This window comes from Nocardiopsis alkaliphila YIM 80379 (assembly GCF_000341005.1).
GTDB lineage: Bacteria > Actinomycetota > Actinomycetes > Streptosporangiales > Streptosporangiaceae > Nocardiopsis > Nocardiopsis alkaliphila.
The window spans coordinates 1-57,671 of record NZ_ANBD01000144.1 but is presented as its reverse complement, the minus strand read 5'-3'; the positions used below and the strand labels follow the sequence as shown (position 1 = coordinate 57,671).

Annotated in this window: 48 protein-coding genes and 1 tRNA gene (1 of these 49 running past the window's edge); 18 read left to right on the top strand and 31 right to left on the bottom strand. The window is 67.1% G+C overall.

Annotated features, from left to right (window positions below; translation table 11 throughout):
• From D472_RS0120170 to D472_RS0120135, 7 genes are all read right to left on the bottom strand, one after another.
• Positions 1-785, bottom strand: partial view of a radical SAM/SPASM domain-containing protein gene (locus tag D472_RS0120170; RefSeq protein ID WP_033304312.1) — the 5' portion only. Its footprint begins 580 nt before the window's first position; 785 of the gene's 1,365 nt are visible here — the first part of the coding sequence; its start codon is at positions 783-785; the stop codon falls past the left edge of the window.
• Positions 786-1,324: 539 nt separating this feature from the next.
• Complete coding sequence (locus tag D472_RS0120160; RefSeq protein ID WP_017606267.1) at positions 1,325-2,677, bottom strand: class I adenylate-forming enzyme family protein; 1,353 nt, start codon at positions 2,675-2,677, stop codon at positions 1,325-1,327.
• Positions 2,678-2,692: 15 nt separating this feature from the next.
• The gene (locus D472_RS0120155; protein WP_017606266.1) at positions 2,693-3,640 is read right to left on the bottom strand and encodes a hypothetical protein; all 948 of its coding nucleotides are present in this window, start codon (positions 3,638-3,640) and stop codon (positions 2,693-2,695) included.
• Complete coding sequence (locus tag D472_RS0120150) at positions 3,637-4,584, bottom strand: ACP S-malonyltransferase (RefSeq protein ID WP_033304310.1); 948 nt, start codon at positions 4,582-4,584, stop codon at positions 3,637-3,639. The genes D472_RS0120155 and D472_RS0120150 overlap by 4 nt, the downstream gene beginning before the upstream one ends.
• On the bottom strand, positions 4,581-5,360 hold the full coding sequence (locus D472_RS0120145) for an SDR family NAD(P)-dependent oxidoreductase (protein WP_017606264.1): 780 nt from the start codon (positions 5,358-5,360) through the stop codon (positions 4,581-4,583). The genes D472_RS0120150 and D472_RS0120145 overlap by 4 nt, the downstream gene beginning before the upstream one ends.
• Positions 5,361-5,367: 7 nt before the next feature.
• Positions 5,368-6,021, bottom strand: coding sequence for a GNAT family N-acetyltransferase (locus D472_RS0120140; RefSeq protein WP_017606263.1), 654 nt, complete (start codon positions 6,019-6,021; stop codon positions 5,368-5,370).
• Positions 6,018-6,302 (bottom strand): acyl carrier protein, encoded by a 285-nt coding sequence (locus D472_RS0120135; protein ID WP_017606262.1) that lies wholly within the window; start codon positions 6,300-6,302, stop codon positions 6,018-6,020. Before D472_RS0120135 ends, D472_RS0120140 begins: the two co-directional genes overlap by 4 nt.
• A gap of 90 nt (positions 6,303-6,392) precedes the next feature.
• Here D472_RS0120135 and D472_RS0120130 point away from each other — a divergent pair, with 90 nt between their 5' ends.
• Positions 6,393-6,641: an acyl carrier protein gene (locus D472_RS0120130; protein ID WP_017606261.1), complete on the top strand. Its 249-nt coding sequence runs from the start codon at positions 6,393-6,395 to the stop codon at positions 6,639-6,641.
• Here the strand turns inward: D472_RS0120130 and D472_RS0120125 are convergent.
• The 4 genes from D472_RS0120125 to D472_RS26085 are packed head-to-tail and all read right to left on the bottom strand — an operon-like array spanning position 6,620 to position 12,577.
• On the bottom strand, positions 6,620-7,636 hold the full coding sequence (locus tag D472_RS0120125; protein ID WP_017606260.1) for a 3-oxoacyl-ACP synthase III family protein: 1,017 nt from the start codon (positions 7,634-7,636) through the stop codon (positions 6,620-6,622). The genes D472_RS0120130 and D472_RS0120125 overlap by 22 nt on opposite strands.
• 32 nt (positions 7,637-7,668) lie before the next feature.
• Positions 7,669-8,973, bottom strand: a complete 1,305-nt coding sequence (locus D472_RS0120120; RefSeq protein WP_017606259.1) for an MFS transporter — start codon at positions 8,971-8,973, stop codon at positions 7,669-7,671.
• A complete protein-coding gene (locus D472_RS0120115; RefSeq protein WP_017606258.1) occupies positions 8,960-11,902 on the bottom strand; it encodes an ABC transporter permease in 2,943 nt (980 codons plus the stop codon). The genes D472_RS0120120 and D472_RS0120115 overlap by 14 nt, the downstream gene beginning before the upstream one ends.
• Positions 11,903-12,577, bottom strand: a complete 675-nt coding sequence (locus D472_RS26085; protein ID WP_017606257.1) for an ABC transporter ATP-binding protein — start codon at positions 12,575-12,577, stop codon at positions 11,903-11,905.
• A 1,350-nt stretch (positions 12,578-13,927) separates the two neighbouring features.
• Here D472_RS26085 and D472_RS0120105 point away from each other — a divergent pair.
• Both D472_RS0120105 and D472_RS0120100 read left to right on the top strand, forming a co-directional pair.
• Positions 13,928-14,572 carry a TetR/AcrR family transcriptional regulator gene (locus D472_RS0120105; protein WP_051046040.1) on the top strand — a complete coding sequence of 215 codons (645 nt, stop codon included), beginning with the start codon at positions 13,928-13,930 and terminating at the stop codon, positions 14,570-14,572.
• Positions 14,573-14,802: 230 nt separating this feature from the next.
• Positions 14,803-15,741 carry a VOC family protein gene (locus tag D472_RS0120100; protein WP_017606255.1) on the top strand — a complete coding sequence of 313 codons (939 nt, stop codon included), beginning with the start codon at positions 14,803-14,805 and terminating at the stop codon, positions 15,739-15,741.
• A 29-nt stretch (positions 15,742-15,770) separates the two neighbouring features.
• Here D472_RS0120100 and D472_RS26080 read toward each other — a convergent pair whose 3' ends face one another.
• Positions 15,771-16,862 carry a serine hydrolase domain-containing protein gene (locus D472_RS26080; protein ID WP_017606254.1) on the bottom strand — a complete coding sequence of 364 codons (1,092 nt, stop codon included), beginning with the start codon at positions 16,860-16,862 and terminating at the stop codon, positions 15,771-15,773.
• 93 nt (positions 16,863-16,955) lie between these two features.
• On the opposite strand from D472_RS26080, the gene D472_RS0120090 reads away from it, so the two are divergent.
• The 3 genes from D472_RS0120090 (at position 16,956) to D472_RS0120080 (ending at position 18,844) form a co-directional block, all read left to right on the top strand.
• The gene (locus D472_RS0120090; RefSeq protein ID WP_017606253.1) at positions 16,956-17,495 is read left to right on the top strand and encodes a PadR family transcriptional regulator; all 540 of its coding nucleotides are present in this window, start codon (positions 16,956-16,958) and stop codon (positions 17,493-17,495) included.
• 37 nt (positions 17,496-17,532) lie between these two features.
• A complete protein-coding gene (locus tag D472_RS0120085) occupies positions 17,533-18,300 on the top strand; it encodes a DUF2071 domain-containing protein (RefSeq protein ID WP_017606252.1) in 768 nt (255 codons plus the stop codon).
• 97 nt (positions 18,301-18,397) lie between these two features.
• On the top strand, positions 18,398-18,844 hold the full coding sequence (locus tag D472_RS0120080; RefSeq protein WP_017606251.1) for a DUF1801 domain-containing protein: 447 nt from the start codon (positions 18,398-18,400) through the stop codon (positions 18,842-18,844).
• A gap of 25 nt (positions 18,845-18,869) precedes the next feature.
• Here the strand turns inward: D472_RS0120080 and D472_RS0120075 are convergent, their stop codons facing one another.
• Together D472_RS0120075 and D472_RS0120070 are read right to left on the bottom strand one after the other, a co-directional pair.
• The gene (locus D472_RS0120075; protein WP_017606250.1) at positions 18,870-19,721 is read right to left on the bottom strand and encodes a tetratricopeptide repeat protein; all 852 of its coding nucleotides are present in this window, start codon (positions 19,719-19,721) and stop codon (positions 18,870-18,872) included.
• A gap of 117 nt (positions 19,722-19,838) precedes the next feature.
• Positions 19,839-20,726: an alpha/beta fold hydrolase gene (locus D472_RS0120070; protein ID WP_017606249.1), complete on the bottom strand. Its 888-nt coding sequence runs from the start codon at positions 20,724-20,726 to the stop codon at positions 19,839-19,841.
• A gap of 37 nt (positions 20,727-20,763) precedes the next feature.
• Here D472_RS0120070 and D472_RS0120065 point away from each other — a divergent pair, with 37 nt between their 5' ends.
• Positions 20,764-21,387 (top strand): TetR/AcrR family transcriptional regulator, encoded by a 624-nt coding sequence (locus tag D472_RS0120065; protein ID WP_017606248.1) that lies wholly within the window; start codon positions 20,764-20,766, stop codon positions 21,385-21,387.
• Between the two features lie 290 nt (positions 21,388-21,677).
• Here D472_RS0120065 and D472_RS0120060 read toward each other — a convergent pair whose 3' ends face one another.
• The 3 genes from D472_RS0120060 to D472_RS0120050 form a co-directional block, all read right to left on the bottom strand.
• Positions 21,678-22,577, bottom strand: a complete 900-nt coding sequence (locus tag D472_RS0120060; protein WP_017606247.1) for a dihydrodipicolinate synthase family protein — start codon at positions 22,575-22,577, stop codon at positions 21,678-21,680.
• A gap of 136 nt (positions 22,578-22,713) precedes the next feature.
• A complete protein-coding gene (locus D472_RS26075) occupies positions 22,714-23,850 on the bottom strand; it encodes an HNH endonuclease family protein (RefSeq protein ID WP_017606246.1) in 1,137 nt (378 codons plus the stop codon).
• Between the two features lie 165 nt (positions 23,851-24,015).
• Positions 24,016-24,915, bottom strand: a complete 900-nt coding sequence (locus D472_RS0120050; protein WP_017606245.1) for a macrolide 2'-phosphotransferase — start codon at positions 24,913-24,915, stop codon at positions 24,016-24,018.
• Between the two features lie 274 nt (positions 24,916-25,189).
• Between D472_RS0120050 and D472_RS27815 the strand changes: the two genes are divergently transcribed.
• Positions 25,190-27,115 carry a SpoIIE family protein phosphatase gene (locus D472_RS27815; protein ID WP_083903540.1) on the top strand — a complete coding sequence of 642 codons (1,926 nt, stop codon included), beginning with the start codon at positions 25,190-25,192 and terminating at the stop codon, positions 27,113-27,115.
• Here D472_RS27815 and ilvD read toward each other — a convergent pair.
• Complete coding sequence (gene ilvD / locus D472_RS0120035; protein WP_017606242.1) at positions 27,004-28,695, bottom strand: dihydroxy-acid dehydratase; 1,692 nt, start codon at positions 28,693-28,695, stop codon at positions 27,004-27,006. The two genes, D472_RS27815 and ilvD, sit on opposite strands and share 112 nt — an antisense overlap.
• Before the next feature lie 186 nt (positions 28,696-28,881).
• Positions 28,882-29,109, bottom strand: coding sequence for a hypothetical protein (locus D472_RS0120030; RefSeq protein ID WP_017606241.1), 228 nt, complete (start codon positions 29,107-29,109; stop codon positions 28,882-28,884).
• Between the two features lie 343 nt (positions 29,110-29,452).
• Between D472_RS0120030 and D472_RS0120025 the strand changes: the two genes are divergently transcribed.
• Positions 29,453-29,953, top strand: coding sequence for a hypothetical protein (locus D472_RS0120025; protein WP_017606240.1), 501 nt, complete (start codon positions 29,453-29,455; stop codon positions 29,951-29,953).
• 359 nt (positions 29,954-30,312) lie between these two features.
• Here D472_RS0120025 and D472_RS0120020 read toward each other — a convergent pair whose 3' ends face one another.
• Positions 30,313-31,137: a peptidoglycan recognition protein family protein gene (locus tag D472_RS0120020; protein WP_017606239.1), complete on the bottom strand. Its 825-nt coding sequence runs from the start codon at positions 31,135-31,137 to the stop codon at positions 30,313-30,315.
• A gap of 468 nt (positions 31,138-31,605) precedes the next feature.
• Between D472_RS0120020 and D472_RS0120015 the strand changes: the two genes are divergently transcribed.
• Positions 31,606-32,766, top strand: a complete 1,161-nt coding sequence (locus D472_RS0120015; protein WP_017606238.1) for a S1 family peptidase — start codon at positions 31,606-31,608, stop codon at positions 32,764-32,766.
• Between the two features lie 424 nt (positions 32,767-33,190).
• Here the strand turns inward: D472_RS0120015 and D472_RS0120010 are convergent.
• From D472_RS0120010 to D472_RS0119985, 7 genes are all read right to left on the bottom strand, one after another.
• A tRNA-His gene (locus D472_RS0120010) sits at positions 33,191-33,266 on the bottom strand.
• A 67-nt stretch (positions 33,267-33,333) separates the two neighbouring features.
• A complete protein-coding gene (orn, locus tag D472_RS0120005) occupies positions 33,334-33,984 on the bottom strand; it encodes an oligoribonuclease (RefSeq protein WP_017606237.1) in 651 nt (216 codons plus the stop codon).
• A gap of 84 nt (positions 33,985-34,068) precedes the next feature.
• Positions 34,069-35,895 (bottom strand): DUF2510 domain-containing protein, encoded by a 1,827-nt coding sequence (locus D472_RS29330; protein WP_152448015.1) that lies wholly within the window; start codon positions 35,893-35,895, stop codon positions 34,069-34,071.
• 99 nt (positions 35,896-35,994) lie between these two features.
• Positions 35,995-36,651 (bottom strand): hypothetical protein, encoded by a 657-nt coding sequence (locus D472_RS0119995; protein WP_017606236.1) that lies wholly within the window; start codon positions 36,649-36,651, stop codon positions 35,995-35,997.
• 295 nt (positions 36,652-36,946) lie between these two features.
• On the bottom strand, positions 36,947-38,710 hold the full coding sequence (locus D472_RS0119990; RefSeq protein WP_017606235.1) for a substrate-binding domain-containing protein: 1,764 nt from the start codon (positions 38,708-38,710) through the stop codon (positions 36,947-36,949).
• An 8-nt stretch (positions 38,711-38,718) separates the two neighbouring features.
• Positions 38,719-38,859, bottom strand: coding sequence for a hypothetical protein (locus tag D472_RS28490; protein WP_161625121.1), 141 nt, complete (start codon positions 38,857-38,859; stop codon positions 38,719-38,721).
• A 259-nt stretch (positions 38,860-39,118) separates the two neighbouring features.
• Complete coding sequence (locus D472_RS0119985; RefSeq protein ID WP_017606234.1) at positions 39,119-40,852, bottom strand: substrate-binding domain-containing protein; 1,734 nt, start codon at positions 40,850-40,852, stop codon at positions 39,119-39,121.
• Between the two features lie 443 nt (positions 40,853-41,295).
• Between D472_RS0119985 and D472_RS0119980 the strand changes: the two genes are divergently transcribed.
• From D472_RS0119980 to D472_RS0119960, 5 genes are all read left to right on the top strand, one after another.
• Positions 41,296-41,889 (top strand): hypothetical protein, encoded by a 594-nt coding sequence (locus D472_RS0119980; protein ID WP_017606233.1) that lies wholly within the window; start codon positions 41,296-41,298, stop codon positions 41,887-41,889.
• A 79-nt stretch (positions 41,890-41,968) separates the two neighbouring features.
• Entirely contained in the window at positions 41,969-42,784 is an 816-nt protein-coding gene (locus D472_RS0119975; RefSeq protein ID WP_017606232.1) for a TrmH family RNA methyltransferase, read from the top strand.
• Between the two features lie 155 nt (positions 42,785-42,939).
• Positions 42,940-43,857, top strand: a complete 918-nt coding sequence (locus D472_RS0119970) for a 2-hydroxyacid dehydrogenase (RefSeq protein ID WP_017606231.1) — start codon at positions 42,940-42,942, stop codon at positions 43,855-43,857.
• Positions 43,858-44,055: 198 nt separating this feature from the next.
• Positions 44,056-45,747 carry a bifunctional 3'-5' exonuclease/DNA polymerase gene (locus tag D472_RS0119965; RefSeq protein ID WP_017606230.1) on the top strand — a complete coding sequence of 564 codons (1,692 nt, stop codon included), beginning with the start codon at positions 44,056-44,058 and terminating at the stop codon, positions 45,745-45,747.
• A 196-nt stretch (positions 45,748-45,943) separates the two neighbouring features.
• Complete coding sequence (locus tag D472_RS0119960; RefSeq protein WP_017606229.1) at positions 45,944-47,146, top strand: C40 family peptidase; 1,203 nt, start codon at positions 45,944-45,946, stop codon at positions 47,144-47,146.
• Positions 47,147-47,691: 545 nt separating this feature from the next.
• Here the strand turns inward: D472_RS0119960 and D472_RS0119955 are convergent.
• Both D472_RS0119955 and D472_RS0119950 read right to left on the bottom strand, forming a co-directional pair.
• On the bottom strand, positions 47,692-49,518 hold the full coding sequence (locus D472_RS0119955) for a gamma-glutamyltransferase family protein (RefSeq protein ID WP_017606228.1): 1,827 nt from the start codon (positions 49,516-49,518) through the stop codon (positions 47,692-47,694).
• Positions 49,519-49,990: 472 nt separating this feature from the next.
• Complete coding sequence (locus tag D472_RS0119950) at positions 49,991-51,496, bottom strand: hypothetical protein (protein WP_026117893.1); 1,506 nt, start codon at positions 51,494-51,496, stop codon at positions 49,991-49,993.
• Between the two features lie 269 nt (positions 51,497-51,765).
• Between D472_RS0119950 and D472_RS0119945 the strand changes: the two genes are divergently transcribed.
• A complete protein-coding gene (locus D472_RS0119945) occupies positions 51,766-52,791 on the top strand; it encodes a glycerophosphodiester phosphodiesterase (protein ID WP_017606225.1) in 1,026 nt (341 codons plus the stop codon).
• A gap of 212 nt (positions 52,792-53,003) precedes the next feature.
• On the opposite strand, the gene D472_RS0119940 is transcribed toward D472_RS0119945, so the two are convergent.
• A complete protein-coding gene (locus tag D472_RS0119940) occupies positions 53,004-54,635 on the bottom strand; it encodes a beta-N-acetylhexosaminidase (protein ID WP_017606224.1) in 1,632 nt (543 codons plus the stop codon).
• 476 nt (positions 54,636-55,111) lie between these two features.
• Here D472_RS0119940 and D472_RS0119935 point away from each other — a divergent pair, with 476 nt between their 5' ends.
• Positions 55,112-55,441 (top strand): hypothetical protein, encoded by a 330-nt coding sequence (locus tag D472_RS0119935; protein ID WP_026117892.1) that lies wholly within the window; start codon positions 55,112-55,114, stop codon positions 55,439-55,441.
• 160 nt (positions 55,442-55,601) lie between these two features.
• On the opposite strand, the gene D472_RS0119930 is transcribed toward D472_RS0119935, so the two are convergent.
• Entirely contained in the window at positions 55,602-56,552 is a 951-nt protein-coding gene (locus tag D472_RS0119930) for a LysR family transcriptional regulator (protein ID WP_017606222.1), read from the bottom strand.
• A 146-nt stretch (positions 56,553-56,698) separates the two neighbouring features.
• Here D472_RS0119930 and D472_RS0119925 point away from each other — a divergent pair.
• On the top strand, positions 56,699-57,671 hold a 973-nt coding region (locus tag D472_RS0119925), incomplete at its 3' end, for a pyridoxal phosphate-dependent aminotransferase (protein ID WP_017606221.1).

The following is a 57,671-nucleotide window of genomic DNA, read 5'->3' as shown; positions in this document are numbered from 1 at the left end:
CGGATGAGCGCCTTGAACGCGGTGTCCGTTCGGGACATCGATGTCAGGTTGGCGACGATGTCGTCGAAGGTCTTTCCGCCACCCATGAGGTGCCGGGAGGAGTCGTGGGTGTGCGCCGGGCCGTCCAAGGTGATCTGGTAGTGACTGATTCCGAGTTCGGCGCAGCGGGCGGCCACCTCGGGTGTGAGCAGGAGTCCGTTGGTGGTGATTCCGGCGCTGTAGTCGATACCTTCCTCAGCGCAGAATTCCAGGAAGTAGGTGCTGAGCTCCTCGATGACGTCGAAGGCCACCAAGGGCTCTCCACCGAACCAGGAGACGGTCAACTTATCGATGTCATGGTCGCGCCGGTACTTCCTGACCAGGGCCTTGACCCCTTCCCGGACCTGCGTGAGCATGCGCCCGAGGGCGAAATCCTCGTAACAGTAGGTGCAGCGGAAGTTGCACGCCTCTGTCGGCATGATGATCAATTCGAGGCGGTCGGTGCGGTTCTTGCGGCGGTCGCGAAGTTCGTCGGCGTCGGCCAGCTCATCACGCTCGGTGCTCACTAGAAAACCCTTGTCGACCAGAGTGTCGAACAAGCGCAGTTCATTCTCTGCGGCGTGCTCGGTGCGGTTCAGCACACGCTTGCGGTTATGGAGCAGGGAGTGCACACGTTCGCTGACCGGGGGGCGGACCTTGAAGACACTCCCGCGCATGGAGTTGTAGAGGACGACGGCGTCCTCCTCGGTCCTGGTCATGACGTTGAACCGGGAAGGGCGGAAGGTATTGACGGCGGTGTCGGACATGCGGATTCCTCTGCGCAGAGAGACGAAAAGGGCGGCCCCGTGGGGAACCGGGATCATCCGATTCATCGCCACGGGGCCTTGAATACTTCTCCGCGGCCACCGGGACCGAGGTGGGTTCGGCCTACTTAGCAGCCGAAGTCGATGACCGAGACCTCGTCGCCGATGGTGGACTCGGTGATGATCTCTTCGAATTCCTGCATGGGAACCATTCCTTTCGGGATGCTCAATGGGTTCAAGTTTTCCGGAAACCCAGCCCTGCGTGGAGCGTGTTTTCCAGTGTGGACTGGGGTTCGATGTTCGCGAACGTGAGTAATGCTAGGCCCGCTTATTTTCTTCTGTCAACACGAGGGGGGAGATTTTTCCGGATTTTGCTTTCGGGGGTTTTTATTCCATCAGAAATAGCCGGAGGGGGTCCTCCGGTTGATGGGAAAAAGTGGGGCGAGCCTGCTCGGGTGGCTGGTCCTCGTCTTATTTATTCTTGTTTCTTATTGTGTTTATCCGATTACACTCCAAATGGCGAAGTGGTGTTCTCGATGGTTCTACGGGCTCCCCGGACCCACGACGCGGGCGCGCAGGGCGCGACGATCGGCCTTGTCGGTTCGTGTCCGAGGCATCTCGTTGATGAGGCGGATCTGGCGAGGCCTGAAACGAACGGCCAGTTGGTCGTTGAGGGCCGCGCGCATCTGTTCGAGGGCCTCTTCCTCTCGGCCTGGTTCCACCACGGCGAAGGCCACGAGACGATCCCCCCTGGCCTTGCCGGTCGGTACTCCTACCACGACCGCCTCGATCACCCGAGTGCAGGAGGTCAGGACGTCTTCGACGAATCGTGGGGGGAAGGTCTCACCGTGAACGACCAAGGACTCCTTGATTCGGCCTTCGATGACGAGGTGCCCGTCGTCGGTGAGTGATCCGCGATCACCGGTGCGTAACCATCCGTCCTCGGTGAAGGTCTCGGCGTTGGCGGCCGGCTCGTCCAGGTAGCCGTCCATGAGGCCGGGACCGTGCAGGTGCACCTCACCGGTGCGTGAGTCGATCCGGGCCGAGGACCCCTTGATGAGGGGGCCCACCGTTCCATACCGCCAATCGTGGGGAACCGACTGTGTGACCCAAGCGACCGTCTCCGAGAGGCCGTATCCGTCATGGATCGGTCCCCCCACCACCTCCACGTAGTCATGCACCAAGGAGACGGGGAGCATGTCCCCGCCACATCCGCGAAACCTGAGGGCGGACAGTGCCGATACCAGAGCCGGGTTCCCCTTCGCCGCGGCCAAGAGGCCGGCGTACATCGAACCCACACCATCAAGGGTGCTGTACGCACCCGTGGACAGTCTTTCGATCACCCGCTCCATGCTCAGCCGTGATTCGACGTGCATCTCGAACCCGTGTGAGAGCCAGTACTGGACCAGACCCCAACCGTAGGAGTTGAGCAACGACATGGGCACCAGCATGCGGTCCTGTCCACTCACCCCCGCGTGGGCGGCGACGTCGGTCCGGTGGTAGTCCATCGCCCCGCGCGACAACTCCACGGCCTTGGGCTCACCGCTACTCCCCGAGGTGTAGAGGATGGTGTGCGTCGTATCGGAGAAATCGGGACGGTCGGTGCCGGGTACCTCCCTGGACACGGGACCACCCGCGTCGCCGGGGGTGATCACGGCGACCACTCGTCGTGTGGAGGTCAGGGAGCGCCAGCGCTCCGCCTGGCAGAGGACGGGGGTGCCGATCTCTTCGGCGACGAGGGCCGTGACCACCGCCGGGTAAGGGTCGTCACGGCCCAGGATCACGCCCTTCCCGGGCCCCGCGCCCAAGGCCACCAAGGCACGGGCGAGGTCGCGCACGTCCGCCTGGAGCCGGGATCGGGGTATTTCTTCACCGTCGATGAAGAGTTTTCCCATCGTGTCCTTCACCTTTCACGACGAGCCGACAGGAGCACTGCTGAGGCGGGCAGGCCCACCCTCGGGCACGTTCAACCCTCGAGCACGAGCGTCCGGCGCGAGCACCGTGGTTCGGAAGTGTTCCTTGGTCAAGCGTTCGAACAGGTTGCCTGGTCCGATCACGTGAACCTCGCCCACACCAAGGCCCAAGAGCCGGTCCACGACCAGGGGGAAGTCGACCCGGGTGACGCAGTCGTCCTGGATCAGCGTCCGCAATTCCTCCGCCGAACGCAGCACCGCACCGTCCGAACCACGGACGAAGCCCACGTCGGCGGTGGTGAACCGGAAGGTCGCGGTGGCCATTGTCAGACGCTCGCGCAGTGGATGGTTGGCGGTGCTGTGTTCGGCCTGGGGGAAGGAAAGGACCGAGACTCCGCCCTGGGCACGGACCTCGCGTTCCAACAGGGGAAGGTGTTCGGCCGAAACATTGAGCAGGTGGATCTCTTCGCTGAAGTGCCCCGCCACCTCGGCCCAACCACCGACGGATTCGACCAGTGCGCACAATTCGGCCAACCGGGCGCGATCGACCCGGTACATGAAATGGGACGCGGTTCCGTGCTCGCGTGAGTTCCACTCGTTCTCACAGGTGGCCACTCTTTGACCGAGGCGCATCATGTCCTCGAACGAGAGCGCGCCCACATAGTGCAACGCCGGCAGGTGCCCGATGCTCGCCGCCGCGCAGTAAGCGGCCTCGCCTTCCTCCGCTTTGACTCGATCGGCCAGAGCGATACAGGTGACCAGATAGGCCTGCCTCGCCTCAGGGGAGTAGGATTCCGAGGTTCGGCTGAATTTCGGAAGGATGCGGGTGCCGAGTACCTCCTCGGCTTCCTCCAGGCGGGCCCGGGCGAACGGGTCCGTCTGGAGGAATTCACCGATCTTGGCATGCAGAGGCGGCACCGTGCCGCCGAAGAGAACAGCTTTCATATACCGCTCTCCGATCCTTGGAGGAAAGAGGAGGCCTGGTCGAAGCGGACCACCTCGGCTTTCTTCGCCAGGGACATGAAGCGGAAGGATTTGGCGATGAAGTGGCCAGGGCCGACCACGACGAACCGATCGGTCCCCATCTCCATGAGGTTTTCGATTCCTTTCGCCCAGTAGACGGTCCGGGTGTATTGGGTGATGATCGCCTCCCGTACTTCCTCCGCCGTGGACAAAGAAGTGGAGCGCATGTTGCAGATCAGTGGCACCCGCGGATCGACCACACGAGATGCTTCGGCCCATTCAGCGCCGAAACGGCGCTCGGCCTCCGCCAACATGGGCGAGTGCCCGGGAGGGCCGTGCGGGATCCGCACGCCGACGCCTCCTCTGGCCGCGGCGAACTCATTGATGGAGGTCAGGGCCGTGCCCTCACCCGAGACCACCATCTGGTCATCACCGGTGACGGCGCACGGGGCCACCTCCAGCCCCTGTTCGGTCAACTCGTCGATCTTGGAGTGGATGGCCGCCAGGTCGACGCAGTAGCAGAAGGTGCTTCCGTAGTCCCGCCCCGCGAACACCTCGTCCTCGATGGTGGCCATCGTGCGTACGGTCCGTACCGCGTCGGCGAAATCGAGGGCTCCAGCGGCCGCCGCCGCGGTGATCTGTCCCAGGCTCAACCCCGCGACGTACTCCACGTTCTCACGGTGTTCTGCGGGAAGTGACTCGTACAGGGCGATGGCGAGCGCCACCGACATGGGTCTGATCAGCGGACCCTGGTTGACCAGGTCGGCGTCCGCGGAGTGGAAGGCCTCCGTCAGATCGACGTCGATCGCGCAGGAGGCGTCCTTCAGGAGTCGCGGGACCAGAGGTAGCGTCTCGAAGAGGTCTCGATAGTCCCCGGGCCTCATCGCCACTTGCGGGTTGAAGAGAATCGCCGTCCCAGAGCTCATCGGGTCTTCGCCATCCCTCGGATCACGGAGGTCAGACCGCCGTCCACGACCATCGTCTGCCCGGTCATGTAGCTGGAGGAGTCACCGGCCAAGAAGACGATGGCCTCGGCGATCTCCTCGGGTTCGGCCGGCCGTTGCAAGGGGATGCGCTCGTTGATGATGACCTCCTTCTGCTCGATCGGGAATTGCTGGATCATCCCCGTGTCGTCGGAATAGCCGGGGGCCACGGCGTTGACCCGGACCCCGTGCATGGCGAACTCGGCGGAAAGGGAGGCAGTGAGTCCGGACAGTCCGGCCTTACTGGCGCAGTAAGCGCTCAGCCCGCCCTTGCCGACCAGACCGAGGATGGACGAAACGTTCACGATCGCTCCGGAGCGCTGGAGCATCATCGGAAGGGAACAGGCCTTGATGCAGTGGTAGGCGCCGACCAGGTTCGTCTGGATGACGTCGGTCCAGCCTTCGGTGGAGTCGGTCGAGACGATCGTGCCGGCCGTGCAGATGCCCGCGTTGTTGACCAGGACGTCGATCCGCTTGTGTTCGCGGGTGATCCTCTGTACGGCCTGGGAGACCGACTCGTAGTCGCGCACGTCGATGTTGAGCGCGATGGCGGTGCCGCCCGCGCCGCGGATCTCCTCGACGGTCTTGTTCGCCACCTCGGCACGGGACAGATAGCCGACCGCCACGGTAGCCCCGCGCTCGGCGAGCCGCAGGGCTACCGCACGGCCGATGCCGCTACCGCCACCGGTGACCAGAGCGACCTTCGATTCGAGTTCCAATGTTGACTCACTCTCCCAATGTGTAAGATCTCTTGATGGCGTCTAGCCAATGGTTCTGCATATAGTCGCTAAGAAGTGCTCGTGCCTCGGCTTTGTCCGAAGCGGGGATCGTGTCCCCGTAGAAACCGTCGCCGGTCATTCCCGAGGCGTCCGCACTGTAGTACTCTTCGCGCAGATATGATGTGACGATCGCGTCATGATATTCACCATCGAGGAAGAAGTAGTCGCGCAGAATTCCTTCGATGACCATTCCGGATTTGATCAACATCCGGATGACCCGGACGTTGAAGGAGGCCGTCACGAATTCAACCCGATGGGCGTTGTGGGCGTGGAACAGTTCATGGACCAGTAGCCAGGAGGCCTCCCCGCCGCAGCCCGAGTCCCACAGTTCGCTGTCACCGATGACCCCACCGACGGTGTAGCTGCCCGGATACTTGCGCTGACGCCACTGCACCAGGCCGACCGGCACACCGTCGTGTGTCCTGACCATGGCGAACTTCTCGGGGCCCTTCTCGACGGCCGCGCGTATGTCGGTGGTACTGGTGAACCCCGCGGTGCCGCCGGTGCTCAGGGCACCGACCACACCGCGGCGAAACCACTGTGCCACCAACGGGTACTCGTCCTCCTCGATCGCGGAGACGGTGACGAGCGCGCCCTTCATCGGGAGTCCGCCGTGGTGGAACCCGCCTCGCGCTCACTGAGGAAGTTCGCGATGGAGCCGGCCGTACGGAAGGTCTCCGTGGCGATCTCGGAGACGTCCAGGTCGTAACGGCTGCGGAGCTCGGCGAGAAAGCGCAGAACGTCCATCGAGTCGATCCCGTAGTCACACTGAGGGCCGAACAACTCCTCGTCCGTGGTGATGGATCCGGGGTCGGTGTCGAGTTCGAACAACTCGACATAGATCTTCTTGACTTCGCCTTCAAAAGCGGAACCGGAGGCCATGTATTGCTCCAATCAACGTAGATGATGTCGAAATTATTGTGTACTATGGCCGCGCCATGGAAAGTGAATAGACCACAGCGGGAGCCCATAATGATGGAGACCATCGATACGGAAGACATCCTCAACGTCATTCGGAAGTCGATTGACGACGAGAATGCGATGCTCCGCAGAGATGATTTTTTGGAGGATGTGGGCGTGGATTCGATCGCGGGATTCGAGATCCGTCTACTGGTCAAAGAACGGTGGGGGGTGGAGTTGTCGGAGGAGGCCTTCGACGATCTGTACAGGGTGGGCGACCTCGTCGACCTGGTGAGGGGTCAGGCCGCCGGTTCCTGTTGACGAAGACACATGCTTCCCCAAAGGAAACCGGCCCCGATCACGGAGATGAGGACATGCTCTCCCGGACGGGGCCGGTCGACCTCTCGGAGTCGTCTCAACACCGTGAAGATGGTCGCCGCGCCGGTGTTACCGAGTGTCTCGATGGTGGTCGTCGCCTTTTCCCGTTTCTGGCCCAACATGTCCATGAGACGCTCCACCAGGTTCTTGTTGGCCTGGTGGAAAACGTAGTGATCGACCTCGTCCGCGGTGAGGGAGACCAGCTTCAACGCCTCCTCCACGCTCGGAGGGAGCCGGGTCAGTACCTGTTCCCACACCTCGGGGCCGTTCATCTTCAAGTACTGGCGCCCGGTGCCGACTACCTCCGGTCCGAACGGTTCGCGTGTGCCTCCGGCGGGAACCTCCACCCCGTACGACAATGCTCCGCCCAGGCTCCAGGAGAGGACACCGGCGCCCTCCTCGACCGGTCCCAAGACGGCGGCCCCTGCCGCATCGCCGAAGAACACCCGGGTGCTCCGGTCCATGGGGTCGGTGATTCGGGACAGAGCCTCCGCCCCGATCACCAATACGCGCCGGAAGTGAGCGTTCTGAAGCAGGTGCACCCCGGTCCAGATGCCGTACAGACCACCGGAACAGGCCGCCTGGTTGAGATCGAGCGCCACCGCTTGAGGGGCGCCCAGGCGCTCGGCCACCGTCAATGCGGTGGAGGGGAGCAATTGGTCGAAGGTGAAGGTCGCGATGATGATGGCGTTGAGTTCTCGGGCCTGTGTGCCCGACTCCTCCAGGGCCTGCCTGGCCGCCTGTACGCACATGTCGGTGGTGTTCTCCCCTTCGGGGAGGAACCTGCGTTCTCGGATTCCCGTGCGAGCGACGATCCACTCGTCGGTGGTATCGAGATGCCGGGTGAGCTCCTCGTTGGTGACCACCTCCGAGGGAGCGTACGCCCCCACACCCAAGATCCCGACGGGAACCTTGTTGGAGAGCGTGTCGCCTGACATGGATGGCGCTGGTGATAGGGGCGGCGATGAACTCATGGGACATCCTTCGCGCTGGGGGGAGTTTGCTGGGGGGGCTCTCCCGTCGGGGCGACGGCGGCCCGGGGGAGGCTGGACAGGCGTCGTGTGCTCGGCAGGAGCGTGATCAACAGTGCGACGCCGAGCATGAGCATGGCGAAGCCGAAGAACAGGGGCATGGTCCCCGAGTACTGCAGTCCGAAGCCGGCGATCAGGGGGCCGAGTGGGGCCGCGATCCCGGTGATGAAGGTGCAGGTACTGGCGACACGTGCCTGGAGACGGTCCGGTGTGGTGAGCAACTGGTAGGTGGCCAAGATGATGGACAGTAGCGGTGCCATGGCCACGGCCATGGCGAGGGGGAACAACACGGTCCAGTGGTCGATGAGGGAGCCGGTGGCCAGGACCATCACGGGAAGGAGCCACAGCACGGCCAGGAGGATGGCCCTGGGCGAGAAACGCCGTAGCAGGGTGGAGGCGCAGAGTGCTCCGGCGATCCCCCCCATGGCCGCGACCCCGAACACGGTGCCGATCTGGCCGGTACCGACACCGGCCTCATTGCCCGCCATCACGATGGTGAGCATGACACCGCTGATGACCAGGTTCGGTGGCACACAACCGATGAGGAGTACGCGCACCGCGGGGTTGGCGCGGATCCATGAGAACGCCTCCGTCCATCCCCGAGGCCGGGGACCCCCTCGGGGGGGCGCGGTCTCGCGCTCGTTCTGAAGACGTTCCTTGACGAACACCAACCCGAGCGCGGCCCCCGCCTGCCCCAAGGCGACCACGCCGATGGGAAGGGCACGAGAGAGCAACATCAACCAGCCGCCCACCACGGGACCGATCATGGAGATGATCTGGTTGCGCGCTTCGTGTTGTCCGACGGCCTGTGACAGCTGGGAGGGGTGAACGATGTGACGCAACGCGGCTCGTTCGGCGAACCGATAGGCCTCGTTGCCCAGTACGTCCACCAAGGCCACGCACATCACCAGCCAGAGCAACCAAGAGGTGCCGGTGAACAACCCGAAACACAACAGTCCCATGCCCAGGGCCCGTGTCCCCTGGGCCACGAGCATGACTCCACGCCGATCGAACCGGTCGGCCAAGGCGCCACCGGGTAGCCGGGCGGCGATCGCCGCCACCCCCAAGCCGAAGGTCAACGTTCCGATGAGCGCGGGGCTCGCCCCCTCGTCCATGAGGACGATCGGGTAGAGCACGGCTCCGACACCGGGCCCCAACTGCGCCGCGAACTGCCCACCCCACAAGATCTTGAAGGAGGTGTTGCGCCACAGCGGCGTGGGTGTGACCGCCTCATGTTCGATCACGAAGCGCCTCCGCGGGTGGTACGTCCCCGGCTCTTCTCGAGGTGAGCAGTGAGACAACGGTGGAGAAGACCAGGGTGACACCGATGATCCCCACGAGCACGGTGGAGGGGACCACGTAGGTCACTCCGGGCAGATCGACACGGAGGGAGTCGACGAGGCCGGGGGAGACCACGAAAGACAATCCCACACCCAACGCGATCCCGCTCACGGTGACCAGCAAGGACTCGATGAGGAACAGGCGGCGCACCCCGCTCCGCTGCATTCCGACCGCCCTGAGGACTCCGATCTGGTTTCGGCGTTCGGTGATCGAGCGAATGCTGACCACGCCCAGGGCCGCGCAACCCACCACCAGGCCGAACCCCATGAAGGCCATGAGCAACCACTGCACCACGCCGTTGGAGTCGGCCCGGAAGGCCACCTCCTCACCCAATGGGGTGGTGGTGACGGAGTGCTCCATCAGGGCGCGTTGGGCGGCGAGTTCGAGTTCGTCGATCTCGTCCCTGTCCTTCGCGGTGAGGAACCACGCCGTGGCGGGGGAGTCCTCGCCCGTCACCTTCGACAATCCCTGGGTGGAGGTGATGACGTCTCCGAGGTACTCCGCGCTGCGGTCCACCACGCCGATCACACGCAGTGTGGTCGTTTTCTCGCCATCGGGGTCCTCCACCTTCAACCGGAGGTTGTTCGGCAGGCTCTCGTCCAGGACGTCGACACCCTCGAGTTCCAAGTCACTTCCGCCACCGACGAAGGCGGCCGAGTCGCTCGGGACCGCGGAGCCCGACACGACCGCGGTGTTCGGGGAACGCCGCAATTCGTCCCAGACCTCCTCGGAGGAGTCGAAACCGGGGGCTCGCAGATACACGGGGTAGCGATTGCTCAGGAGGTAGTCCTCGTCCACTCCCCAGACCCGGACCTCCTCGGCCTCGGAGTCGGCGTCCACCTGGCTCGCCAGGGTGGTCACCTCCGCGTAGCCGCCCAGACGCGCTACCTCGGCGTTATCGATACGTTCGCTCTCGTCGAGGATTCGGCGCAGCTCGGGCGGGGAGCCTTCCCCGGCGACCCATTCGGCCCGTACGTCGAAGCCTCCCGTGACCGATCGGTGATCGGAATAGATCTCGTTGACCGCCGCGGTCACGAAGCCGCTGAGGGTGATGGTGAGGACCACGATGCTCAGCATCGCGATGGTCATTCCGGCCTGGACCCGGTTACGGATCGAGTAGGCCACGGAGATGGGCACGACCGACGCCATCGCGGGAAGGGGACCCAACACTCGACGCAGCAGCCGCTGCACCAGATCGCTGTTGACCACGAACAGCCACACGCCGGCCGCGACCAACGACATCCCGGCCAGGAAGAAGAGGGTGATACCGGATCCGGTGTCACCGAACAGATCCCCGGGCAAAGACCACAGGGCGATGATCCCCACCGCTCCCAGCGAGTGGGCCAGACGCGCCGGTACGCGAAGCCGGGGCAGGATCGCGCCCAAGGAACCGAACACGAGGGTGAGCCCGGTCAGGGTTTCCAGGGCGGTACCCTCCTGGAACCCCAAGGCGGTGGACGCGGCCCCGAGCAACAACAGTAGTGACCACAACGGCAGGGTCCAGCGTCGACGCTTCGTGGGTTCCTCGGCGCCGCGCAAGGCCGCGACGATGTGGACCTTGGAGGCGCGCAGGGCGGCGACGGTGAAGATCACCGCGATCACTCCGACCCCGATGAGGTAGGCGGTGGCCATGGCCGCGGGATCGAAGCCGAATTCCAACGGAGGCGGGGGCAACGCGGGATCGGTGACACGGTCGCTCAGGATCTTGGAGGCGCCCAGTCCCGCGACCCACCCCGCCAGGGTTCCGATGACCGAGGCCAGGATCGCATATCCCAGGCCTTCGATGACCAGGATGAGGGCGAGCCTGCCGCGCTTCATCCCCATGGCTCGGGAGACACCGAACTCCTGTCGGCGCTCACCGGCCAGCATCGTCACGACCAGGACGATGAGGAGGACTCCCGCCACCATCGATAGCTGGCTGAAGAGCAAGAACATGGTGGCCAGCTCGTTGGTGAGCCGGTCGGCGCTTTCGTAGGCGGAGGCGCGAAGGGCCTCGCTCTCCCAGCCGCCGGAGGTGGCCAGGCCGGAGAGTTCGGTGTTGACCGGGTCGTCGTCCTCGCCCCAGGTCACCTCCTCGCCGTAGGAGAGGGTGATGATGTTGACCTGGCCGGACAGGTCGGAGATCTCCTGGAGCACGCCCAAGGGGACCACGGCCGCGGACGGCGGAGCCAGGGGAGCCCCGGAGTCGTACACGTTGATAACGCGCATTCGGCGGTCGGCCACGGTGAGGAGGTCACCTCGGTCGGCCTGTAGTTCCTCGGCCGCCGTTCGGCTCAGCACGATGTCGTCGCGGCTCAGATCGTGGGTGACGGGTTCTCCCTGCTCGTCCATGAGCTCGACCGAGTCGTCACCGGGAACACCGATCACGGTCATTCCGGGATCGCCGCGATCGGTGCGCTCGTGCTCCACCGGCAAGCGGAGTCTCAGGAGTGAGGAGACCTCGGTCTGCGGGGTCTCAAGGGCGTTCTCGACGGAGCGAACGTCCGCCTGATCGAGGACGGGCGGGCCCTCATCCTGTTCGTCACGTTCATCACCCCCGGCTTCGGAGTCCGCGCCCTCGCCCGGGGTGACGACCGCGTCGACCTTTCCCAAGTCCGCGGTCTGCTGGGCGCGCATCGCGTGGTGGAGCGCGGACTCCAGGCTGAAGGAGGCGGAGAAGAGGAGCGCCGCCAAGGACAGGCCCATCACCACGAGCAGGGTCTGCGCGGGCCGTCGCGTGACGTTGCGCGTGGCGATGCGTACGCTCAGACGTCCTCGTGCGGTAAGGGCCGGCAGCGCGAGCAGCGCCAGCGGTGCCAGGACCGCGATGACCAGTATGGTTTCCTCGTTCATCTAGCGCTCTCCCGCAGTGGCCTCGTCGGGAGTGTTCGTGGCCGTGTCTTCGGTGTCCGTTCGGTCGACGACACGGTCGATGAGTCCGTCGAGCATGTGGATCTCCCGGTCGCCGTAGGCGGCGACACCCGGGTCGTGGGTCACCATGATCATGGTGAGTCCATCTCCGTGGAGCTCTCGCAAAAGCCCCAATACCTCCTCCGTGGAGGTCGAGTCCAACGCACCCGTGGGCTCATCCGCCCACACGATGGCGGGTTCGTGCACGATTCCGCGAGCGATCGCGACCCTCTGTTGCTGGCCGCCGCTCAACTGGGCCGGCAGGTGGTCGGCACGATCGGCCAGACCGACGCGGTCCAACGCGGCACGTGCCTTGCGCCGGGCGGGACCTGGGCGGACTCCGCCGAGCAGCAGCGGCATCTCCGCGTTCTCCACCGCGGACAGGACGGGGATGAGGTTGTAGCCCTGAAAGACGAAGCCCATCTTGCGCGCGCGCCAGGCGGTCCTTTTGCGCTCGGACATGGCGTGGATGTCCTCACCCTCGACGAGCACGCTCCCCGAGTCGATCCGGTCGAGGCCGGAGAGACAGTTCAGCAGGGTGGACTTACCACAGCCGGAGGGCCCCATGACCGAAACCCACTCGCCCGCGGAAACCGTGAGCGACGTTCCCCTCAACACGGGGACGGAAACCTGGGAATCCCCATAAGTCTTTTTTATATTGTTCGCGAGTACGACGGCCTGGGTCACGGCTCTCCTAGATGTATCGACATACGCCTATAGCTGACACACGATCACTCCCGAGAGCGTTCCCGTGGATCGGATTGGATGAGACCCGTGTCTTTCGGTGCAATACCAAAGCAGGGCTCCGGTCGGGTTGTCAATGCCGGTCGGGGATTATTTCCAGGAGATCCGGTGGTCGGTGCAGTGGGATCTTCTCGCGGGCGATCAAACCATAGGTCAATCTCTGGTCACAAGTGAAGAAGTCCCACCGGTTCTTCATGATCGAGCTTTGGTATGCGTTGTGAACTGCGGTTATCGTGATGTGGTTCGTTCAAGGCGGACTAGATCGGTGAGTGGTTCGCGGGGTTGCTCCAAAGTTGGGATCGCGGGTCATCAGTGCTGGTCAGAGCCCTTTTTGTGCAAGCTTCGCTCTGGAAGATCCGGCCTCGCCGCGCCTACGGTCCCTGATGCCCTTGGGCTGTTGTGCTTAGGTCACCTCGCCTGATGTCGTTCTGTGGTGACGTATGAGGAGTTCGCCCCTCCATCGAATGCAATAGGACTCCCGTGACCAGCAAGAATGTCACCTCTCACCAAGAATGAAGCGGCTCTGGTCGGCTTGAGGTCTTTGGTCGTTAACGTCGGGTTCCGATTTTGGAAACGCAGGGGTTCGGGTTTCGGATGGGATGGACTCTTAAGGTTCATTTAAGGAATACATTCAGTGTTCGATTGAATCCAAAGAGCAATCGCTGGTGTGCGCGAAAGAACCCGGACCGACCCTGTTCGAAGATCAGGGTCTGAAAAGGAGAATGCCTCATGAGGTGAGGGCATGGGGCATGGTCGGAGATGGTCGATGTCCGCTCTTGTCTCGACCGTTTCCGGTGTGTCTTCCTGGGGGCGGCTAGGGCGTGGGGGTAGCGGGTTCGCCTATGGCGTGGTGCGACCGCGGCTCCGGGGTCATGATCGCGACCCGAGAGGCTCTGGCGCACCTTCAAAGGGGCAGGGGGCCGTGTCCCGTGCCCGTGACGGGTGTAAGGGCTCTCGCTCGTACCCCTGGGGGAAGGGTGGTGGTCGGCGCTCGCGAAGGGCCACCGGCGGGTGTCCGATGTGGTGCCTGGCTGAAGGGGTGTGTCCTTGCTCGGGGGTGCGGGGGCTCGAGGTGCCTGCGTGGTGGAGCGCTGGATGGCATGAGCACGGAGTAGGGGGACCCTGGGGGAGGGACGAGGCTACTTCGGTCATGCGGGTACACCTTCCAGAACCTATTCGATACGAACGTATCAGCTTCGGGCGAAGTATGCCAGAATGTGGCCCGTGCCAAAGGTTGTGAACAAGTTGGGCCGCCGTCGGCTGATCGCGGAGGCGTTACACCGGATCGCCGCCCGCGATGGACTCGAAGGTGTCAGTGTTCGTTCCGTGGCCGCCGAGGCCACGGTTTCCGCCGGTGCGGTGCAGCGGGAATTCGGTACGAAGGACAAGCTGTTGCGCTTCGCACTGCAGGTGAGCGTGGAAGAGGTCGTGGGGCAGTTCGGGAGGATCCGGGTCGGCCCTGGCCGCATGGCCTTCACCGACGCGCTGCACCAGGTGCTCGTGGATCTTCTTCCCACCGACGAGCGTCGCTTGGCTCGGGCTCGGATCTGGACCGCCTTCTATGCGCGTGCCGCGGTGGACGCAGCCTTCTCGGACACCATCGCGGAACTGAACGTCCGGACGCGGTCCAGTCTCATCGCTCTCTTGGACTACGCGCGTCGGCAAGGCGAACTCGCCCCCGAGGTCGATGTCGAGAAGGTATCGGAGCTCTTGTTGGTATTGATCGACGGGCTGTGGATGGCCGGCGCCAGACTCCCCGAGGAGGCCGAGCTGGACGGGCCGATGGCCGCCATCGAGTCGCTGCTCACGCTCCTTCGTGCGTCGCCCGCCCCCAAGGAGTCGGGCGCCGGGGCGTCCGTGCGTCGCTGACCCCGTATCCGAGGCTCCCACGGCGGATCTGAAACCCGACCTTCGCTCATGAGCGAAGGTGTGTCCCCACGCCTTGAACTCTTCTCGAACGTGCGTACATCGAAGAAGAAGTCACTCCGTTGGTGATTGAACTCTCAACTGTCTAGCGAATATCTTCCCAGGAAGGTATGTTGTGAGCAGATGAGTGGCGCGATGACGTGTCACACCGATCTCGTGGAAGGGAACCGGTCATGGCCGACAACGTGACGACTCAGCACGACACCGACATCACGCGCGTGCTCAACCCGCACACCGGGATGGACGCGGTCACCCTGCACGTGGGCGACCTCGAACTGATGAGCTCCTACTACTCCCAGGCCCTCGCGCTCGAACCTGTCGAGGAGCGTGCGCACGGCCGCCAGGTCCACCGGGTCCTCGGTCGCGGAACCACCCCGATGGTCCGGCTCATCTCCACCCCGGACCTGCCCGCCGTGGACCCACGCGAGGCCGGCCTGTTCCACACCGCCTTCCTCTTCGAGGACCGTCAGAGCCTGGCCGCCACCGTTTACCGCGCCGCCAAGGACAGCCGTAGTCGCTTCGTCGGATCCTCGGACCACCTCGTGAGTGAGGCCTTCTACTTCACCGACCCCGAGGGCAACGGCATCGAGCTCTACATCGACCGTGCGCGCTCGGAGTGGACCTACGCCCCGGATGGTGAGCTGCGCATGGCCACCGAGTACCTGGACCCCAACGCCTTCCTGCGTGAGCACCTGGACCAGGCCGCCGTGGACACCGCGCCCCGCCTACCCGGCAAGGTCGGCCACGTCCACCTCCAGGTCGGCGACATCGCCCAGGCCCAGGACTTCTACGTGGACACCCTGGGCTTCGAGACCACGGTGCGCAGCTACCCCGGCGCCCTGTTCGCCGCCGCCGGCGGATACCACCACCACGTCGCGATGAACACCTGGAACAGCAGGGGCGTGGGACCCCGCGCCTCGCGTTTGGGCCTGGGCGACGTGGCGGTGACCGTGCCCGCCCGTGAGGACCTGGACGCCCTGGTCGCCCGCCTCAAGGACAAGGGTGTGGGCTACGCGGACACCGGCCGGTCCGTATCGGCCAAGGACCCGTGGGGCACGCAGGTCACCGTGAGCCTTCCGGGTACCGGTGTGGAGGACCTCCTCAAGATCTGAGGCGAACGCCGACCCCGGTCGGGGGCGAGTCAGGACGGGCGTTCCCGCGCGGCGAGAATTCGGGCGATGCGGGAGTGGGCCATGAAACTCGCGTTCATCTGACGGGTGGAGTGGAAGTTGAGTACCACGTGGGCGTCCTGGTCCGGGTAGTAGAACATGTGCGTCGCCCAGAACCCGTTGTGTCCCACCGGCTCGGGCAGCCCCCGCATCAACGGTGGAAGGAACTCGCCGAACCTCAGGGTCATGGTGCCCGCGCCGTAGTGGATCCCGCGCCGGAAGCGACGGCGCGGCCGCGCCAGGTACTCCAAGTGGAACCGGGAGATGAGTCGACCGCCGTGCAGCGCCCGCTGAAAGTTCACCAGGTCCTCGGCGGTGCTGACGATGTTCCCGCCCGCCCAGTCGAGACTGACGCTGCGGGCCCTACTGAGTTCGCGACCGTCGATCCAGCACGGGGCGACATCGAGTTCGGCCAGGTCCTCGGGCTCGTCGTCGGGGTCGTAGGGCGTGGAAGCGTTCACCATTCCACCGGGGACGAAGATCCGTTCCCGCATAAGCGTGGAAAAGCGTTCCCCGGTGGCCTCCTCGGCGATCCGCCCCAACAGGACGTAGCCGGTATCGGCGTAGTGGAAGTGCTCTCCCGGCCGACCGACGGGCGGTAGAAGGCGCGCCTGGTCGAGGAGTTCGGCGGGACGCCAGAGGCGGTCGCGTTCGGTGGTGATGGTCCTGAACGAGGCGGCGGTCTCCGTGCCGCGTGGCGGTTCGAAGAAGTCGGGGACACCGCTGGTGTGCGTCAGCAAGTGCTCGACGGTCACGTCGGTGCCCACGTCCACACCGGAAGCGGCGGGCAGACCGGTGACGTCGCTCGCGGGCAACAGGGACCCGATCGGGTCGGTGAAGGAGAACCGACCCTGTTCCACGAGCGTGACGATGAGCGTGGCCGTCATGAGCTTGCCCACGCTGGCGGAGTGGAAGGGCCGGTCCAAGTCGCCGAAACCGAATTCGAGACCGGGCGCTTGGACGAGGACCTGGGGCGCGGGCATGTCGCCACGGCGGCGGGTGGCGCGTTCGAGCCAGGAGCGCAGACGTCGCACGTCGCGGTGTTCGAGTGCGGGGGAGGCCATGGGCGAGTCACCTCATCGAGGGGAGCGGAAACGTCCGGTTACTAATATGTCTATTAGACATGTCTTTGAGAGTCAATGTCCTAGGCTTCCCCCATGGCCCACGTGATCCTTGGACTGCTCCTGATCCGCCGGCAGTCCCTCTACGACCTCATCAAAGCGTTCGAGTCCGGTGTCTCGCTCTTCTACAGCGCCAGTTCGGGCAGCATCAAACGCGCCTTGGACGGCCTGCTCGCACGAGGCCTGATCGATGTCGCCCACGTCGAACCCGGGGCGCGCGGCCGGAAGGTGTACCGGGTCACCGACGCCGGCCGCGCCGAGTTCCGGACGTGGATGACCGGCGAACCGACCGGGGCCGACCCCGAAGCCGCCGCGCTACCCAGGCTGTACTTCCTCGGTCTGCTGGAGCCGCACGAACGCGTCCCGGTACTGCGCAGACTCACCGAACGCTTCGAGGAGGATCTGGCCCGGCTCACCGCGCTCGAGGAGAAGGTCGACGCCCAGGACGTCCCCGAGGAACAACGCGACCTCTACACCCACCAGCGCGCGACCCTCGACTACGGCATCGCCACCCACCGCTTCGCGATCGACTGGTTCCGCGCGCACGCCGACGAGCACGAGCGCCCCGATCACTGACCGCCGACTCTGGTGGAAACGGACGGACAGGAGCAGGATGGAGGCCATGCGAGCGCGGACGCCAGACGGGTTCATCCCCGAAGCCGGTACCCGGTGGGACCCCCGCTCGGCCCTGCCTCCACCCCTGCCGGGCCCGGCCCTGTTGCGCCAGACGTGGGTGGACGTGAGCTTCGTGCACTGGGCCGTGGACCCCGCCGCCGTGGCGCCGCTGCTGCCCGAGGGCACTCGACCGGACACCCTCCACGGCCGCACCTACGTGGGGCTGGTCGCGTTCGGCGTGCCGAGCACCCTGGCACTGAACGCGATCCCCGTGGGCGCGTTCGGAGAGGTGAACGTGCGCTTGTACTCGGTCGACGAACACGGCCGGCGCGGGGTGGTGTTCTTGACGATGGACACCGACGCCGCGCACGTCGTAGCGGCGGCTCGCTCCCTGACCGGGCTCTCCTACACCTGGGCCGACGTGGCCCTGCGTCAAGGCCCCGACGGGCGACGCGCCGGGGCGGTCCGGCGCCGCTTCCCCGGCACCGCCCAAGGGTCGTGGTCGTTGCGCGTCACCGAGCCGATCAGCGAACCGAACGATCTGGAGCGGTTCGTCACCGCGCGCTGGGGCCTGCACACCCGCCACCTGGGACGTACGTGGTGGCTACGGGTCGGGCACCGCCCCTGGCCGCTGCATCGGGCCGAGCTGTCGCACGTGGACGGGAACCTGTTGCCGGTGGCGGGAATCGAACCGCTCGACGAACGCCCCGTCTCCGTCCTGTGGTCACCCGGAGTCTCCTGCCTTTTCACTCCGAGTCTGGTGTGAGCGCCCGTTCGTGCCGGCGCTCGTGAAATGTCGGTGCCCCCTGCTCTCCTGGGAGAAGGCCACCCCATCCGCGATCGGCCGGCAAGGAGCGAAGGTGATGAGCGGCGAGAACACGAGCGGGTTCTTTGAGACGGAGCGCACCGCGATGAAGGAGCGGGCCGCCGAGCTGAAGAAGGAAGCCGGGCGCGGTGGCCGTGGCGACAAGGCCGCCAGAGAGGAACGCGATCTTCTGGCCAAGATCGAGGCGATGGAACCCGCCGACCGCGCCTTGGCCGAACGCGTCCACGCCCTGGTCACCGCCACGGCCCCCGATCTGAAGCCGAAGCTGTGGTACGGGCAGCCGGCCTACGCCAGGAAGGACAAGGTCGTGTGCTTCTTCCGCAGCGGCCATGACGACAAGGAGCGCTACTCCACCTTCGGGTTCACGCCCGAGGCGGGCCTGGATGACCACGGAGGGCTGTGGGCGACCTCCTTCGCCGTGCGCGAGCTGAGCGAGGAGGCCGAGAAGACGATCGTCTCGCTGCTGGAAAGAGCCGTCGCCTGAAGACCGGACGCCGACCGAGCGGTGGTCACAGGGCCTGTCGAGGATCGGTGGGCACCGGGTGGTCCCCGAGGATCTGCGGATAGAGTCCCTCGGCCGCGCGCAGGGCCTCGGCCGCCCTGCGTTTGAGCGGATCGTCGGCGTCCACGTTCGTCAGGATCGCGTTCGCCCTGGTCACTCGCGGTACACCTTTCTCGCCGGCGCCCAACAGCATCTCCAGGTGCCCCAGGGAGACCAGCGCCCCGGCCAACCCGGGCCAGGTTCGGGGCGAGTCCCGATCGAGCAGGAGGTTGCGCACCGTCAAAGCCGCGTTCGCGTGCAGGAGGGTCTCCTCCAACAGCTCGGCGTCGGCCCGCTCCTCCTGCGCCGCCCGCACCGTGGCGTTGACCCGGGCCACGACCACGTCGTCCAGCGTCGAGGCGTAGTTGTCGGCGAGCTCGGGGGCCTCCCGGACCAGGGCCTCGAAGTCCTGGCCGGGAATGAACTGCTGGAGGAGGGCGAGCGCTTCGGCCCCCGCGCCGACGGCGTCGTCGAAACGGCCCAGTTCGGTGAGGACCTTGCCGCGCATCCGCAGCGCCATGGCGATCTTCAGGACGACCTCGCCCGACGCCTGGCTCGTGCCCAGGGACTCGGTGACTCGGCGGTACTCGGTGGCGGCCGCGTCGAAGAGGATCTCGGCCCGCGCGGATTCGCCCTGCCCGAAGTGGGTTTGGGCCCGGGCCATCAGCTGGTCGGCCCCGTCGTAGAAGTCCGGTGGCGTCGACGCGACCTCCGGGTCCTCCTTGGGCCGCCCCGCTTCCTCGGCCGGCGCGGACCCTGGCCCTCTCGGGGCCTTCGCCGACCCGGCCTTCTTCCTGCGTCCGCCGAACCAGCGAGCCACCCCGCCACCTCGCTTTCCGTGTTCTTCTCGTCCCGTGCCATCGGGGTCGGCGCGCGGCGCGAACCCGCCGCCACACCCTACGCCAGTGCCCTACGACGGCATGGACGGCCAGACCCCTCAGGCCGGCCAGTAGTGCGAATCGGGGCCGGTGGACTCGGCCGTGCGCGGTCCATCCCCATGGCCGGTCGACTCTCGGACGAAACGGTCGGTCAGCGGGGTACCGAGACCGTTGATGAGTGTCGCCAGATGGGCCGGTGCTTCGAGATGAGCCAGGTGACCTTGCCCGCCGAGTTCGTGCACCGTCGCATCGAACACATGGCGTGCGACGTCATCGAACGAGGTCCCGTACGGTGCCCGGCCCCGGTTGAGCTCGCCGATGATCAGGTCGACCCGTTCGGCTCCCGTCGCGAGCTCGGCGGGCTGGGGAGCCTCGTCGATCGCTACCGTTTCGGCATGGACCGGTCTGCCAAGGCGCCGCAATTCGCCCCATACCGAGTCATTGCCTCGCAGCGCCCCGACCGTGTCCTCGTCCATGCCGGCGATCCGGCCAAGTACGAGCTCGACGACGGCGTCGAAATCGGCGTCATCGTGCGCCCGCCGCAGTAGCGGTAGCGCGTGCGCCCCGAACGGGTGCATGACCGGTTCGTAAGCGATCACGTGCGGAACCGTTCGAGTGTTCGCCAGGTGCAGGGCGATCAGACCTCCATAACTCCAGCCGAAGAGCACCCGAACGTCGGAGAAGTCACGCAGAACCATCGCGACGTCGTCGAGTTCCGTTCGAAGGGAGTAGGTCGGGGCCAACGGTGCCGAAGGCCACCGGCCTCGACGGTTGACGATCGCGACCGTGCGCCACGCGCCGAGGTGTCGAGCCACGTCCGCCCAGGCGGCGGCATCGGCCATCACGCCGGGGACCATGATGAGCGCCGGCCCATCGGGATCACCGTAGATGTCCACGGTGATCCAACCGTCATCGACCTCGACACGTTTTTGAATCGTTCGCTCCACAACTCCATTATGGGGCGTTTGCTCTAGAATTGGCAACATGGTGAAGAAGACCGCGGGGCGTCCGCGATTGTTCGACCGTGAGCTCGCACTGAGACGAGCCGCGTGCCTGTTCTGGCGGCATGGCTTCTCGGGGACCTCCACACGGATGCTCGTGGCATCCCTGGGCATCTCCAATTCGAGCCTGTACGCAGCGTTCGGCACCAAGGCGGACCTGTTCGACGAAGCGGTGCGCACGTACGCGCTGCGGTACAGCGCCATCTATGAACGTGCGGTGGGTGAGACCACGCTCGAGCGGGTCATCGAGCGGGTGTTGATCGACTCCGTGTATGAGTTCGGCCGAGTCGAGGAAGGACATCCGGGCTGCCTGACCAGTAGCGCCGCCATGGCGGACACTTCCGCCACGTTCGATGTCCGCGGGTATGTCGCCGATCTGCAACGTTTCGACGAAGACCGACTCCGGGCGCGCATCGAGCGAGCGGTGATCGAGGGGGACGCCGCGCCGACGACGGATCCCACCGTGCTCACGGGACTGGTGCAAACGGTGTGGCAGGGCCTGTCCGCCCGGTCCGATCTGGGTGCGGGTAGGGAAGAACTACTGGCCGTGGCTCACCTGGGTCTGGAACTCATCGGCCGAACATGCCTCACCGAGGTGCCTCGGTGACCCACTGGTCATGAACGTCGACGAGATCGCCTTGGAGGTCGATGCCCTCGGTGACGTGGTGGACGATGACCAGGAGTGAGACGCCAGAGTGAAGGGTCCGAGTACGAGGTGCGGAGCAGTGCGTCCATGTCGATCCGGTCAGCGGGGTCGTTCTAGGCGTGGCCACCGCCCCCCCATCCCGATGGGAGGGACACCGGTCGATCCACTGGTTCATCGCCTCAGGCCCGTGGGCCACTACAAACGTGGGTGCCGCTCATCGAGATCCTGCGCTGCTCCGCGTCGGGATGGACTCAGGCGTCAAGCCCCAGCTCCTCGACCACGGCGACCACCTTCGCGCGGTCCTCGCCGGACAGGCCACGGATCGGGGTGGGAAGACTCGGCGTGGACACCAGGCCCAGGTGCTCGGCGATCACCGCGACCACGCGCAGGCTGCCGTGCTCGGCGAACAGGTCCCACAGCGGGCGCAGCCGATCGGAGGCTTCGATCGCGCCCGTCGCGTCGCCTTCGCGCGCGGCACGGCTGATAGCCAACGTCGTCTCGGGCAGGGTGCCGCCGATCACCGAGTACCAGGCGTCACAGCCGGCGTTCAGACCGGTCGCACCGAACACGTCCCCGGAGACCCCGAGGGTGAGGTGTTCGGGAAGAAGTCTGCGCAGCGCGGCGACGTGCGCGGCTGCCTCGGACGGGTCGGCGGGCACACCGGGGATCTTGATCGAGGAGACCCCAGGGAGCTCCGCCACCGCCCGATACAGCTCATCGGTGAAGGTGAAACGGGTGGTGCCAGGGTTGTCGTAGACCACCAGCGGTACCGAGAGTTCGCGGGTCACGTCCTCGTACAACCCGAACACGTCGTCGGGCGTGAGCGGCTGGTAGGACATCGGGGCGAGCAGCACGGCCGACGCACCCGCGCTTTGGGCGTCCTCGGCGTGGGCGAGGACGTCGCGGGTACGCAGAGCCCCGATGCCCACGATCACCGGGATACCGGCCGCGTGTTCAACGGCCAGCCGGGCCACCCGAGCGCGCTCGTCCCGATGCAGGTAGGCGTAGGAACCGGTCGATCCCAGTGGGGAGATGGAATCGACCTCGGCCGCGGTGAGGCGATCCACCAGGCCGACGAAGGCCGCCTCGTCGACCTCCCCCGTAGAGGTGAGTGGGGTGAGCGGGAAGGCACTGAGGCCGGTGAGCGCCATGGGGCTCCTTCAACGAAAGCAGTGGAAAAGCGGGTGAACGCGAACACTTGGCCGGGAGCGACTCGCGAGGTGCCCCACTCCGGCGTCCACAACGCGCCCCTCAATGTGTACCGTGTCGCCCGCCCCAGCCCTGGGATCAGGTCCGTTGGTTCAACCATTCCAGACAGCGCTCACGGAACCACAGCGATACTTCGAGCACCCGCTGACCTCCATCGCCCAAGAGCACCTGGAGTGGGAAACCCGGACGCCGGTTCAGCGAATCCTCGGGCAGGTCGACACCAGGGACCGCGTTGAACCTGTGCAGCAGCTCCCTACGCAACGCCACGTCGTCGAACGGCGGACGGCGCGCCATGTGCTGGAAGACCACCTCGGCACGGCCCGACATCGGATACAGCACGAGCGCCCAACGCCAGTCGGCGTCCACACCCTCGTCCCAGGCGAGAAGGAAACAGCTGGTGTCGGTACCTCCGCCCCACACCAGACCACCATCGGCCCTGGTCCACTCATCGATCAGTGCCTGAGTCGCTCGCACGACGTCGGGCCGTTGGTTCTCCAGGAGAAGCGCGTGAAAGCGCCGCTCTCGTTCGACGAACTCGTCCACTTCCAGACCCACCAGCTCGGCCAGCGTGGCCGCCGGTGCGAACCCCTCAGGGGCCGCTCCCGCTTCCTCGGCGGCTCTGGTGTCCTTGAAGATCCGTTCCCTGCGCGCGACGTCGGTGGCCTCTCGCAGGTGCTGAGACACCGTCTCGGTTTTCGCCCCCACCAGTACGGCCAGTTCCCGGTGCGTGGTCCAACGGTCGGTGGCCAACATCGCCAGAGCGTGTTCGAGTTGTTGGGCGAGGTCTTGCCCGATCCTCTCCGGAGTCTGAGCCCCGGAAGTGGCCGGGGCCGGCCACAGAGCGCAAGCGTGGTCCGCGAGAAGGGCCGCCCGGGCCTCGATTTCCGGCCTGCCCCAGCTGGGAGCGTCGGCGATCTGGCGGTTCATACTCAGACCGCTGGACTGGAAGATCTTCTGTTTGCGCTCGAACATGTGGTTGGACAGCTTCGAGTTCTGCGCGGTCAGCGTCAGGTTGCCCAGGGTGTGCAGCAGACGCCCGTGCAGTTCGCTCTCGGTCTCGTCCGGGTCGGTCTGCTTGCGCAAGACCTCGTACCACTCCTCGGTCATGCTCTGTGGCATGACGTGCTCGATGCTCACCTTGGCCTTGCCGAAGTCCACCGGCTCGGGGGAGTCGAAGGCCTCCTCCAAACGGCGTAGGACGAATGTGCGCTGCAAAGCCTGGCCCGACCTTGCTACCGGGGGCAAGGAGTGCGCTTTCCTTGCTTTTGGTAGCAGGATCACGCCGGAGGAGCACCCACCGGCCACACCGGTAACGTTTCCGGGCGGCTCAGGAGGTAGGTGAACGGCCCACGGCTCCGACACCTACAGCCGGGCGGACCATCAGGCCTGGGGGTTCAGCATGGCCGCCGCCGTGGCCATGTCGGTCTGGGCACCGGTGGTCAGCGCGTACAGGCCGTACCCGATGGGGGAGGCGTCCCACAGGTGCCTGGCCTGGGCGGCCAGGCCGGGGTGGGCGTGCCCGCCCGCCTCCTCGTACGCGGTCAGGGTGGCCCGCAACATCTCCTCGCCGGCGGCGCCGTACTGGAAGGACAGGTCCCGGGCGGGATCGTCCACGCGGGCCGTGGTCCAGTCCAAGACCCCGGTGATAGCGCCCTGCTCATCGAGCAGCACGTGCGCGGGGTAGATCTCGCCGTGGGTCATCACGGCCTGTTCGGGCCAGCAGGTGTCGTCCTCGAGCCAGGCCCGCCAGGCCTCGGTCAGGGCGGGGGAGACGGTGAAGGCCTCGCTCACGCGGGCGATGTCGTCCCGCCAGGCCTGACGCACCCGGTTCGGGGTGCGGACCTCCACGTCCGCGGCCTGGGCCTGCTCCGGGGTGATGGAGTGCAAACGGGCCAGCAGGCGCCCCAAGCGCTCGGCGTAGTCCGGGCTTGCCGGATCCATGTGCCAGTCGGGCTCCCCGGCCTCGGTCAGGGTCAGGCCCGGGGCGCCGGGCAGGGCCGGATAGGCGATCAGCTCGGGGGAGCGGACCCGCCAGTCGGGGACCGCGACACCCTCCTGGGCCAGGGCGGGGGCGACCAGGTCGAGGATGCGCGTCTCGGCGGCCATGCCCTCACAGACGTCGGCGCGGCGCGGTAGGCGTAGCACCCACCTCTGGCCGGTCGCGTCGAAGGCCATGACCACGCGGTAGTCCAGGCCCGCCTCGTTCACGGTGGCGCCCCGCGCGGACAGGTGCAGGCCGTGGGTGGCGGCCAAGGCGATCACGTCATCGATCGTGCTCATGGGACCATGCTCCCACCCGGGCCCGCGCCGGCTCCAGTTCTTTTCTCGCAGGCTCCGCAACCGAATGGCGCTTTCGGAGAAGGGCGGCTCATGTCCCGAACCGGTACGGCCGCCTTGGAGCCCGGCCACTCAGGAGAGGAAGGGGCCCTGCGGTCAGCCCCGGCTCGCGGCCCGCCACACCCCTCATTTCCCCCGGTCAGGGGCCCGACGTCAATAGGCTTGGCACCTATGTGTTGGTACCGGTCGTCATAGGAAGGCTGGGGCGGCGTAGCTGATGGACAACGACGAGGCGGTCTACGGCGGTTCCACACGGCCGCCGAACCCCGAGAACCCGCCCCTGTCGGAGCGCATCGGCCTGGACGCCGAGCCGGACGAGAGCATGGAGTGCTTCGCGAGCCTGGCCACGTACCTGCTCCAAGCCCCGGTGGCGGTCTCCCTGGCGGAGGAGGACCGCCACATCCTTCCCGGCCTGGCGGGGTTGGGGGAACCATGGGCCTCCGCCCGACAGGTGCCGTTGCCACACACGGAGGTCTCGGACACCCCATCCCTCGACGGCTTGGCCCAGGATCCCTTCGCTTCCGTGGCACACGTGGCCCGAGCCCTTGGGGCGCACACCTGGATAGCGGCACCGCTCACCGATGTGGACGGAACCATCCTGGGTTTCGTCCTCGCGATCGACACCGCCACACGCATCTGGGGGGAAAGAGAACGCGAAGCCCTGGGCGAACTGGCACATCTGTGTGCGGCCGAATTGATCCTGCGTCTTCGTGTGGAGGAGAACGCGAAGGCCCGGACGCAGGCACGGAGGGCCTACGACCGTTCCCTGCTGCTGATGCGCACCGCCGAGGAGTTGGCCGGGACCACGGACCTGACCCTGATACGGCGCGCGGCCAAGACGCTGATCACCCGCGACCTGGGAACCGTCCTCGTGGAGTTGATGCTGGTGGAGGGCAAATTGCTGCGCCGCGTCAGTGACCCCGAGGACCCTTCGCACGCGGCGGCGACCGATGCCGAATGCGCGCTGAACAGCGATCGGCCCGAGGCGTACGCGGCCCGCACCGGGACCATCGTGGAAGTGCCCGACGCCGCCGCCATCGAGGGTCTGCCGCCCGAGGTACGGTCGGCGTTCCATCGAACGGGACTGGCCGGCGCGGTCTTCCTCCCCCTGCCCGTCGGTCCCGCCCCCGTGGCCACGCTCGTACTGGGGTGGGACGTGCCGCACGAGATGGACGTCGCCGAACGTGCTTTGCTCCGCTCCCTGGCCGAATACGCGGCCCGCGCCGTGGAACGGGTGTCCTACGTGGCCGGCCGGGTGCAGGCCGCGCACGCGATGCAAAAGGCCATGTTGCCCGAGATCCCTCACATCGAGGGCTTGGAGATCGAGGCCCTCTACCGACCCGCGGCCCTGGGAGCCACGGTCGGTGGCGACTGGTACGACGTCTATCCCCTGATCGACGATGAGAGCGGGACCCTGGCGATCACGGTCGGCGACATCACCGGCCACGACCTCCAAGCGGCCATCTTCATGGGGCAGGTGCGCACCATGTTGCGGCAGGCCGATCTGGACCACCCCGGGCACGGGCCCGCACGGGTGCTGGCGGCCCTGGAGCGCGCCAATCGTGACCTGGATCTTGGTGCCAGTGGCACGCTGGTGCACGCCCACCTGAAGCCGCTAACCGAAGGGTGGTTGTTGACATGGACCAACGCGGGCCACATGTGGCCCTTGGTCGCTTCGGCCGATGGGCGGATCGAGCGGTTGAACGAGCACGACCCGCTCTTCCACCCCGATCTCCCGGTACCACCGCGCACCGAGCACCGTCTCCTCCTGGAACCGGGCAGCACGTTGCTGATGTTCACCGACGGGCTGGTCGAACACCGTGATCAGGACATGGACACGTTCCTCGCCCACACCGAACACATGCTCTCGGCCGGCCGTGACCGGCCGCTGACGGAACTGTTGCGGTGGATCATCGAGGAGAACGTCTCCGAGGTACGCGAGGACGACGTCGCGCTGCTGGCGGTACGGCTGAAGGACGAGGACCCGGCCGCCGAGCGGCACGTGCGCGTCGCCGGTTCGGACCATCGGTCTCAGTACGTGACGGCGCCCAGGGAGGCGGAGCGGACGAGTTTCGCGTACTTGCCCAGGACACCCTCCGCAGGCTCCTCCGGCAAGGGCTTCCACCGGGCCCGGCGTTCCTGAAGCTCCTTTGCGTCGACGTGCAGATCGATGGTGCGCCGTGCGATGTCGACGGTGATGCCATCCCCCTCCTGGACGAAGGCGATGGGTCCCCCGTCGACCGCCTCCGGGGCGATGTGGCCCACGCACAGACCCGTGGTGCCGCCGGAGAAACGCCCGTCGGTCAAAAGCAGGACGTCCCGGCCCAGGCCGGCCCCCTTGATAGCGGCGGTGATGGCCAACATCTCCCGCATCCCGGGACCGCCCTTGGGCCCTTCATCGCGGATCACCACGACGTCCCCCTGACGAATGTCCCCGGCACCGAGCGCTTCCAGTGCCGCCTGCTCGCGGTCGAACACACGCGCGGGACCGGTGAAGACCTCGGCGTCAAAGCCGGCGCTCTTGACCACGGCGCCTTCCGGAGCGAGTGATCCACGAAGGATGGAGATGCCCCCGGTGGGATGGAGAGGGTCCTCGAGGCGACGCAGGACGGTCCCGTCGAGGGGCTCGGGCGCGAGGGCCTGGAGATTGTCCGCGACCGTTCCACCCGTGACGGTGAGGGCGTCACCATGCAGGAGCCCCGCGTCCAGGAGCGCCTTCATCAGTACGGGAACACCACCCACACGGTCGACGTCGTTCATGACGTAGGCGCCGAACGGCTTGAGGTCGCCGATGTGGGGGACTCGGTCGCCGATGCGGTTGAAGTCGTCGAGTTCGAGGTGGACCTGGGCCTCATGGGCGATGGCGAGCAGGTGCAGGACGGCGTTGGTGGAGCCACCGAGCGCCATGGCCACGGTGATGGCGTTCTCGAACGCCTTCTTCGTCATGATGTCGCGCGGTCGAACGCCTTGTTCGAGCATGGCCACCACCGCCTCACCGGAGCGGTGCGCGTAGTCGTCGCGGCGCCGGTCCGCGGACGGGGGAGAGGTGGATCCGGGCAGGCTCATCCCCAACGCCTCGGCGATCGAGGCCATGGTGTTGGCCGTGTACATCCCACCACAGGCGCCCTCACCAGGGCAGACGGCACGTTCGATCCGGTCGAGGTCGGCGGTGCCCATCCGGCCGGCCTTACAGGCCCCCACACCCTCGAAGGCGTCGATGAGGGTCACGTCCTTCTCGGTGCCGTCGGACAACCTCACCCACCCGGGCGCGATGGTGCCCGCGTAGACGAAGACGGAGGCCAGGTTCAGGCGTGCGGCGGCCATGAGCATGCCGGGCAGCGACTTGTCGCAGCCGGCGAGCAGCACCGACCCGTCCAAGCGCTGCGCGCGCATGACCGTCTCGACGGAATCGGCGATCACCTCGCGGGAGACGAGGGAGAAGTGCATGCCGTCGTGGCCCATGGAGATGCCGTCGGAGACGGAGATCGTGCAGAACTCCAAGGGATAGCCACCACCTGCGTGCACACCCCCCTTGGAAGCACGGGCCAGACGATCCAGGGAGAGGTTGCACGGGGTGATCTCGTTCCATGAACCGGCCACACCGATGAGTGGTTTGTGCCAGTCGCCGTCGCCCATGCCGAGCGCGCGGAGCATGCCGCGGGCCGGCGCCGCTTCGATGCCGTCGGTGACGGTACGGCTACGGGGTTTGGGGTCGATGTCCATCCGGGTGCCCCTCCTGAAGTGGTGGTGGACTGAAAGGGTCGTGCCTGGCCCTGGGAGCCCCGGGGCGCAGAGCCCGCCGCCCTCGGCTCGTGTTCCTCGTGGGCGAGGTGCCAAGACACCGAGGACGATCCCGGTGGGCACCGGGATCGCCCTCGGGTGTTCAGGGACGGGGCGGGAGAGCGGGCCTCAGCCACGCTCCTTCTGGATCCGCTCGATCAGCATCTGCTTGCCCTGGTCGCCGGCCTTCTTGTTGTTCTCCTGGATCCGACGGAACCACTTCGCGAGCTCGTCGTCGCCTTGGCTCTCCGCGTCCTTGATGTAGCCCTCCAGACGCCAGACGTTCTCCAACGACTGATGAACGGCCCAGATCAGGTTGTAGTTCTTGTCCTTGAGCGGGCTCGACGGTTCGGCCATGACAACCTCCTCGATGTCACGATTTTCCCCTTCGCAACCCCGCCTGCCCGAACCCGCCGGCCGTTACACGTGGTCACGGTAAATGACTTTTGGTTCCTTCCTCCGCCCGGTGTTCCGGCTTCGAGACGGATGATGGGAAGGGCCGAAGGCGTCATGACCTCCGACTCGCAGGGTCTGGCGGGTACAAGGTGCTGAGAGGCGGGCATGACCGCAGCGAGACCGGGGAGCTCCCGCAGGAGCCTCACCTGCTCCGTGGACACCGACCGAGATCTCGTGCGGGAGAAGGTCACCGGCAGGCCCGCGGTGCTCGGTCGGTTCCTCGCACCAGAGGAAGGGGACGGGAATGGACGCGGCCTTCGACACCACCCACTGGAGCGACTTCGGAGTCGCGGTCACCGGAGCCAGCGCCGCGCTGGCCGGTCTGCTCATCGTGGCGGTGTCCATCAACCTGCAACCGATCCTGGCCAACAGGGGCCTGCCCCGCCGGGTCTTCATCGCCCTGGTGTTGTTGACGACACCGCTTCTCTTCTCCGTGGTGTTGTTGATCCCCGAGGAGTCGCCCAGGTTCGTGGGTTCGGCGTTGTCGGCCATCGGTCTGGCCAGTGGGGTCATCCTGGGAGTGGCCGCGTCTCCCTCCTCTCGGCCGGTGGAACGCTCGCTGCTCCAATGGTTGATCGCCCCCGTCATGCCCGCGATGTCGCTGTCGGTCTCGATCGTGCTGGCCGGGATCGGGGTCCTCACCGGAACGATCGGGGGGCTCTATTGGCTGCCCGTCGCCTTCGTCGCCTCGGTGCTCGGCGGCCTCGTGCAGATGTGGGTGCTGCTCATCGAGATCCTGCGCTGATCCGTGTGGGCAAGGCCTGGGCAGCGGTGCCCGCGGACACGCCCATGGCCCGAGCGAGATGGAATCGGTCAGGTGGGACGTTCGAGACGCTTTCGCGCCTCATGGCCCGCTACGCCGGCCTCACGTGGGAAACACCGGGTTACCCACTGGTACGCGAGGTCGGTCCGGGTACATGGAGGGTTTCGGTGCGCCCACGCACGCCTGTCGGTGCCCGTGGGCGCACCCGAATCCATCGGACCTGGTCCAAGGCGGCCGGAGCAGGCCGAACAAAGAGCCCGCTCCCCGGACCGGCGTCTCGGGAACGAACACCATGATCCGCCTTGGAATCAAGAGACCAGGTTCTAGGGGCGGACGAAACGTCAGCCCAGGTCGGCGTTGAGGTCGTCCTCGCCGAGGGCGGGGCCGTGTTCATAGGCCCTGAGGGGCTCGTTGGCGGGGACCTGGGGGTAGGGAGGCACCTCGGAACCCGTCAGTCCTGTGGCCGGCAGCGACAGACTGTGGTTGGCGAGGTAGTTGGCGACGTCGCTGCGCAGGATGGGCAGCAGGCTGTACAGCTGGTCACCGGGGCACTGGGTGGAGTTGAGGTCCCGATGGCCGATGATCGCGCTGGTCGGGCGATTGTAGAAGTAGCACAGCCAGGCGCAGGTCTGGATGAGGGAGCTCCAGAGCGCGCTGGTGGGGCCCACCGAGGTGTAGGTGCCTTCGTTCTCGATGCCGACGGCGACACCGTTGTAGTTGGCGACGTGCGTGCCGACCAGGTGGTAGCCGCGATCGACCGCGAGTAGCGAGCCGGCACGGCCTTCCATGATGTGTCCGCCTCGGCTGATGGTGAACTGCTGGCCGCTGTCGATCCAGCCGTTGTTGTCCATGTGCCAGTTCTGGATGCCACGGGACAGTGAGTAGGCACGTGCCAAGGAGTAGTCGGTCTGGTTGGCGGTCGCGGTGTGGTGCACCACGATGTAGGTGGGGGCTCCGGGAACCGTCTGCGGGGTGCTGCGCGGGGCTCGGGCGTTCCAGGCGGAACGGTTGCGGATGGTGGGGTAGGGCGCGTTGGCGAGTGAGGTCTCCGCCTGGGCCGGGGCCGCGAGTCCGCCGAGGGCCGCGGTCCCCGCGGCCGCCGCGGAGGTGAGGAGCATGGAACGCCGGGAGATGATTCTGGGACGGAAGTCATGAGAGCGGGTCATTTCGCCATCCGAGTATCAGGGGGTTTCGGGCGTGGCGAACGTAACATATTTTCGCGTACATGTCTGGAGGTGAAAGTAAACTTCGTAGTTCGAGGAGAGGGCTTCCGGTCACTGTCCGGATCCGTTGACTTTACGCCCAATGATCCGATGATGGGATTTTAAGTGTCCAGCCGAAAGGAAACGATTCGAAAGTCTTCCTGGTGAGGTATTCGGTGGTCGGCGCGGGTCGGCCTTCCTTGGTCACGATCGACCTCGCCCTCTTCCGTAGCGCCACCGGAGCCAATGGAATCCGGCCCAATAAGGGGTCTTTCCATTGTCGAAGTGTGTGTTTATGGTGGAAAACCGTTTGCCGGACGTTCCGGTGAACTTCGTGAATCTGATCGACTCCGGGTCACGAAAAGGACTTCCCGCACCCACCGGAGCGGGAGTCCTCCTCCCCCGCCAATCCCCCTTTGGAGAATCAGGGACATGAGACCCTCCCCCGTCGTCTCCGCCATCGGCTCAGCGACCCTGGCCTTCGGCTTGGCGTTGTCCATGGCCCCGGGGGCCCTCGCGGCCCCCGGCCCGATACCCCGCGATCCCGTCGCCGACGACCACACCACCGACATGATGGACGCGCTCAAGCGCGACCTCGACCTGACCCAGGCCGAAGCCGAATCACTGCTGGAAGTCCAAGAAGCCGCCCTGGACACCGACGCCGAGGCGACCGAGGCCGCCGGTGACGCCTACGCCGGCTCCCTGTTCGACACCGACACCGAGGAACTCACCGTCCTGGTGACCGACACCGCGGCCGTCGACGCGGTCGAGGCCACCGGTGCCGAGGCCACCGTGGTCTCCTACGGCACCGAGGGTCTGGCCGAGGTCGTGGAGGACCTCAACGAGGCCTCCGCCCAGGAGGGCGTGCTGGGCTGGTACCCGGACGTGGCCGGCGACACGGTCGTGATCGAGGTCCTGGAGGGCTCCGGCGCCGACGTCGACGCCATGGTCGCCGAGGCCGGCGTGGAGGCCTCCGTCATCCAGGTCGTGGAGACCGAGCAGGCCCCGCAGGTCTACGCCGACATCATCGGTGGCACACCCTTCTATACCGACAGTGGCCGCTGCTCGATCGGGTTCGCAGCGACCAACGGTGCCGGGCAGCCCGGTTTCGTGACCGCGGGCCACTGTGGCGGTGTCGGTACCCAGGTCACCGTCCCTCCCGACGGGGTGGGAGTCTTCCAGTACTCGAGCTTTCACAGTGGAGACATCGCTTTCGTCCGTGGTATCTCCAACTTCACCCTGCGCAACCTGGTGTCGCGCTACGGCTCCGGTGGCCCTCAGGCCGTGACCGGCGCCAACCAGGCGCCCATCGGCTCGGTGGTGTGCCGCTCCGGCTCCACCACCGGCTGGCACTGCGGCACCATCCAGGCCCGCAACCAGACGGTGCGCTACCCACAGGGCACCGTCCATGGGCTCACCCGCACCAACGTGTGCGCCGAGCCCGGTGACTCCGGCGGCCCCTTCGTCTCCGGTACCCAGGCCCAGGGCGTCACCTCCGGTGGCTCGGGCAACTGCCGCACCGGTGGCGCGACCTACTACGCGGAGCTCACGCCGATGGTGAACTCCTGGGGCGTGAGCATCTACACCGGCTGACAGGTTCCGCCCACGGTGTCCCCGGCCACGAGAAGGGGTGGGGACACCGGACTTCGCGGAGCCGTCCGACCATCGCCCGCTGGGCCGTCCGATCACCGGAGGCGCCCCCGGCCCGGCGCTGGTGTGGTCACCAGGACCTCGTGGTCCGACGAGACCCCTCCCAAGGTCGAGAAAGCGGTCGATGATGTCCCCGGGAGGGGGTCGCGTCGGGAGAACACCGATCCGGGCCGGAAGGGTCCGGCGGGTGTGTGCGGCTTCGGGGCGGGTCCGGCTCGGGGGCGCACGGCCGTGCGCCCCCGCGATATCGGTGAGTGACGGGATGGGCGGTGCGCACTCACGGGCCCGGGATCGCGGCCGGTGCGCCCCCGACAACGCAAAAACCCCTGACCTTGCGACGTTGTCGCTGGTCAGGGGCCTTTGCCTCTGGGGTGAGTGACGGGACTTGAACCCGCGACATCTTGGACCACAACCAAGTGCTCTGCCAGCTGAGCTACACCCACCATGTTCGCCCGGCCTCTCGGCCGTGCGTACATAAGAGATCCTAGCCGATCCCAAGGAGTGCTTCGATCAGTTTTCCGGTGCGGGTTCGACGAGAGCCGCGTCACGTGCCTTCACGCCGGTGCCGCCCTCGACGGTCTCGGCGGCGATGGCACGGGCCAGGGAGGAGTCGGGGCCGGGCTGGGGCACGAACGCGGCGGCGCGGAAGTAGCGCAACTCGCGGATGCTCTCGGTGATGTCGGCCAGGGCTCGGTGCCCTCCGTTCTTCTCCGGGCTCGCGTAGTACACACGCGGGTACCAACGACGCAGCAGTTCCTTGATGGAGGACACGTCGACCATCCGGTAGTGCAGGTACTGGTCGATCTGCTTCATGTCGCGCGCCAGGAAGGTGCGGTCGGTGGCGATGGAGTTGCCGCACAGCGGGGCCTTGCCGGGTTCGGGCACGTACCGGCGGATGTGTTCCAGCACGCGCTCCTCGGCCTCCTGGAGGGTCACTCCCTTGTCCAACTCTTCCAACAGACCCGAAGTGGTGTGCATGTCCCGGACGAAGTCGCCCATCTGGTCCAGGGCCGCCTGCGGAGGCTTGATGACGACGTCGACGCCCTCGTCGAGGACGTTGAGCTCGCTGTCGGTGATCAGACAGGCCACCTCGATCAGCGCGTCGTTCTCGAAGTCGAGGCCGGTCATCTCACAGTCGATCCACACCAAGCTGTCGTTCATACCGGTCAGCTTATGGGTTTCGGACGGTGAAACGGACAGCGGGCGGGCCGTGGGTTCGTGACCCACCGCCCGCCCTGCGGTCCTTTAGTCCCAAACGAACGGGTCGCTCATGCCTTGGGGAAGACCGACACCGAAGATGTCGTACATCCAGTCCCACACGTCCCAGAACTGCAGGTAGGCCAGGACGAGGACGACCAGGAAGATCAGGGCGAAGGTCAGGCAGCCGCAACCGCAGCCACCCTTCTTCTTCTTGGGCTGCTGGTGGGGCGGCCGACCGTAGGGTCCCGCCGGCGGCTGACCGTACGGCCCGGGAGGCCCGCCCGGTCCCGGGCCCCACTGGGGACCGCCCGGGGGAGGCCCACCCATGGGGTTGGGGCCGGGATGCCCGGAAGGCCCGCCCATGGGTGGGGCGCCCGGGGGCGGACCGAAACCCCTTGGGGGGTGAGCGGGTGGTGGTCCGGGAGGACGCCCGCTCATCGGCGGCTGACCGAACTGGCCGGGAGGTGCGCCGTACTGCTGCGGAGGTGCTCCCGGGGGAGGGGCCTGAGGCGGCGTTCCGGGCGGTGGGAAGCCGGATGGCTGACCATAAGGCCCTGGCGGTGGCTGTTGGTGGCCGAAGGAGGGGGCCTGCTGTGGTCCGGAAGGCGGTTGCTGTGGTCCCGAGGGCGGTTGCTGGGGTCCGGGGGGCGGCTGGGCGGGATACGACGCGCCCGGTCGCTGCCCGGTGGGGGCCTGGCCCGACTGTGGTCCCGAGGGCGGCCGGTTCGGGCCCGAACGCGCCTGACCCGGGTTCTGTGGGGTCCACTCCGCGGGCGGTTCAGGGGCCTGGGGCGCGGCGGGAGCTTGCTCGGCGGCCTCTTCTGCGCGCTTGCGCTCCTCTTCGGCCTGCCTTCGCGCCTCGGCCTCCTTGCGGAGCCGCTCCTCCTCGCGCTTTTGCGCGGCTTCCTCCTCGGCCTGGCGGCGCTGTTCCTTGCGCTCTTCGGACAGGTCCGCCCAGCCCTCCTTGAGGTCGCCGAGGAACTTGTTGAACTTGCCGCCTTTCTTGTCCTGCTCGTCCTCGGTGCCCCCGGAGAACATCGGGTCGTCGGGATCGAAGACGGCGGTGCCTGCGGGCCCCTGGTCGGCGGCGTTGGGGTCGAAGACGGCGGTGCGCGGGGTGTCGCCGATCTGGTTCGGGTCGAATACGGCGGTGCGCGGGGTCTGGCCGATGTTCTCCTCGGTGAGATCGGCCGTGGGCATCTCATCGCCGCCCAGGTCCCTGGTGGGGACCTCATCGGTGCTATGTCCGGGCAGGTCGGAGGGATCGACCCGGATGGTCGCGCCGGTTTTTCCGTCTCCGGGTCGCCCCCCGCCGTTCAGGTCGGTGGTGGCCTCGTCGTCATCGGAGTCCTGGCCCCAGGAAGAGGGGCTGATGCGTACGGTGTCGGGCTCTTCGTCCATCGGCAGGGCGGTCGCGCCCGTGTTCGCCTGGGACGGGTCGGTCCGCGTGGTGTTCGACTCGTCGTCGATGGGGGGATCGGCCGGGGGACGCTGGGCGGCGGGATCGCTTTGCCAGGAAGGATCGATCCGAACCGTGCCCTCCTCGTCCGAGGGGGGCGAAGGGGCGGAGGAGGTGGTCTGCCGGGACCAGGAGGGGTCGAGGCGCACGGTGCTCGGCTCATCGTCGATCGGGGCCGGTTCAGGGGGCGTGGGGCCCAATCTGACCGTACCCTCGTCGTCATCGGAGGAGGTGTCCTCCGTCCGTCCACCCAGGTAGGTGGTGGCGGCTTCCTCGTCGGAGCCACCGGCGCCGCCTTGGAGTTCGCTCAGTGAACGGGTATGCCGCGTCCACTCGTCACCGTTCCACCATCTGAGCGTCTGTGCGTCGCCCTGCGGGTCGGCGTACCAACCCGGCTCGATAGATCCACCCATGGCCGACAGACTAGAGGGTTTTGGGGCAGTACTTAACCAGTGGTGTCCGTTTCTTCGCGAAGGTGATGTTTCAGGAAGGGGTGTCAGCACTCTTGGTGGTCATGTCATGACCGATGGTCGCCATTCGGGGTGCTCATCCGATGTCGACGAATCGCCCGAAGGTGCTTTGACCTCTTGTTCTTTCGCCAGACCGGAGAATTCGGCCAGCACGCGCTCCGGGTGGATGTGGCCAGGAGCGGTCGAGGTCGACCCTGGCACCTGGTCGTGGCCGAAGTGCCCGCCGCGGGACCAGGTCCGCCTGGCCTGCTCGGGTCCCATGTTCTTGAACCCGGGTGGGCCGGCCGGCCAGGTGCGCGGCACTCCCCAAGAGTCCAGCCACTCCAAGAGGCCGAACAGTCCCACCATGGGACCTTCGGTGAACGGTTCCCCTTCCGTGGCGACCACGGCCACCACGAGGCATACGCGCCCCTCGTCGCCATGGTCCACGTGATGTTCGCCCATCGAGGCACCGCCAAGGGCGATCCCGGCGCGGTGGGTGGCGGCCAATGATTGGGCGACCTTCCCGTTCACCGGATTCCACACCAGATGCGCGGCTGCGCCCTCGTGGATCAGACGCCGGGCCTCCTCCCGCGCCGACCACGCGTTCGGATCCGTCCCGGTCACCGTCCAGACCGCGCGTGGGGCCCCGATTCCGTTGATGGTACGGACGAGCCCACCATCGATCCTCTCGGCGCCGGGCATCCACGCCTTCGCCATGCGATTCCCCCTCCGGTCGTACCGGTGTCCAGGTTCAGGATCCGAGCCGGAAGGCAGCAGGCGGATCCGGGTCCCTCTCGTAGTACGCCACCCGGGATGAGAAGTCCATAGCCCTTCGACGGATGGTCAGATTCATGTCACCTTCCGTTCCGTGGAGCCGGCGAAAAGGACAGTCCCGTCTTGGCCGGCGCCGGCCCTCGAGAACGACCGAAGGCCGGGCCGTGGTCTCGTCCACGGCCCGGCCTCCGATACTGCTCGGCCTGTGCGCGCCCCTTGATGCCCTTGGGGCAGGCGATCAGTTCTCCTCTTCCTCCTCGGTGGCGATCCGCAGGGAGAAGGCCTGGAGGAAGATGTCACCGATCTCGGTGGGGTCCTCCGTCATGTAGGCCGCGCCACCGGTGGCCGCGGCGATCTGCTGCAGCGGTTCCAGGTTCTGTACGTCCGGCCCGAAGGCGATCGTGATGATCGGGATGGGGCGGGAGGGGCTGGCCAGCTCCTCGATCTGCTCCATCAGCTCCTCCAGCTCCATGCCGCCGGGGTTGTCGTTGTCCCCGTCGGTGAGCATCAGGATCACGTTGGTGCGGTCGGGGCGGTAGGTCCGCGACATCTCCTGGTAGGCGGCCAGGTAGGTCTCGTACAACGCCGTGTCGCCCTGCGGCAACGGCGTCAGGGCCTGCAACGCGGACGCGATCACGTTCCGCTGTTCGTTGCCGGCCTCGTCGATGGCCTGCAACTCCCTTATCGGCACGATCTCCTGGTGGTGGACGTCGCCGTTGACGTTGGTGGAGAACTCCCACAGTCCCAGCTCGGAGGTCTCGGAGAACATCTGCAGACCCTCGGCGGAGGCGGCACCGGCCACCTGCATGCGGGTCAGGCCGGTGCCCGGGACCTCGGCCAGCATCGACCCGGAGATGTCCACGATGGTCAACACTCGCGAGTCCATCTTCATCTGGTTCCAGGAACGGGTGAGGTCGGTGATGGAACCCTCCGAGGGTGCGGGCAATTCGTCGGGTTGTTCGGCGACGAATCCGGCCTCCCCGGTCAGCACGGAGGTATCGGCCTCGCCCTCGGGGCCTCGGAAGCCTTCCTCGAGCAAGCGCTGAAGGGCCTCGTCGGAACGCACCGCGCTGCGGAACACCTCGGCCGCGCGGGTGATGTCGCTTTCCTCGCTGCGCACGATGTACGGGTAGTCGAGGAAGTAGGTGCCGTCGTCCAGGTAGCCGGGCCGGGCGGGGTTGTCGCCGTGGGCGGAGTTGTAACGCCACACGGCCTGCTCGGACATCACCATGACGGGCGGGGCGGAGGCGTCACCGCCACTGAGCGCGAGGAAGGCCGCGTCCTCGTCGGCGGAGGCACCCTGGTGCAAGGATTGCAGGGCGGCGGTCATGTGCGCGTTGAAGGTATCGGCGTCGGGGCTGGCCTCCTCCAAGGCGCCGTGCAGCAGATAGAGGGTGCCCAGGCCACTGGAGCTGCGGGCCGGGTCGACCACGCGTACGGTGCGCCCGCTCTCCTCCCCAGGGGCCGCGGTCGGGACCACGTCCATCCAGGTGGTGGGGTCGTCGTCGGCCTCGGAGTACTCGGCGAGCTCGGCCAGGACCAGCGGGGTGCGGGCCACCGAGGTGCCGGTCTCGGTGATGACGGCGTCGCCGCTCTGGCTCTGCACCAGGCGGGTCCACACGGAAGAGTCCGGGATCCAGACGTCGGAGTCGGTGTCACCCATGGTGGCGCCGGAACCGGTGATGCCGTAGGCGACGTTGGCCGAATCGACCTGACGGACGTCGGCGCGCACACAGCTACCGTCGACGGCGTGTTCCTCGGCGTTGAAGTCACTGGCCACGTCGGTCAGCGCGGGGCCCAGTTCGGGGCTGACCGCGATGTCGAGTTCGATGTCGGAGCCGCCGCAGCCGTCGGCCTGACCGAACATGTACACGCCCGCCACGGCGAGACCGACCACGATCACCATGGCGGCGGCGAGAGCGGCGATCGCCCCACCACGGCCGCGACGACGCTTGCGTCGGCCGGAGGGTTCTTCTGCGTATTTTCCGCGGTGACGTCCCACAGCTTTCCTCACGGGGTGGTGTACGGACGGATCTCGTACAGGGGGATGAGCAGGTACAGGGGGTGAGTGGTACGGGTGAATCCGTACGTACCGGTTCGACTCAGGAGTGAGACGAACGCGAGTCTGTTACTGCTGGGAACGGTACTCAACGCCTCAAGCAGAGTGAATGGGGGTCGAAACGGTCGGATACGGGTGGTGTCCCGGGTAAGCGGGGGCAAACCTGAGCGGACCAGCGCTCACCTTGGGGAATCCGGTCGACACGGACACGTTCAGACCCGGAGAAGCGGTCTGACCGAAACCCGATTCCGATATCCAATCGAGACCAGTGGGGGCGAGAGTCCTGTCCTTGGATCCCCCCGAGGCCGACCGGTTCGCGTTCGGTCGGCCCCGGAGAAGACCCACCGCCGTTCAGTTGTCGCAGTTGGGTACGCACAGGCGACGGGAGATCGAGCTGAGGAAGAAGTCGCCGATCTCCGCGGGCTCCTCGGTGACGAACGACGAACCGCTCGTGGCCCGGGCGATCTGCGCCAGTTCCTGCTCCTTTGCCTGGTCACCGAAACCGATGATGAACATAGTGACCGGCCGCTGTGGATCGAAACGGTCCTGTAGGGCCGCGACCAGTTCGTCGTGCGAGATATCGCTGGATCCCTCGTCCTGGCCGGCGGTCAACAGGATGACGCTGTTGATCTTGTCCTCGTCGTAGTTCTTCTGGACCTCGTCGTAGGCGGCCAGGATGTTGTCGAACAGGCGAGAGCCACCGCCCTGGACCTCCAGCTCGTTGGCGACCTCGGTCATCTCCTGTCGGCGAGTGACGTCGCGGGCGTCGGCCTCGCCCAACGGGTGCATGTCGGCGGCTTCGTCCCGGCCGATCTCGCCGTACTCGTCCGACATCAGCCATAGGCCCATGTCGGTCTCGTCCGGAAACATCGACAACCCGAGTAGGGCGGCCTGCTTGGCGACCTCGATCCGCGCCGGGCCGCCGTCGAGGTGCTCGGACATGTTCGCGGAGGCGTCGGCCAGCACCAACGTGCGGCTGGGCATCGACAATCGGTTCCAGTCGGTGACCGAGGCCAACAGCGCGTCCCCGGTCAGACGTTCGTGGGTGGGCGGGGGCTCCTCGAGGATGCCGGACTGGTCGGCGAGTACGGAGGCCGCTTCGCCGCTCGGGTCGCGAAAGCCCAGTTCGCGCAGGTGTCCGCGGTGGGGGTTGGTACGCACGATCTCGTACAGGTCGGCGGCGGCGTTCCGTAGCGCGGGGTCCTCGGTGACGGTCACGTACGGGTAGTCCAGGCTGACGGTGCCGTCACTGACGTAGTGCGCCTGGAGGGCGGGCGCGGAGTCCGCTCGGCGCTGGTTGTAGGACACCACGGCCTGTTCGGGAACGGCGATCACCGGGGCCACTCGCTCCTGGGAGGCGGCCGAACCGGTGAAGACGGTGGTCAGGTCGATCTCGCCGAAGGTCGAGTCGAGTTGGACGTCGCGCACGAAGTCGGTCATGGCGGTGTCGGCGTCGTCGCCGCTGCCCAGGTGTTCGCGGATCGCGTGCATGACCGTCATGCCGTCGGCGCCACGGTTGGGGTCGACCATCACCACCGGGCGGTCGGGGTCGCGTGCATCGGGCAGCAGCATGGTCCAGTCGGCGTCGTCCTGGTCCGGCATGCCCTCGGTGCCGGGTGGTGCGGCCAACACCACGGGGGAGGCGGCCAGGGAGGGCGGGTCGGTTTCCAGGCCTTGAGCCCCACCCGAGGAGACGCGGGCCAGCTCCACCCAGGCGGAGGACTCGGGGACCCACACGTGCGGGCTCAGGGTCGAATCCCCCAGTTGGTTGCCGGACAGTGAGTCCATGACCCGGTGCGGGGCGATCTCGTCGACCTGTGCGTACACGCACGCACCGCCGTAACTGGGGCGGTCCTCGTTGAATTCGGTGGCGGCCTCGCGCATCACCGGGGCGATGCTCTGGGTGGTGGACACGCGCAGGTAGCGGGTGTCGCCACAGCCGAGGGCGTTCATGCCGACCGGAACGGCGATGGCCGCGAGGGCGATGACGGCGACGATGACCGCGGTGACCCCCAGGGGCGACCGCGCCACCTTGCGGGTGGTGACGACGGTCGATGAGGGAAGTCGGTGGCGTCCAGCGGACACGGTTACTCCGGGGGTATGACTGGCTCCGGCCCCCGGTTTTCCGGGGCCGGGGTTCGTGGCGCGGAGGCCGGGCGTGGCACCCGGCACCCGTGGAAGATGGTGAAGAGGTGAACCGTTGGCGCGCGGGTGGCGTCCTATAGGACATCAAGGACGATCCGACCTGAACACGAACGATTCCTCACCGGGACCTTACTGGTTGGTAATGGGAGAGTGGAAGAGCGGAGATGCCGTGGCTCACAGTATTGTCACCACATTGTCGCAGTGGGTGCCCGTTGACCGCTTTGTTACGGCATATGCCGGGTAACACTCCCTACGCCGGGCTAGCATTGGCCCTCGGTAGTGACTTGACCGATGCTTGACGACCGCTTGGAGAACACCCCGTGAGGGCGGGGCGTGGCCCGCGCGGACGCCCCCACGATCAATCGACCCCCGAGGGTTTTGGCATGTCCCCTTCGCACAGTGACCGACGGAGCCGAGGCGGCCTCGGCACCATGCTGCTGGCCGGCGCCTGTTGTTGTGGCGCGGCGGCCTACGCGGTGTTCGTCGGGCCGTCGATGTTGCCGCCCCAGGGAGCGGAGACCGCGAACGCGGTCGGACCCGAGGTGTTGAGCAGCGTCATCGAGCAGCCCACCGAGGAGACCGAGCCGGTCGGACCGGTCGGCGAACTGCGTATCCAGGTCACCGACCGCCACCGTGCCTGGGTCCAAAACCTTGAGTGTGGGGGGAACCTGGACGAGGACCCGGCCGCGTGCGGGGCGATGGCCGAGATCGCGGCCGACATGGCCGACGAGCCCACCGCCCACGAGGGCACGTCCACCACCGAGGGCGAGCAGAGCATTCCGGGGGCGGAGATCGTGTTCGCCGAGATCCGTGATGGAACCGTGTGCACCGACAAGATGTACGGACCACAGCAGGCCGTCATCGTGGGCACCTGGGACGGTCAGGAGATCGACACCTCCCTGAGCCGAAGGGGCTCCTGTGAGGAGGCCCGCTGGCAGCGCCTGGCCCCCCTCACCGAGAGGTTCGCCGGCCAGTGACCGACGGGTGATCCGCGCAACGGCCCCAGGAGGGCCACAGGTTCGGTGGGCCCGCCAGGGCACGGGATAATGGCCGACCATGGACGTCATCAGGGTCAATGACCCCACGGATCCGCGTTTGGCCGACTACACCCGCCTGCGGGACGTCAACCTGCGCCGTCATCTGGAGGCCGAACACGGCCTGTTCATGGCCGAGGGCGACAAGGTGATCCGTCGCGCCGCCACCGCCGGATACACACCCCGCAGCTTCCTGCTCACCGAACGGCGCGCCGAGGCGCTGGACGACGTGGTGGCCACCACCGACGCGCCGCTGTACGTCGTCAGCGAGGAGACCGCCGAACGCCTCGTCGGGTTCGACCTGCACCGTGGCGCGCTGGCCGCCTACCATCGCAAGCCGCTACCGAGCCTGCCCGAGGTGCTCGAAGGGGCGCGCGCCATCGTGGTGTTGGAGGACCTGGTCGACCACACCAACGTCGGCGCGATCTTCCGCAGCGCCGCCGGGCTGGGGGTGGACGCGGTCGTCCTCGCACCGCGCTGCGCCGATCCGCTCTACCGGCGTTCGGTGAAGGTGTCCATGGGCGCGGTCTTCACCTTGCCCCACACCCGACTGGACGATTGGTACGGCGGGCTCGACACCCTGCGCCAGGCCGGATTCGAGCTCATGGCGCTCACCCCGGGCAGGGGGTCGCTGCCCTTGCGCGAGGCCATGGACCGAATCGAGGCCGAGGCCCGGGTGGGATTGTTGCTGGGCGCCGAGGGCGACGGGTTGTCCTCACGGTGGCTGGAACAGGCCACGACGCGGGTGCACATCCCGATGGCCGACCGCGACGTGGACTCTTTGAACGTCACCGCGGCCGCCGCGGTGGCCTGCTACGAGCTCGGGCGCGCCCGGTGAGGAAACACCCAGCCGCCTGAGGCCCCGACGATGTCGTCACCGGTCGTGACCACGGTGTTCCGTCGGGGCTCATCCCTGCCGGGCGGGTCCGACCTTGGTTGGAGCATCTATGGTGGCGCCTGAGACGGACAGCCACAGCGGGGAGGACGCACGACATGGGCGGCCGAGCACTGGTGCAGTGGGAGCAGAATCGGGACAACGCGCCCGCGCCCCTGCACGTCGACCTCTACGCCGGGGGACCGGCTCCGGAGGAATTGGACGAGGTCACCTTCTATCAGGTGCCCTACATGCCCTCCACCCAGGGCGTGGACGAACGCCTGGAGATCATCGACCGGATGCCCTCGCTACGGGTCCTCCAGTTGGTCTCCGCCGGCTACGAGCAGGTACTCGGACTGATCCCGGAGCACGTCACCCTCTGCAACGGTCGTGGACTGCACGACGCCAGTACCGCCGAGCACACGCTCGCGCTCATCCTCGCCGCCCAACGTGAACTGCCCCGGTGGGCGATCGACCAGCGTGAACGCCGGTGGGCACCCACACCGCAGCGTTCCCTGGCCGACTCCCGGGTGATGATCATCGGCTACGGCAGCATAGGGGAGGCCATCGAACGCCGGTTGCTGCCCTTTGAGACCGACGTGGTGCGGGTGGCGAGCCGCGCCCGACCGGGGCAGAACGTGCACGGTGTCGACGACCTGCACGCACTGCTCCCAGAGGTCGACATCGTCGTCCTGGTCACCCCGCTCACCGACGCCACCCGTGGCCTGCTCGGCGCACGCGAGTTCGCTCTGTTGCGCGATGACGCCCTGGTGGTCAACGTCGGCCGCGGCGCGGTCCTGGACACCGATGCCCTACTCGCCCAGAACGGTCGGATCCGAGCGGCCCTGGACGTGACCGACCCGGAGCCATTGCCGCTGGAGCACCCGCTCTGGGAGGCCCCCGGCGTGTACTTCACCCCGCACGTGGCGGGGGGTTCGACGGCCTTCTACCCCAGGGCCAAGGCGTTCATGGACGCCCAGTTGGCCCGTTGGGCCGCGGGGAAGCCCTTGGCCAACGTCGTCCGTCCGGGCCGCTGAGGAGACCGATACGCCTCCGCCCGGTGCCCGATGGCGGTGACCAAGGTTCTCGACGTCGTCGACGGATTCGGACGGTCGGTCGCGCGCTCCGGTCGATGGCACCGTCGTCATGAGCGGGGGACACGCTGGAGCCGACGCGAAGTCTGCGCGGAAGTCGAAGTAGGCCGATTGTCACCCCTTGGGGGCAGACTGGGTGGTATGCGCATCGCGGTGGTCGCCGACGGGGAGGGCGGCGGTTGGTTGAGGGAGTTGGACGGAGCCTCACCGACCGGGCCGGCCCGACGCGTGGACGACCTCGTGGCCGCCGTCCGCGAGATCGAGTACGGCTCGGGTGAGGCGGATCCGCCACGGTGGGTCTGGGCGGTCACCGAGGAGGTCTATCCGGGGTTGGTCCGGGCCGGGGTACGGGTGCGACGCTGTCACGACGTCGAACACACCGAGGCGTTGTTGCTGGGTCACGCGGCCCGACACTACGAACCCCACTCGCTGGGGGCCGCTTGGGCGCGGCTGCACGACCTCCCCGTTCCCGACGATCCGGTCCGACCGCTGGGGGAGGGCACCACCGCTCAGCCCGCCCTGTTCGAGGCCGATCGCTCCACGCTGCCACCGGGGACCGACCGACTCCAAGCCCTGGTGGAGGTCCACCGGGACCAGGGGGAGCGCATCGCCGCGCTCTTGGCTCCGGAACGCTTCGCGCTGTTGGTAGCGGTGGAATCGGCCGGGGCGTTGGCCGCTGTGGAGATGAGTCACGACGGTCTGCCCTGGCGCCTGGACGATCACGACCGCATCCTCACCGAACTGCTCGGCCCGCGCCCGACCGGTGGGCAGCGTCCTCGGGTGTTGGCCGAGTTGGTCGCGCGGATCGGTGAGGTGGTCGGGCACGAGGTCAACCCCGATTCCCCCGCCCAGGTCCTGCGGGCCATGGCCTGGGTCGGACACCCGGTGGAGTCCACCCGATCCTGGGTGCTGGAGCGGATCGATCATCCCGTCGTGCCCCTGCTGTTGCGCTACAAGGAACTCGCCCGCCTGTATTCGGCCAATGGTTGGTCCTGGTCGGAGACCTGGGTTCGGGAGGTGGAACCGGGCGGAGGGGAGACGGAACGCCCTCGGTTGGGGCGCTTCCAGCCCGACTACGTTGTGGGCGGGGTCGTCTCGGGGCGTTGGGCCACCCGCGGCGGGGGTGCCCTCCAGATCCCCAAGGCGGTTCGCGGCGCGGTGCGCTCCGACCCCGGGTGGGTGCTGGTCCGCGCCGACGCCGGGCAACTCGAACCCCGCGTGCTCGCCGCGGTCTCCGGTGACGACACCCTCGCGGCGGCCGCCGCCGAGGACGATTTGTACACCCGACTGGCGACACACGTGGGCGGTGACCGGGACCGGGCCAAGATCGGGATGCTCGCCGCGATGTACGGGCAGACCTCCGGTGACGCGGCGCCCCTGCTCGCCACCATGCGCAGGCTCTACCCACGTGCCCTGGACTACGTGGACGCGGCGGCTCGGACCGGGGAAAGCGGTGGCATCGTCCGCTCCTGGCTGGGCCGCACCTCGCCGCCGCCGCGCGGTTGGGCGGCCACCATCGCGGCCCCGGACGCGGATCGTCGTCGCCGCGCGCATGGCCGCTTCACCCGCAACTTCGTCGTACAGGCCACCGCCGCCGAGTGGGCGCTGGTGTTCTTGGCCGCGTTGCGTCAGGAATTGCCGGTGATGCCCCAGGGGGGCGGAATCGTCTTCTTCGTGCACGACGAGGTGGTCCTGCACGTCCCCGAGGAGCTCGCCCAGGAGGGAGTTCGGGCGATCCACCGGGCCCGGGACCGCACCGGAAGGATCCTCTTCAAAGACACTCCGGTCCGGTTCCCCATCGATCTTTCGGTCACCGATTGCTACGCAAAATAGTAACTATTGGTAGAAATCGGACACATATCCTCTTCGTGGTCATTCCGTCGAAAGGTAGACGTCCGGTATCGGACGGCGCGGGCTTCTTGCAAAGCGGGCCGGCTACGCCCATTCTTGAACGCGGACATTTCAATCGAAGGCCGTGTGCCGCTGTGGTCCCCCTCCGCCGCGGTCACAGAAAGGGTGATCGACCCCCGTGCGGAATCGTCTCAGAACTTGTGCGGGAACCACGGCCGCGTTCGCGGTCGTCTTCACGGCTTTCGGCGTGTCCCCCGCCCTGGCCGAACCCGCGATCGAGGAACGCCCCCCGCTCTTTGACCAACTCTCCTCGGACAACGCTCGCCCCAGCGGTTCTCACCCGGCCGAATCCCGTGTCCGAGAAGGGGAGGAACCGGCCGAGACCGTCGCCTCCCCCGATGTCGCCGACGTCGACGAACTCCGTCGCGACACCTACGTGGCCCCCTTCCGACAGGCGCGTTCGATCGAGTACTTCGCCGTTTCGGCCCAGCCCTTGCCCCGCGAACTCGTTCGACGGGTGCGCGGGATCGACGGGGTCGACCACGTCTTGAACGTCGACGCCGCACGGGTGAAGGTCGATGGGAAGGCGACCTCCATCCTGGGCGTGCACCCCTCCTCCTTCCGTAACCACGCACCCGAACCCTCCGCCACGTCCGACGAGATCTGGCAGGGCGTGGCCGAGGGGCACATCGCCCTGTCCAAGGACGTGGGCACCGAACGCGAACTCGAGATCGGCGGTCAGGTCACCCTCGCCGGTGGGCATGGTGAGGTCCCCATGGAGGTGTGGACCCACGCCACCTCCGGGATCGCCGGCATCGACGCCCTCGTCTCTCGTGATCGTGCCCGAGACCTCGCGATGCCCGAGGGCAACGCCCTGGTGATCTCCGCTTCCGAGGCCGACCTGTGGGAACTGCACGAGGCCTTGGAGGAGGTCCTCGGCGAGGACGCTCAGCTTCAGCTCGTCGCGGACGCCCCCGAATCCCTGGTCGAGGGCGACGCCGTCCCGAACACCGTGATCGAGCAGGTCATCGCCAACGCCGAAACCCAACTCGGCGTCCCCTACGTGTGGGGCGGTACCACCCCCAACGTCGGTTTCGACTGCTCGGGCCTGCTCCAGTGGGCCTTCCGGGAGGCGGGAGTGTCCATCCCGCGCGTCACCCACGATCAATGGAACGCGGGCACCCGGGTGGAATGGGACGACCTACGGCGCGGGGACCTGCTCTTTTGGCGCTCAGACCCGACAGCGCCCGACTACATCTCCCACGTGGCCATCTACCTGGGCGACGGACAGATGCTGGAGGCCCCGCGAACGGGGCTGAACGTGCGGGTCACCTCGGTGCGGACCGATAAGTACGCGGGCGCCGTGCGCGTTCACGCCTGAACCCGGTGGCGGTGAGTCGGTCGGTGGGTTCGACGCGGCCGGACATGAGCGCGACGTGACTCGCCGCGTTCGGACGCCGGCTCGATCACGGGGGTCGTCTCAGAGCTGGGAAGCGCTTTCGCGGGCACGGCGATGGGCCGTGATGTCACCGCGCCGGTGGTATCACGGCCCATCGTTTCTCCTTGCCGGAAAACCGCCGGGAGGGGAAGGCAGGTCTCGGCAGGGAGGGGGACAGGGCGGCCACTGAGGGAGGGGGAGACAGCGGCCATCGACCCTGTGTGGTGGTATGGAATTGTGGTGGCGCGATCGACCGGAGCACACCCGGGAGCCACCGCACAGGGTCTAGGTAAGCAGTGACCGGACGATTTGGCAAGAGGTCGGAACAAGGCAGGCAAGGAGTGACAAGCCCTCCCGGCTCCCATTCCGTTCACCCTCGCTCGTGTCCCGTTCCCTTTTGTCTGCCCGCTTGCGGTCGCTCCCCACCGCCATGAGGCCAAGGGCTCGGGTATGGACGATCGTGGGGTCCGCACACGGGCTCGAACAGGTCAACGCCCGGCCGCGTACCCTTGGGCACCTCGGGCGTCGGCCGCGGCACGCAGTTCCCCGCTCTCGGGATCACGGGCCACGGCGGCCAACCGACCCAGTGACCACGGCCGGGCGACCCGTACCCGATGACCGCGTCGGCGCAGTTCCTCGATGGTCCGCTCACCCACACCCGGCTCGACGACCAGGTCACCGGGGACCGTCTCCCTCGGGTGGAAGGAACTCGGGAAGGCGTTGGTGTGGAACATCGGGGCGTCCAAGGCCTGCTGAAGGTCCGTCACACCGTTGAGGATGCGCAGCAACGCCGTGGTCGTCCACTGATCCTGCTGGTCGCCGCCGGGGGTACCGATGGCCAGTACGGCCTGGCCGTCCTCGCGGGTCACGAGGGTGGGAGACAGGGTGGTGCGGGGGCGGCGACGCGGAGCGAGCGCGTTGGGGGAGGCCGGGTCGAGCCAGAACATCTGGGCACGGGTTCCCAGCGGAAAACCGAGGTCGGGAATGACCGGTGAGCTGCTCAACCAGCCCCCGCTGGGTGTCGCCGAGACCATGTTCCCGTCTGCGTCCACCACGTCCACGTGACAGGTATCGCCACGATGGTCGGTGGGGGAGGTCCCCGCCGCGTTGCGCACCGTGGGTTCGCCGGTGGTGCGGTCGGCCGGGACGTCGTCGGCCAGGTACAGCGTGGGCTCGAAGGGTGTGCGCTCGTCGAGGGAACCGGGGCGCAGGCCCAGGGCGGCGTGGGCGTCATCGATCAGATGGGCGCGGTCGGCGGCGTAGGAGGTGCTCAGGAGTTTCTTGAGGGGGACGTCGGTGAAGTCGGGGTCGCCGTACCAGGCCTCACGGTCGGCGAAGGCCAACTTCGCGATCTCGGTGACCCGATGCACGAAGTCGGCGCTGATGCCCTGACGTGCCTCGTCATGGGTGCTCTGGCCGGGAGCCGCGTCGAGTCCGAGGGCTTGGGCCAGACGCAGTTGCTGAAGCATGACGGGGCCCTGGCCCCAAGGACCTGTCTTGTGCACGGTGTGGGCACCGTGGGTGATGCTCACGGGGTCCTCGTAGGAGGCACTCCAGTCGGCCATGTCCGCGGCGGTCAGCAGGGCCTGCTGGGGTTCTCCGCGTCCGTTGGGAACCGGGGAGGAGAGGAAGGCACCGACCGCTTCGGCGACGAACCCCTGGGACCAGGAACGACGGGCCGCCTCGATCTGGGCCTCACGGCCGGAGCCGGCGGCTTCGGCCTCGGTGATGATCCGCCGGTAGGTGGCGGCCAGAGCCGGGTTGCGCAATCGGGATCCGGTGGCCGGGACGGTGTTGTGCGGCAGGTAGACGGCGGCCGAACCCGTCCAGTGGTGGGCGAAGACGGGCTGGAGGTTTTCGATCGCCGCGGAGATCCGGTCGAGTACGGGATAGCCTCGTTCGGCCAGACCGACGGCGTGGTCCAGGACCTGGCGGACGGTCATGGTGCCGTGGTCGCGCAGGAGGAGCATCCAGGCGTCGAAGGAACCGGGGACGGTGGCGGCGAGGACCCCACTGCCGGGGACGCGATCCATGCCGGCGAAGGCCTCGATGGAGGCGTCGGCGGGGGAGACGCCTTGGCCGCAGAGCACGCGCGGGGCCCGGCCCGCCGCTTGGAAGATCACCGGGACCTCGCCACCGGGGCCGTTCAGGTGGGGTTCGACCACCTGGAGGGTGAATCCGGCGGCGACGGCGGCGTCGAAGGCGTTGCCGCCGCGTTCGAGGATCGACACGCCGGTGGCGCTGGCCAGCCAGTGGGTGGAGGCGACCATGCCGAAGTCGCCGCGCAGTTGGGGTCGTGTGGTGAAACCGGGCATGGGCTGGTCCTCCTGCGGGTGGGGGATGACGGGGCACCACCCGGATTCGGGTCGAATCGGGTGAGCAGGACAGGGCGTGCGCCGGGCGGCACGCTCAGGGGTGTGGCCGACCTGGTGCGCCGGCTGGTCGAGGGCGACGGTACAGCATGGTCTTGTTCGGTTGTAGGGCGATGGGGTGATTCGGGCTCAAGGCCCCGATTCCGCCTGTCTTGCGTTTCCGCCCTCTCGGCCAGGCGCGTCCACGCCATGGAGGGTCGGCTCGTTCGCGTCGGTTCGCCAAGGGGGGCCTTGGGCCTTGTCCGACGCTCGAGAGGAAGGGTGCGGCCGGGGGAGGAGAGCGTCGGGTGGTCGCGAGGGAACTTCCGGGGCGGGCTTTTCCCCCCGAACACGACCGGGGCCGGCGTGTGCGGGCCGACCCCGGTAGGCTGTTATTCGAGGGACCTTCGGTCCCGGTCACCGTGCGCCGTCCTGATCACGGACTCTCGGTCGAAACACTCCACGGCAGGGAGTCCCACAGCTTCCCCCACTCATCCTCGCCGATCGGGTCCTGCACGTCGGTGGAGACCTCCTCGAAGACCTGGTCGCCGCTCTCACCCTCGGCCGCATCGGCCGTCGTGTCGGCTTGGGCCCCATCGGCCTCCTGAACCAAGTCGGAGATCAGGCCGTCGACCTGGCCGATCACGTCCTCCACCTCGCCACGCTCCAGACCGAAGCGCTGTGCGCAGTCATCGACGGCCGCGACCTTGTCATCCTCGTGGCCGTAGTACCAGACGGTGGCGAGCAGGAGGTCGCGCTCGTCATCACCCAGGTCGTTCTGGCCCAGGGCCTGCGCGAGGAACTCCTCATCGGCCGGCGTCATCAGTTCATGGTCGAGCTTGCTCGAATCGGGGCCGGAGCCGAGGAGGTGCTCGGTCAGGCAGACCTTGATCTCTTGGGAGGGCACGCCCTCGGCGGGTTCGGCCTTGTCCGCGACGGTGGTCTGGTCCTTGGCACCGTCCTCGCCGGCGTCCTCTTCCCTGGGAGCCTCGGTGGTGCCTTCTTCCACGGCGGAGATCTCCTCGCCGGTGGTTTCCTCCCCCAGGGACCGTGGGGTCTCTTCCCCGGTCTCGATCGAGTCGGCCTCTTGGGGCACGACCTCCTCGGAGGAGTCCTCCTGAGCAGAGGGATCGGCCACCGGGGGCTCTTCCGCGGGCGTCTGGGCCGCCGGCTCCCCCTCGGTCGGAGTTTCCTCGGCGGGGGCCTCCTTCGCGGGCTTCTCGGCTTCCGACGCTTCCTCCGCGGGGGCTTCTTCGACCGGGGCTTCGATCGTCGGCGCCTCCTGGGCAGGGCCTTCCTCGGCCGCCTCGTCCTCGTGCTTTTCGACCGGGGCCTCTTCGGCCTCGCCCACGGCCTCCCCTTCCGGCTGCGTCTTGTGGGCCGGCGCCTGCTCGGTCACCTTGGTGATCGATTCGGCCAGACGCATCAGTTCGGCGCTGTCCCAACGATCCGGTTGGAGGTGGGTGGTCAGGGCGACTCCGGGCTCATCGACCCAGAACAGGTCGCCGGACTCCTCGGCCAGGTAGGCCCCGTGCTCGAAGACCTCACTCTCGGGCAGCCGTTCGAGGGAGGAGTCCGGCAGGTGGCCGTAACGGTTCTCCCTCAGGTCATCGATCCCCTGGAGACGTTCGGTGCGTAGGACGCCGACGCGTCCGTAGAGCTGGTCGGGTCCCTGCGTCCAGGAGAGCTGGGAGCGGCGGTCGCCCTGACCGTCCGTGGTGGAGGTGGCGTTGATTCCGTAGCGTTCCAACCCCGGTGGCAGGTAGGTGATCTCGTACCCGTCGAGGCTGTACGAGGAGATTCCCTGGCTGACCATGGGCCAGGCGAAAGTCCTCGTGTCCTGGGTGTCCGCGGACGCGGGCCCGGCGAGGCACACCGGCCCCGACGCGGAGATCGCGACAGCGCTGCAGAGCGCGACCCACCTTGTGTGGTGCTTGCGCATGAGCCTTCCTTCCCATCGACTACACATAGTGATGGTCGCAGGGCCCTATGTGATTCCCGAAGGGGATCGCAGTCAAAAAAGGGACATGAAGTGGCCAAATACATTCATGGGGTGAGATTCGTCGATTCGGCACTTCGGACCGCTGAAAGCGGACCGCCGGAAGGTGGGCACGGGGTCATCGGAAACTCTGCTCACGGTAACCACATGGTCACCGAAGGAGCTCACCCTGAGTAGGCAGTCGGCCGATCCACGCATCCATGGGAGGCCCGATGCACCAGCGCATCGGATTCATCGTCGGAGCCGTAACGTTCTCACTCTCCACCCTCGCCGGTCCCGTACTCGCCACTTCGCCCACGCTCATCCCCCAGGGGAACGAACCCGCCCAAGCGCGGAGGTCGGCCTTCGGATCCTCCGACTTACCAGAACAAGGCCGACCACTCGTGGCCGTCTCCCACCGAGGCGCCGCCGGTACCGCCCCGGAGAACACCCTCGCCGCCATCGACGAGGGGCACCGACTCGGCGCGGAATCGGTGGAGATAGACGTCCGACCCACCTCGGACGAAGAGCTCGTCCTCATGCACGACGCCACACTGGAGCGCACCACCGACGTCGCCGAGGTCTTCCCCGACCGGGCGCCCTACAACGTCGGTGACTTCACCCTGGAAGAGCTCGGTCGCCTGGACGCCGGTTCCTTCTTCGGACCCGAGTTCGAGGGGGAACCCGTCCCGAGCCTGAGCGAGGCCCTCGACCGTCTGCAAGAGCACGACATGAATCTCCTCTTGGAGGTCAAGGAGCCCGAGCTCTACCCGGGGATCGAGCGCCTGATCGCGGCGGAACTGAAGGGACGACCCCACTGGATGGAACCCAACGCCCCGGACGAACCGCACCGGCTGCTCGTCCAGAGCTTCGACTGGGAGTACACCGAACGCTCCAAGGAGTTGCTGCCCTCCCTGCCGCACGGTCTGCTCGGCCTGGTCCCCGAGAACGAGATCGACGACTACACCTGGGCGCAGCAGATCAATCCCGCTCACACCACCATCGACGCCGACTACGTGGCGGCCGTCCAGGACGCGGGCTTGGAGATCATGCCGTACACCGTCAACGAGGCCGACGGCATGTACCGGCTCCTGGGGATGGGGGTGGACGGCTTCATCACCGATTTCCCAGGGACCGGACAGCGGGTCATCCGAGAATTCCGCGAAGGCCGCGCGCGGCAGGTCGCCCGAGAAAGCGAGGGCGCCCAGACGGATGGGTGTACCGGGGAAGGCGAAGAGACGCGGGTGCTCACGTCCTGACGCTTCCCGGGTCGATGCGCCGATGGGATGATCGATGCCAAAACGAGCCCGTTCACCCGGCCCCTGGTGTGTCGCGCGCCTCGGCGTTCGACGATGGCCGGTGGTGTGGATCGGAGGCGGCACGAAGCGACGGAGAACGAGGTTCCCCGAAGCCTTCGTGTTCGCCCATCCTTGGCATCGGTGCCCGAACCCGCCCCAGGTGAGGCTTCCGGTCAGGCGTTGGAGTGGCCCTGTTCCGGGGTCTCACCTTCGTCGTACCCCCAGCCCCGCACACCCGGGCGGGTGTGCCAGGGGCGGGGCCCTTCCATCGGCCGGTACTCCACACCTGCGGCGTCCAGACGCCGCAGGTGGTGTAGCAGGCGCGGCTCGAACTCGGCGTAGTCGCGCTCGTGGGCGGACCACACCTTCTCCGCGAACGCCGAAAGTCGGGGGAAGGCCATGTAGTCCAGTTTGCGAGCGGTGTCGATGTGCTCGCTCCACAGGTTCACCTGGGCGCCCAGGACGTGTGCGGCCTCCTGCTCGGTGAGTGCGGCCGGGATCGGTTCGCCCGCGTACACGTCCTCCACCCGCAGCAGGGTGCCCACCCGCACCGGCTCGTCGGGGTGATCGGACTGCTTGTAGTCCAGATAGGAGGTGGCCGTGGGCGACATGACCACGTCGTGTCCGGCGCGGGCGGCGGCGACCCCGCCTTCCTCGCCTCGCCACGACATCACCGTCGCCCCCGGTGCGATCCCTCCTTCGAGGATCTCGTCCCAGCCGACCAGGCGACGGCCACGCTCGGTGATGTGTTCGTCCAGTCGCCGAATGAACCAGCTCTGTAGTTCGTCCTCGTCGGCCAGTCCTTCCGCACGGATCCGCTGCTGCGCGGACGCGCTGTTCTTCCACTGGGTCTTGGGGCATTCATCCCCGCCCACGTGTACGAAGGGGCCGGGGAACAGCTCCATGATCTCGTCGAAGACGTTCTTGTAGAACTCCACGACGTGGTCGGTGACGGCCAGGACCTCGTCGAAGATCCCCCACCGGGTACCGACCGGGATGCGTCCGACCTCGCCCAGTTCGGGGTAGGCGTGGATGGCGGCCTGGGAGTGGCCGGGTACGTCGATCTCCGGGACGAGGGTGATGTGTCGGGCGGTGGCGTAGGCGACGATCTCCCGGACGTCGTCCTGGGTGAGGAACCCGCCGTGCGGACGGTTGTCGAATACCGGGGGTTCGGTGGTGCCGAGCTGGCTCTCGGTACGCCAGGAGGCTTTCTCGGTCAGTTCGGGGTAACGACGGATCTCGACCCGCCACCCCTGGTCGTCGGTCAGGTGTAGGTGCAGCACGTTGAGTTTGTGCAGCGCCATCAGGTCGATGAACCGAAGAATCTCGCGTTTGGGCTGGAAATGTCGGGCGATGTCGAGCATCACCCCGCGCCAGCGAAAGCGTGGGGAGTCGGTGACGTGGACGGCGGGGAGTCGCCATTGGGCGGGTCGGGTGCCCAGGGGAGCGTCACGGTAGACCTCGGGGGGCAGGAGTTGGCGCAGGGTCTGGGCGCCATAGAAGGCGCCGGCTGGATCGTTGCCCACGATGATGGCGCCCTCGGAGTCGACGATCAGTCGGTAGCCCTCCTCGCCGAGTCCGGCACCGGGGTCCACACTCAACCGGATTCTCGCGTCCTCCTCCTCGCCGGTGGCCAAGGGCAGGCCGGTCGCCGCGCCGAGCTCGCGTTGAAGCCAGGCGAGGACCCCCTTGGCGGTGTGGTCGGCCGAGATCCGGGTGGAGGAGGTCAGGATCAACCCTTCGGTGTCGTCGGTGGTGATCTCGCGGGGGAGGGGGATCAGGGAGGAGGAAGGGGCGTCGGACACGGGAAACTGCTCCTATCCGGTCTAGACCAATTTTAGGCATAGTGTCATGATCACGAGGTTCGCCCCAAGGGTTCGTGGCAAACGGTTCTCAGGCCCGTGCCATTCGGGGCATCCGATATCCACTTTCGACTCGTGCTCGCTCTTGAGCCACTGGCTTTCGCGGCAGGTCCAGGAACGTCGGGGCCGCTCCCACCACCGCCGAAACCGTGCCGCACTCCGGTCGTCCTCGACCGAGCGGCGGGAGGCCCTCTCCTTGAGGCCGGATGGCACCGCCCGAAGACGGGGGTCGGCGTGCTCGACCGCTCCTCGTCCACCCTGGTCACGCCGTTGACTCGTGCTCTGGCCGAAAATGAGCGCTCCCCGGTCGCCTGAATGGGGCGGTTCGCTCGAAAGGGGCGAAAACTCCAAATGCCACTTTCCGTATTCTTTGCGTGGCCAACGGTGATCTCGGGGCACTTCAGGAAACACAAGAAGTTGTGTGGTTCCAAAGCATCAGCGGACAGACAGGCCTCGGCCGAAGTGCGCGGGGCCCGAACATGACCGAGAGTCTCACCGAGCGGTTGCTCAGTGCCGAACGTGAGGCCGGATTCCACGAACGCGACATGTCGTCGTTGGAACGGGAACGGATCGACCTGGAACATCGGGTGAACCGGATGGAGGCCGAACTGGACTCCCTGCGCAAACGAAGACTGGAGTCCTACGCGCGCTGGTGGAACGCCCGTGATGAACGTGACCGCGCCCGTCACCTCTGTCGCAGGCTCCGCCGCAAGATCGACAAGACGCGACGACGCGGAGGCGACGGTTGAGGGCGCCGTTCGACGGCGTGGGAACCGATCCGACGCGGCAAGGACACGACCGACCACGAAACGACGCGAGTACCGAACGCGGTCCGTCCCAGACGGGTCGCGTTCGACGTGTTCGGGCCCCTTCGGCCCTGGGGCCGGGTCCCCTTGCTCGGTGTCTTCCCTATCGCATGGGCCCTTCTCCCGTGGTGAGGGGACCGATCTCCTCCTCCACGCTCCGGGCCGCCTGCTCCAGGGCCTCCAGGGTCACCCGCACCGACGGACGGCGCAGTGAGGACGGGCGCAGCACCGCGTACACGTCACGCTCCGGTGGAGCGGGCAACCTCCGGTACGTCAGACCCGCCGGCGCCCCCACCATCGCCAGGGCCGGAACGGCCGCGATCCCGATCCCCTTGGACACCAGGCTGAGGATCGTGCCCAGCCCCTCGAACTCCCAGGTGGCGGAGGGAGGTCCGCCCACCTCCGAGAACAACGTGTCGGTGCCGTAACGTGAACGTTCCCCCTCGGGCGCCACGATCCATGATTCGTTCAACAACCGGTCCAACACGATAGGAACGCTCGACTCGGCCAGCCAGTGGTTCTGGGGGACCGCCAGCACCATCGGGTCCCGAAGCAGGTGCACGTGGTGCAGTGCGCTGTCCGCCCCTCGCGCCGGATGGCGCCCGCTCCAGTCGTCGACGATCGCGATGTCCACCTCACGTGCGCGCACCTTCTGGGTACCGGTGGCCAGAAGGGTCTGGCGCAGAACCAACTGCATGCCCTCATGGCGTCGTAGGGGTGGGGCCAACAGGGGCGCGAACGCCACCGCCGCGGTCGGAAAGGCCGTGACGGTGACCACGCCCAGGGCGATGTCGGCCTGTTCGGCCAAGACCGACTCGGTCGCCTCCACCATCGTCAGGATCTTCTCGGCCTGGCTCACCAGCAGTTGGCCGGCGTCGGTCAACTCGGCCCCACGCGGGGAGCGATCCAGCAGCGCGACGCCGGTTTCCCGTTCGAGAGCGGACAGTTGCTGGGAGACGGCCGAAGGCGTGTAACCCAGGGCGTTCGCGGTGGCGACGATCGTGCCCCGGAGGCTGAACTCACGGAGCAATTGCAGGCGACGAAGATCGAGCATAAGCGTATCTTACGCTCACCATCAAAAAGAGTCGCTTGTACTGATGTCACTTCGCGGGCAGTGTTGGGTGTGAGAGGACATCCAGCGGGTGGAACACCCGCTCAAGGATGCCGAGCGCCTAACGTCAAACCGGAGATGAGTCATCCATGACCGTCACTGTGTCCGCCACTCTTGCCGTCAACGAAGCCCTCAACGAAAAGCGTCGCCAGGGGGTGCGTGTGCTTCCGCTCGGCTTCGGTGAGGCCGGACTGCCGGTGCACCCGGTCATGCGGGACCGACTCTCAGCGGGCAACGGCGCCAACGCCTACGGGCCCGTCGCGGGATCGGCCGCACTACGCGAGGCCGCCGCCGGGTACTGGGGCCGCCGAGGTCTACCCACCGAGCCCGACATGGTCATCGCCGGCCCCGGCAGCAAGCCGCTTCTCTACAGCCTTCTTCTCGAAATCGGCGGCGACACCGCCATCGCGGCCCCCAGTTGGGTCAGCTACGCCGCGCAGAGCCGCCTGGTGGGGCAGCGCCCCATCATGGTGCCCACCGCCACCGGCCAGGGTGGCGTGCCTCAACCGGACCTGCTGCACGCCGCCGTCACCGACGCCCGGGAGCAGGGCCGTACCGTCAACGCGGTCGTCGTCACCGTCCCGGACAATCCGACCGGTACCGTCGCCGACGTCGAGACCGTGCGGCGCCTGGCAGAGGTGGCCCGCGAACTCGACCTGCTCATCATCTCCGATGAGATCTACCGCGACCTCGTCCATGTGGACGCCCAAGGCACCGAACGCACCGTCGTGCACAGCCCCGCCGAGTACGCGCCCGAGCGCACCGTGATCTCCACCGGGCTGAGCAAGAACCTGGCGTTGGGGGGTTGGCGGATCGGGGTCCTGCGCCTGCCCGACTCCGAGATCGGTCATCGATTGCGCGGAGGATTGCTCGGTGTGGCCAGCGAGATCTGGTCCAGCCCGGCCGCACCCGTTCAAGAAGCGGCCTCGTACGCCTTCACCGAACCGACCGAACTGGTCGACCACGTGGATCGCAGCCGCCGCCTGCACGGCATCGTGGCCCGCGCCGTCGCAGACGTCTTCACTCGGGCCGGAGCCACGGTCGCCAACCCATGCGCGGCCT

What these genes read in the sequence shown, in the direction of transcription:
- D472_RS0120160 (WP_017606267.1), bottom strand. Translation starts at nt 2,677, where the DNA reads ATGGGAAAACTCTTCATCGACGGTGAAGAAATACCCCGATCCCGGCTC.
- D472_RS0120155 (WP_017606266.1), bottom strand. Translation starts at nt 3,640, where the DNA reads ATGAAAGCTGTTCTCTTCGGCGGCACGGTGCCGCCTCTGCATGCCAAG.
- D472_RS0120150 (WP_033304310.1), bottom strand. Translation starts at nt 4,584, where the DNA reads ATGAGCTCTGGGACGGCGATTCTCTTCAACCCGCAAGTGGCGATGAGG.
- D472_RS0120140 (WP_017606263.1), bottom strand. Translation starts at nt 6,021, where the DNA reads ATGAAGGGCGCGCTCGTCACCGTCTCCGCGATCGAGGAGGACGAGTAC.
- D472_RS0120135 (WP_017606262.1), bottom strand. Translation starts at nt 6,302, where the DNA reads ATGGCCTCCGGTTCCGCTTTTGAAGGCGAAGTCAAGAAGATCTATGTC.
- D472_RS0120130 (WP_017606261.1), top strand. Translation starts at nt 6,393, where the DNA reads ATGATGGAGACCATCGATACGGAAGACATCCTCAACGTCATTCGGAAG.
- D472_RS0120125 (WP_017606260.1), bottom strand. Translation starts at nt 7,636, where the DNA reads ATGTCAGGCGACACGCTCTCCAACAAGGTTCCCGTCGGGATCTTGGGT.
- D472_RS0120115 (WP_017606258.1), bottom strand. Translation starts at nt 11,902, where the DNA reads ATGAACGAGGAAACCATACTGGTCATCGCGGTCCTGGCACCGCTGGCG.
- D472_RS0120100 (WP_017606255.1), top strand. Translation starts at nt 14,803, where the DNA reads ATGGCCGACAACGTGACGACTCAGCACGACACCGACATCACGCGCGTG.
- D472_RS26080 (WP_017606254.1), bottom strand. Translation starts at nt 16,862, where the DNA reads ATGGCCTCCCCCGCACTCGAACACCGCGACGTGCGACGTCTGCGCTCC.
- D472_RS0120090 (WP_017606253.1), top strand. Translation starts at nt 16,956, where the DNA reads ATGGCCCACGTGATCCTTGGACTGCTCCTGATCCGCCGGCAGTCCCTC.
- D472_RS0120085 (WP_017606252.1), top strand. Translation starts at nt 17,533, where the DNA reads ATGGAGGCCATGCGAGCGCGGACGCCAGACGGGTTCATCCCCGAAGCC.
- D472_RS0120080 (WP_017606251.1), top strand. Translation starts at nt 18,398, where the DNA reads ATGAGCGGCGAGAACACGAGCGGGTTCTTTGAGACGGAGCGCACCGCG.
- D472_RS0120065 (WP_017606248.1), top strand. Translation starts at nt 20,764, where the DNA reads ATGGTGAAGAAGACCGCGGGGCGTCCGCGATTGTTCGACCGTGAGCTC.
- D472_RS0120060 (WP_017606247.1), bottom strand. Translation starts at nt 22,577, where the DNA reads ATGGCGCTCACCGGCCTCAGTGCCTTCCCGCTCACCCCACTCACCTCT.
- D472_RS0120050 (WP_017606245.1), bottom strand. Translation starts at nt 24,915, where the DNA reads ATGAGCACGATCGATGACGTGATCGCCTTGGCCGCCACCCACGGCCTG.
- D472_RS27815 (WP_083903540.1), top strand. Translation starts at nt 25,190, where the DNA reads ATGGACAACGACGAGGCGGTCTACGGCGGTTCCACACGGCCGCCGAAC.
- ilvD (WP_017606242.1), bottom strand. Translation starts at nt 28,695, where the DNA reads ATGGACATCGACCCCAAACCCCGTAGCCGTACCGTCACCGACGGCATC.
- D472_RS0120030 (WP_017606241.1), bottom strand. Translation starts at nt 29,109, where the DNA reads ATGGCCGAACCGTCGAGCCCGCTCAAGGACAAGAACTACAACCTGATC.
- D472_RS0120025 (WP_017606240.1), top strand. Translation starts at nt 29,453, where the DNA reads ATGGACGCGGCCTTCGACACCACCCACTGGAGCGACTTCGGAGTCGCG.
- D472_RS0120020 (WP_017606239.1), bottom strand. Translation starts at nt 31,137, where the DNA reads ATGACCCGCTCTCATGACTTCCGTCCCAGAATCATCTCCCGGCGTTCC.
- D472_RS0120015 (WP_017606238.1), top strand. Translation starts at nt 31,606, where the DNA reads ATGAGACCCTCCCCCGTCGTCTCCGCCATCGGCTCAGCGACCCTGGCC.
- orn (WP_017606237.1), bottom strand. Translation starts at nt 33,984, where the DNA reads ATGAACGACAGCTTGGTGTGGATCGACTGTGAGATGACCGGCCTCGAC.
- D472_RS29330 (WP_152448015.1), bottom strand. Translation starts at nt 35,895, where the DNA reads ATGGGTGGATCTATCGAGCCGGGTTGGTACGCCGACCCGCAGGGCGAC.
- D472_RS0119995 (WP_017606236.1), bottom strand. Translation starts at nt 36,651, where the DNA reads ATGGCGAAGGCGTGGATGCCCGGCGCCGAGAGGATCGATGGTGGGCTC.
- D472_RS0119980 (WP_017606233.1), top strand. Translation starts at nt 41,296, where the DNA reads ATGTCCCCTTCGCACAGTGACCGACGGAGCCGAGGCGGCCTCGGCACC.
- D472_RS0119975 (WP_017606232.1), top strand. Translation starts at nt 41,969, where the DNA reads ATGGACGTCATCAGGGTCAATGACCCCACGGATCCGCGTTTGGCCGAC.
- D472_RS0119970 (WP_017606231.1), top strand. Translation starts at nt 42,940, where the DNA reads ATGGGCGGCCGAGCACTGGTGCAGTGGGAGCAGAATCGGGACAACGCG.
- D472_RS0119965 (WP_017606230.1), top strand. Translation starts at nt 44,056, where the DNA reads ATGCGCATCGCGGTGGTCGCCGACGGGGAGGGCGGCGGTTGGTTGAGG.
- D472_RS0119955 (WP_017606228.1), bottom strand. Translation starts at nt 49,518, where the DNA reads ATGCCCGGTTTCACCACACGACCCCAACTGCGCGGCGACTTCGGCATG.
- D472_RS0119950 (WP_026117893.1), bottom strand. Translation starts at nt 51,496, where the DNA reads ATGCGCAAGCACCACACAAGGTGGGTCGCGCTCTGCAGCGCTGTCGCG.
- D472_RS0119945 (WP_017606225.1), top strand. Translation starts at nt 51,766, where the DNA reads ATGCACCAGCGCATCGGATTCATCGTCGGAGCCGTAACGTTCTCACTC.
- D472_RS0119930 (WP_017606222.1), bottom strand. Translation starts at nt 56,552, where the DNA reads ATGCTCGATCTTCGTCGCCTGCAATTGCTCCGTGAGTTCAGCCTCCGG.